We start from the raw sequence: 53,874 nt of genomic DNA, 5'->3' as shown, positions 1-53,874 counted from the left end.
CCGCCAGGCCCTACCGCTGGACCTACGACGGCACCCCGCTCAAAACTTCCTGATGCCCCAACGCCCCTCAACGAACTAACGCGGAGCAGCACTAGTCCCAGCCGAAGTGTCTAGTCCCAGGTGATGCCTGACGTTTTGGTCCCGGCTGATGCTTGACGGTGGGCCTAGACAACATCGGAAATTTCACGGGGTTTGTTGGCCTTCACGTGGCGGACGGGGATGTCGGTGGTGCGCTGGATGACGCGGGCCTGGCCGTCCAGCTCGACCGTCATCGTCGACTCCGCCACGTGCACGGTCACGGTCTGCCCCGCGTACGTGCGCCCGAGCGAGACGACCTGCCGGCACACCATGACCGTGCCCGTCGCGCTGACCCGCCGCTGGACACGGACCGGCTCGACACCCGGCCGTGGCGGTGGGCCCGCGGGCCGCAAACCGCGCAGACGCTGCACCTCGTCCAGGGTGAGCGGGTTGGGCCGAGCCCTCAGTAGCTCACGCGACTGAAGATCGAAGAACGACAGCGTGGTCTGGTCAATGCGGATGCCGACCTGCCGTCCGCCCAGGATCTCCGCCGCCAGCACCTGGTGCCCGCCCAGGCCCACCAGTCCGCTGCTGTTGACCACCCGGTCCACCTCGAACGCGACCGCGTCACCGGCCGGAAGCGGGGCCGGTCCGGCCGCACGCCCGCCCCGAGCCGCCAGCACCGCAAGATCGGAGACGGACAGGTGCGACCGCACGGTCTTGATCCGCGCCCCGGCGACCAGCAGATGGATCACGGACGTGTCGGCCCAGAACGTCACCGTCAGCCCCGACCGCGTGGGACCGAGCCAGAACTGCTTGCCCGCGACCTGCAGATTCCCACTCGCAGGCACCACCCGCTCGAACTCCACCGGCACCACACCGGTCGGCACCGCTGCCGGGACTGCCTCAGACGGAGGGCCAGGAACAGGCTCCAGCGCGGCCGGACTCGGCACGACAGGAGCCGTCCGCTGCTGCGGCACCAGCGCCAGCACGCCAGGAACTCTCACTCCCAGCACGTCCCGCTCCTGCTCGGGGACTGGGGCGAAACGGTCGGCAGGGGATTGCATGTCCAGCGCCTGATGCGGACGGTCGGAGTTGTACTCCTGCACCCACGCATCCAGCGCGCCCTGAGCCGCCTGGATGCTCTCGAACGCACCACAGTCGTCGAGGAGTTCACGCCGCAGTGTCTGATGAAACCGCTCGACCTTGCCCGTCGTGGTCGGTGACGCGGGCTGGGTCAGCCGGTGCGCGATCCCGTTCTCCCGGCAGATCCGGTCGAACAACACCTCACCACCCTGCCCGAACCGGTCGGTGAACTGCTTGCCGTTGTCGGTGAGCACCTCTTCCGGCACCCCGAATGCCTGCAAGGCCCCGGCGAACGCCGAGCACACTGCCCGCCCGGTCGCCCGCTCGACCACCGACGCGATCACGCAGTACCGGGAATGATCATCCACACCGGTCACGACCTTGACCTCGGACAACTCCCCGGTCACCGGGTCGACCAGCATCACCCCGCCGACGATGTCCATCTGCCACAACTGCATCGGCCTATCCCGCTGCCAGCGCTTGTAATCCGACCGCTTCCGACGCCGCACCCCCGGCTCCACCAGGCCATGACGGACCAGGATCCGATACACCGTCATCCGCGACGGCGCCAGCGCCACGGCCCCGGAACGCTCCAGCACATGAGCGATCCGCCGCGGACCCCACCGGGGATGCTCACGCCGCAGCTCGCACACGGCCGCCTCCACCTCGGCAGACGCCTGATGCGGACACGAGGCCGGCTTACGGGAACGGTCAGCCAGGCCGGCCAGACCTGAGACGGCATACCGGGACTTCCACCCGCTGACCGTCTGCCTGGAAACACCCAGCCGGGCGGCGACCTCCGTCACCGTCGCACCCGCCAGCACCGCCAGGACAGCCCGATATCTCTGCTCGACAACCGACAACTCCACCAGAGCCAATCCCGGCCTCCCGCCACACGCCGCAACGACGTGCACAGAAAAGCCGATCACGGCCACCGTCAACCATCAGCTGGGATCGAAGTGTCAAGCATCTCCCGGGACCGGACATAGTCCCAGCCGAAGCCTGAGTAACAACTTTCTCTACTGGTTCAAGCCCCGGCTGCGCTCCGCTCCGCCGGGCGGGGCTCCCGTCTCCGCTCGGGGCGCCGCTCCTGCCTTCGGCCCGCTCCGCCCCGGCTGCGCCGACGCCCTCCCATACAGGGTTAGGGCCCCGTAGGCCATGCGGCGAGCACCCGACCTGCGCGGCCCACCGGCGACGAAGATCCCACCGTAGGCGGCCGGGATGCGGCCGAAGTTGTCATCGCTCTGCCAGGTGGCCACGACCCCAGGGCCGAGAGCGATGACGCCCGCGGCGACCCAGATCCAGCCCTTGTGCTCGCGGATGCCCTGCCACACCAGCCAGGCCCCACGACCAAGCGCTCTGCCTGCACGCGATGCGGCCCGTCAGGCGGACAGGGCGCGGGTCAGGGCCCGCGCCGCGGCGCAGACCCGTGCGCCGACGCGGTCCATGTCCAGGCGGCGGGTGCCGCCGGTGACCGAGAGGGCGGCGATCGGGCGCGGCCCCGCGGGCCCCTGTTCGTAGACGGGGGCCGCGACGGCCGAAACCACGATCTCGGCCTCCTCCAGGTTGACGCCGTAGCCACGGGCCCGGGTCGCGGCGAGGTCCCGGGCGAGCTGACCCAGCAGCACGAGGGTGCGCGGGGTCAGCCGGGGCAGGGACCGGTGCGGTGGCCGGGGGCCGTGGGCGAGGAAGATCTTGCCGGTGGCCGTGCAGTGCGCGGGCAGCCGGCCGCCGGTTCGCGAGACGATCGGGGTGGCGCGGCGGCCGGTGATCTTCTCCTGGAAGAGGGTGTCGGACCCGTCGGGCACGGCGAGGTGCACGTTCTCGTGGGTCTCCTCGTGCAGATCGCCGAGGTAGGGCAGGGCGGCATCACGCAACTCCCGTGCGGTCGGCGCCGATTGCCCGAGCGAGCAGCCGGTGCGCGCTCGGCTTGGGAGCCCGGTGCGCAGCGCCAGTTCGGCGAGGCTCAGCGCCTCCTCGGACTCCCGCAGGCACGCAGCAGCGCCGCACCGCGCGCGAGCACCGACTTCGGGACCGCTCCGTCCGTCATGGACCGATGGTCGGGCACCCGGGGCCGGATGCAAGGTGCGGGCCGCCTCGAGCCGCCGACCGTCACCGAAGCGGTACGCCGATCGGCGGCGAACCTACAACTGACCATGTCCAGCAGGTGAGTCCACGCCGCGATCCGTGATCGGAGCAGTACGTCCCGGTCGGCCACCCCCAGCGACGCGTCCCCGTCTGCCACCCAACGGCGCGTCCCCTTCACTCATCGCGCCGCGAACCCCGGTCGGCCACCCCAGAGGCGCGTCCTCGTCGCTCATCGCGCGGCACGTCCCCCGGCACGCGGTCGCGCAGCTGGTCGGCGAGGCGGTCGAGGGAGGGGGCGAGGGCGCCGACCAGCCCGAGGTCGGCGGTGAAGTTGCGGCCGATCTCGTCCGGGTCGGAGTCGAGCTGGACGACGGTGATGCCGGGCGGCCAGCGCGGGGCCCGGGGTGTAGTGGTGCGGGGTGAACGCGTGCGCCCCGGCGATCAGGACGGTGTCGTACGGCCCGAGCGCCTCGCGGACGGCCTCGTGACGCGGTGGCAGCATCCCCGCGTACAGCGGGTGCGTGGTCGGGAAGTCGAGGCAGTCGGCCATCGGCTGGTGGTGGACGGGGGCGCCGCAGGTCTCGGCGACGCGCACGAGCGCCCGTACGGCGTCGTCGCGGCCCACGCCGTCGCCGGCCACGATGGCGGGACGGGCAGCCCGGCCGAGCAGCACGGCGGCGCGGTCGAGGCCGGCGGCCGGACCGGCACGGGGGGTCGGTGTGCGGGGCGGGACCTCGACCTCGGTGTCCTCGGCGAGCAGGTCCATCGGCACGGACAGGAACACCGGCCCGGCGGGCGGCCGTACCGCGAGAGCGAAGGCCCGGCGCGCGGCGAGCGGCAGGTCACGGGCGTGCTGGACGTCGACGGCCGCCTTGACGGCGGGGCGGGCCAGCCCGACGAGATCGCCCGAGAGCATCGGGTCCTGCTGGAGGTGGCGCCGGTCCTGCTGGCCCGCCATCACCACCAACGGGGTGCGGGAGCGACGGGCGTTGAGCAGACCGATGAGTCCGTTGGCGAGCCCGGCGGCGATGTGCAGGCTGACGAAGGCGGGGCGCCGGGTCGCGCGGGCGTATCCGTCGGCCATGGAGACGACGGCGCCCTCGTGGACGCCGAGCACGTACGCGGGTGCGTCGGGGGTCTCCGCGAGGGCGGCCAGGAAGGGGAGTTCGGTGGTGCCGGGGTTGCCGAAGACGCGGTCCACGCCCTCGCCACGCAGGATGTCCAGCAGAGCGAGGGCGGGACGGCGGCCCATAGGGGGGCTCCTCGACGGGGACGGGGACGGGTACCGGTTCGCCGGTCAGCGTCCGGTGCCCGCCCCCGTGGAGCAAGTCCCCCATACCACTCAGCGACACGTCACCTCATGGCCCGGGCCCGAGAGTGGCGTGTGCCCGGGAGTGGCGTGGGCCGGGGCGTGATGCGCCTCCGTCAGGTCGCGTCGGTGAACCGCTCGCCCTTCTCCGCCTTCTCGACGAGCAGCGCCGGCGGGGTGAAACGCTCCCCGTAGCGCTCGGCGAGTTCCCTGGCGCGGGCCACGAATGCGGCCGGTCCGGTACCGGTCCCGCCCTCGTAGCCGTTGATGTACTGCAGGACGCCGCCGGTCCAGCCGGGGAAGCCGATGCCGAAGATGGAGCCGATGTTGGCGTCGGCGACGGAGGTCAGGACGCCTTCCTCCAGGAGCCGGACGGTGTCCAGCGCCTCGGAGAAGAGCATGCGCTCCTTCATGTCCTCGAACGGGATCTCGTGGCCCGCCGTGGCGAAGTGCTCGCGCAGTCCCGGCCACAGCCTGCCGCGCTTGCCGTCCTCCCCGTACTCGTAGAAGCCGCCGCCGCCGCTGCGGCCGGGGCGGCCGAACTCGTCGACCATGCGGTCGATGACCGCCTCGGCGGGGTGCGTCTCCCAGGTGCCGCCCGCCTCCTCGACGGCCTGCTGCGACTCCTTGCGGATCTTGCGCGGCAGGGTGAGCGTGAGCTCGTCCATGAGGGAGAGGACCTTGGCCGGGTAGCCGGCCTGGGCGGCGGCCTGCTCGACGGAGGCGGGCTCGATGCCCTCACCGACCATCGCGACGCCTTCGTTGATGAAGTGACCGATGACGCGGGAGGTGAAGAAGCCGCGCGAGTCGTTGACGACGATCGGGGTCTTCTTGATCTGCCGTACGAGGTCGAAGGCGCGGGCGAGTGCCTCGTCGCCGGTGCGCTCGCCCTTGATGATCTCGACCAGCGGCATCTTGTCGACGGGCGAGAAGAAGTGCAGCCCGATGAAGTCGTCCTGCCGCTCGACGCCCTCGGCGAGCGCGGTGATCGGCAGCGTCGAGGTGTTGGAGCAGAGCAGGGCGTCGGGCTCGACGATGTTCTGGATCTCCTGGAACACCTTGTGCTTGAGCGAGGTGTCCTCGAAGACGGCCTCGATGACGGCGTCGCAGCCCGCGAGGTCGTTCGGGTCGGCGGTGGGCGTGATGCGGGCGAGCAGCTCGTCGGCCTTCTCCTGGGTCGTACGTCCCCGGGTGACGGCCTTGGCGCAGATCTTCTCGGAGTACGCCTTGCCCTTGGCCGCGGCCTCCGCCGTCACGTCCTTGAGGACGACGTCGATGCCCGCGCGGGCGCATGAGTAGGCGATGCCGGCGCCCATCATCCCGGCGCCGAGCACGGCGACCCTGCGGACCGGGCGCGGCGCGATGCCCTGGGGCCGGTTGGCACCGGAGTTCACGGCCTGGAGGTCGAAGAAGAACGCCTGGATCATGTTCTTCGAGGTCTGGCCCGCGGCCAGCTCGACGAAGTAGCGGGCCTCGATGACCTGGGCCGTCTCGAAGTCGACCTGGGAGCCCTCGACGGCGGCCGCGAGGATGTTGCGCGGGGCCGGGTAGGGCGCGCCGTTGGTCTGCTTGCGCAGGTTGGCCGGGAAGGCGGGCAGGTTGGCCGCGAACTTCGGGTTGGCCGGGGTGCCGCCCGGGATGCGGTAGCCCGGCTTGTCCCAGGGCTGCTGGGACTCGGGGTTGGCGTCGATGAAGGCGCGGGCCTTGGAGAGCATCTCCTCGGGGGTGGCGGCCACCTCGTGGACGAGGCCGTTCTCCTGGGCGCGCGTCGCGTTGTACTGCGTGCCCTGGAGGAGGACCTTCAGCAGAGCGTCGGCGATGCCCAGCAGGCGCACGGTGCGGACGACTCCGCCGCCTCCGGGGAGCAGGCCGAGGGTGACCTCGGGGCAGCCGATCTTGGTGCCGGAGGTGTCGAGGGCGACCCGGTGGTGGCAGGCGAGGGCGAGCTCGAAGCCGCCGCCCAGGGCCGCGCCGTTGATCGCGGCGACGACCGGCTTGCCCAGGGTCTCGATGCGGCGCAGGTTGCGCTTGATGGCGAGGCCGCCGTCGAAGAGGTCCTGGGCGGTCTCGGGGGTGACCCGGATGAGGTCGCGCAGGTCGCCGCCCGCGAAGAAGGTCTTCTTGGCGGAGGTGAAGATGACGCCCCGGATCGAGTCCTTCTCGGCCTCCAGCCGGTCGGTGATCGTGGCGAGGGAGGCGCGGAACGCCTGGTTCATCGTGTTCGCGGACTGGTTGGGGTCGTCGAGGACGAGGGTGACGACGCCGGTCTCGTCCTGTTCCCAGCGGATGGTGGTGGGCTCAGTGCTCATCAGGGGATGCTCCGTAGATCCTTGATCCGTTGGGAAGGTCAGACGCGCTCGACGATCGTGGCGATGCCCATGCCGCCGCCCACGCACAGGGTGGCGAGGCCGTAGCGCTTGTCCTGGCGCTCCAGTTCGTCGACGAGGGTGCCGAGGATCATCGCGCCGGTGGCGCCGAGGGGGTGCCCGAGGGCGATGGCGCCGCCGTTGACGTTGACCTTGTCCAGCGACAGGCCCATGTCCTTCACGAAGCGCAGGACGACGGCGGCGAAGGCCTCGTTGATCTCGACGAGGTCGATGTCGTCGATGGTCAGGCCGGCCTTGGCGAGCGCCTTGCGCGTCGCGGGCGCGGGCCCGGTGAGCATGATGGTGGGCTCGGAGCCGGAGACGGCCGCGGAGACGATCCGCGCGCGCGGGGTGAGGCCGTAGCGCTCGCCGACCTCGCGGGAACCGATGGCGACGAGCGAGGCGCCGTCGACGATGCCGGAGGAGTTGCCCGCGTGGTGGACGTGGTCGATCTGCTCGACCCAGTGGTACTTCTGCAGGGCCACGGCGTCGAAGCCGCCCAGTTCGCCGATGTCGGCGAACGACGGCTTCAGCCTGGCGAGCGAGTCGGCGGTGGTGCCGGGGCGCAGGAACTCGTCGTGGTCGAGGACCGTGAGTCCGGCGCGGTCCTTGACGGGGACGACGGACTTCTCGAAGCGGCCGTCCTTCACGGCGGCGGCGGCCCGCTCCTGGGAGAGGGCCGCGTACTCGTCGACGTCGCGGCGCGAGAAGCCCTCGATGGTGGCGATCAGGTCGGCGCCGATGCCCTGCGGCACGAAGTTGGTGGCCAGGTTGGTCATCGGGTCGGCGAACCAGGCGCCGCCGTCCGAAGCCATCGGCACCCGCGACATCGACTCGACGCCGCCCGCGAGCACCAGGTCCTCCCAGCCCGAACGGATCTTCATCGCGGCCAGGTTGACGGCTTCCAGGCCCGAGGCACAGAAGCGGTTCTCCTGGACGCCGGCCACCGTGTCGGGCAGTCCGGCGGCGATCGCCGAGATACGGGCGATGTCGGAACCCTGGTCGCCGACCGGGCCCACGACACCGAGGACGATGTCGTCGATGGCGGCCGGGTCGAGGCCCGGGAAGCGCCGCTGCACCTCGTGGATGAGCCCGACGACCAGGTCGATGGGCTTGGTGCCGTGCAGGGCGCCGTTCTGCTTGCCGCGACCGCGCGGGGTGCGGATCGCGTCGTACACGTACGCTTCGGTGCTCACTGGTAAGCCTTTCGGGAGGGTTTAGCCGAGCAGGGAACGGCCGATGATCTCCTTCATGATCTCGGTGGTCCCGCCGTAGATGGTCTGGATGCGTCCGTCGGTGAAGGCCCGGGCGACCCGGTACTCCGTCATGTAGCCGTAGCCGCCGTGCAGTTGGAGGCACCGGTCGGCCACCCGCTTCTGCAGCTCGGTGGCCCACCACTTGGCCATGGAGGCGTGCACCGCGTCGAGTTCGCCGTCGGAGTGATCGACGATGCAGCGGTCGAGGAACGTGCGGGTGACCGCGCACTCGGTGGCCATCTCGGCTATCTCGAAGCGGATGTGCTGGAGTTTCGCGAGCGGCCGCCCGAACGCCTCGCGCTCCTTCACGTACTGGGTGGTGATCTCCAGCAGGTGTTCGGCGGCGGCGATCCCGGCGACGGCGATGCCCATGCGCTCCTGCGCGAGGTTCGTCATGAGGTGGACGAACGCGCCGTTCAGTTCGCCGAGCAGGTTCTCCTTGGGCACGCGCACGTCGTTGAAGAACAACTCGGCGGTGTCCTGCGACTTCTGGCCGATCTTGTCGAGGTTGCGGCCGCGCTCGAAGCCTTCGGTGCCGCGTTCGACGACGAGCAGCGACAGCCCGCGCGCACCGCCTTCGGGGGTGGTCTTCGTGACCACGATCACCAGGTCGGCGAGGATGCCGTTGGAGATGAAGGTCTTGGAGCCGTTGAGCAGGAAGTGGTCGCCCTTGTCCTCGGCGTGCGTCGTGATGCCCTGGAGGTCGGATCCGGCGCCGGGTTCGGTCATGGCGATCGCCGTGATGATCGAGCCGTCGCAGAATCCGGGCAGCCAGCGCCGCTTCTGCTCCTCGGTGGCGAGGTCCGTCAGATACGGCCCGATGATGTCGTTGTGCAGCCCGAGGGCGAGACCGGCCGCTCCCGCGCGCGTGAACTCCTCGGCGAGTACGGCGCTGTAGCGGAAGTCCGCGTTCCCGCCGCCTCCGTACTCCTCGGGCACGGCGAGTCCGAGCAGGCCCTGCTTCCCTGCCGCGAGCCAGGCGTCGCGCGAGACGATGCCGTCCTTCTCCCACTGTTCGTAGTGGGGCAGCACCTCCTTGGTGAGGAAGGTGCGCACGGTCTCGCGGAACGCGTCGTGCTCGGCGGTGAAGATCTGCCGCTTCATGCGGGAAACGCCTTCCTGGAGTTCATACGGGGGAACACCGGCTCAGAGCCAGCCCTTGACGGTTTCGACGAGCCTGGCCGGTTCCGGGCCGACGGGCGTCACGTTCAGCATCGTCACCCCGGCCTCCCGGAAGGCGGCGACGCGCTCGCGGACGTAACTCTCGGGACCGCACAGCGACATCAGTTCGCAGAACTCGTCCGGCACGGCCGCCTCGGCCTCGGCCTTGCGGCCGGACAGGTAGAGCTCCTGGATGAGGCGGGCTTCCTTCTCGTAGCCGTACGCCACCGCGAGGTCGTTGTAGAAGTTCTTGCCCGGGGCGCCCATGCCGCCGACGTAGAGGGCGATCCTGGGGCGCGCGAGGTCGCGTACGGCCGCCGCGTCCTCGCCGATCGCGAGCAGTCCGCCGGCGACGGTCTTGAGCGGTCCGAGGGCCGGGTCCCGGCGGGCCGCGCCCTCGGCCAGTGCCGCGCCCCACACCTGGTGGGCCTTCTCGGGAATGAACAGCGTGGGGAGCCAGCCGTCCGCGACCTCGGCGGTCATCCGCACGTTGGCGGGCCCCAACGAGGCCACGTACAGCGGGACTTCGGGACGTACGGGCTTGGTGAGGATCTTCAGGGGCTTGCCGAGGCCACCGGGGCGGGGCATGTCGGTGATGCCGTGATGGTCGATGACTTCGCGGCGCAGGATGCGGCGGGTGAGCTCGATGGTCTCGCGGGTGCGGCCGAGCGGCCTGTCGTACGCCTTCCCGTGCCAGCCCTCGACGACCTGCGGGCCGGAGGCGCCGAGCCCGATGAGGGCGCGGCCGCCGGAGATCGCGTCGAGCCCGGCGGCGGTCTGCGCGATGAGCGCCGGGGTGCGCGAATAGACGTTCAGGATCGCGGCACCGATCTTCATGCGCTCGGTGCGGGCGGCCAGGTAGCCCATGATCGTGGGCGAGTCGAAGCCGTAGGCCTCGGCGACCCAGACGGCGTCCAGGCCTGCGGCCTCCAGGGCCGCGACCTCGTCGGCGGCCTTTCGCGTGTCGCCCGCGTAGTCGAGCGGGAGGGAGAGCTCCATCAGTCGCCGTCCTTCGTCAGCCGGGGTACGTCCCAGTCGCGGGCCACGTCCGCGGTGTCGGCGCCCGGGAGGGCGGGGCCGCCGCGGACCGAGGTGGGGGTGGTCGAGAAGCGCGGCGCGGGGGCCGGCTGGGTGATGCCGCCGTGGTCCACGAAGGTGCCGCGGGCGGCGAGGTGCGGGTGGCCGGGCGCCTCGCGCAGTGACAGGACCGGCGCCACGCACGCGTCGGAGCCCTCGAAGACGGCGGTCCACTCGTCTCTCGTACGGGTCCTGAAGCGGGCGGCGACGCTCTCGCGCAGTTCCTCCCAGCGGGCCAGGTCCTTGCGGGCGGGGCCGAGTTCCGGGATGCCGAGCAGGTCGACGAACTCGTCGTAGAACTGCTGCTCCAGCGGGCCCACCGCCATGTGCCGGCCGTCGGCCGTCTCGTAGGTCCCGTAGTAGGGGCAGCCGCCGTCGAGGAGGTTGACGTGGCGCCGGTCCTGCCAGCCTCCCGCGGCCATCATCCCGTGGATCATCGTGGAGAGGTGCGCGGTGCCGTCGACGATGGCCGCGTCCACGACCTGCCCGGCGCCGGTCGCGCGCGCGTGGTGGAGCGCGGCGAGGACACCGACGACGAGATAGAGCGAGCCGCCCGCGTAGTCGCCGAGGAGGTTCGCGGGGACCGCGGGCGGCTCGTCCGGCTTGCCGATCATGCCGAGGGTGCCGGTGAGCGCGATGTAGGCGATGTCGTGCCCCGCGCGGTGGGCGAGCGGGCCTTCCTGGCCCCACCCGGTCATCCGGCCGTAGACGAGCTTCGGGTTGCGGGCGTGACACGCGCCGGGGCCCACACCGAGGCGCTCCGCGACGCCGGGGCGGTAGCCCTCGATCAGGATGTCGGCCCGTTCAGTCAGGTCGAGGACGCGGGAAGCGCCGTCCTCGGCCTTGAGGTCGATGATCACGGACCGCTTGTTGCGGTTGGTGATGTCGTAGGCCGGATCGACCGCGAGCCCGGCGCCGCCGGGCCGGTCCACCCGGACGACATCCGCTCCGAGGTCGGCGAGCAGCATGGCGGCGAACGGGCCGGGGCCGATGCCCGCCAGCTCGACCACGCGCACCCCGGTGAGGGGGCCGTGCCCCGGCGTTCCTGCCTCTGCCATCAAGCCCCCAGGACTGTGACACTACTGATGTGACATCAGCGATGTTAAGAACGTGTTCCACTTCGGGCAAGCCCCTGACGAGCAAGCGCTTAGTTAAATTCCCGGTGCCGGACCATGACCAAAGCGGTCGTACCAGGCCAGGGGGCCGGAACCGGACCCGTACGGCCGGAAGACGTGCCTGCCGGCCCACTCCGGGCGGACCGGCAGCCGACCCGGGCTGACCAGCAGCCGACCCGGGCACGCGCCGAGCGGATCTGCGGGGTCAGCGCTGGTCCAGCTCCGCGATCAGCTTCTTGGGGGCTATGACCCGGTAGCTCTCCTCGACCCAGTCGCACAGCAGCTCCGCCGCGGGAGCCCCTTGCTCCTCCAGGGGCACGCGCACCCAGCCGGCCCTGCCCAGGCCGTATCCGGCCGGCTCGGCGCCGGGTGCGGTCAGCGCGTGGGCGTGCGCCGCCTCGTCCTTGAGCTTCACCGTGATGCCCATGGGGTAACTGCCGTCGTCGAGGCCGAGGAAGACGAAGACCTTCTTGTTGACCTTCGCTACGGTCTCGCCCCAGGGGAAATCCTCCGCGGCGCCGGGCAGGCCGAGCGCGAACTCGCGCACCTTCTGCCACTTTTTCAGCGCGTTTTTCGACACGGTCACGGCTACCTCCGGCCTGTTCCTGCGACCTCGTCGTCCGACTGTGCGTACCTCACGCTAGCCTCAGCCACCGACAACGGCGCTTCGCGCACGACGTGGCGGGCACCGCACGATCGAGCGCAGCCCACAGTGCGGAGGGTGTCATGAGCAGGCTGAACGGGACGGACCGCGCGTACGACATCGTGCTCTTCGGAGCCACGGGGTTCGTCGGGGAGCTCACCGCGGAGTACCTCGCCGCGCACGCGCCCGAAGGGCTGCGGTGGGCGATCGCCGGGCGCAGCGCGGAGAAACTGGAGCGGCTGCGGGAGCGGCTCGGCGGCGCCCCCGGTGTGCTGCGGGCCGACGTGACGGACCCGGACTCGGTACGCGAGCTCGCCGGGCACGCGCGCGTGGTGGCCACCACGGTGGGGCCGTACATCACCTACGGCGAGGATCTGGTGGCCGCCTGCGCGGATGCCGGGACCGACTACGTGGACCTCACCGGCGAGCCGGAGTTCGTGGACCTGATGTACGTCCGGCACGACGCCCGGGCGCGGGAGACGGGCGCGCGGCTCGTGCACGCCTGCGGCTTCGACTCGGTTCCGCACGACCTGGGCGCCTACTTCACCGTGCGGCAGCTCCCGGAGGGCGTGCCGCTGAGGGTGGACGGGTTCGTGCGCTCCCAGGCGATGTTCTCGGGCGGCACCTTCGCCTCCGCGCTGAACCAGTTCGCGCGCGGCCGGCACATGCTCGCCGCGGCGCGGGAGCGCAGGCACCACGAGCCGCGCGTGATGGGGCGGCGTGTCGAGGCCCCGCTGGGCGCGCCGCGGTTCGCCAAGGAGGTCGGGGCGTGGGCCCTGCCGCTGCCCACGATCGACGCCCAGGTGGTGCAGCGCTCGGCGCGCGTCCTGGAGCGGTACGGGCCGGACTTCCGCTACCGCCACTACGCGGCCGTCGAGCGGCTGCCCATCGCCCTCGGCGGAGTCGCCGGGGTGAGCGCGATCTTCGCGGCCGCCCAGTTGCCGCCCGCGCGCCGCTGGTTGTCCGACCGGATCAAGCCGGGCGAGGGGCCGAGCGCCGAACTGCGGGCGAAGAGCTGGTTCTCGGTCCGCTTCGTGGGCGAGGGCGGCGGCCGGCGCGTGTACACCGAGGTCGCGGGTGGCGACCCCGGCTACGGCGAGACCGCCAAGATGCTCGCGGAGTCCGCGCTGTCCCTCGCTCTCGACGAGCTGCCGAAGACGTCGGGACAGGTCACGCCGACGGTGGCGATGGGCGACGCGCTGATGGAACGGCTCACCGCGGCGGGGATCACCTTCCGGGTGGCGGCGGTCCGGTAGGGCCGGGACCACCACCGGAGCCCGGCAAGGGGGCTCCGGTGGGTACCGCGCGGTGTCTACGGCGCCGTCGTGAGGGTCCCGCGACCCTCACGACGCCCAACCGATCATCGTGTAGACCATCCCGCCGATCCAGGCGAGACCGGCCGACATGGCGAGGACGAGTGCGCCTGCCACGGCGCGCTCGACGGGCCGGGCGGGGTCGGCGGCGGGCTTCGGGGCACGATGCGTCGTCATGCGGACCAGCCTGCCGATCACGACGGAGCCGTACATCCGTACGGCTACTCAGAACACGTACTCAGTGCGCCCCGGCCGAGGGGTGCGGGACGCCCGACGCAGCCTCCGGCGGGCGGGCGGCGTCGGGCGGGCCGGTGGACGGGCGGGAGACGTCAGGCCGTTGCCTCTTGGAGGGCCCGCCTGCACAGGGAGTCCGCGTGCCGGGTGGATTCCGGCAGGCGGTACTTCGGGGCGAGGGCGAGCGTGTGCGCGCAGGCGTTGTCGAGGTCCACGCGATGGCCGACGGACACGAACACGGGTTTGATCCCGTCCTGGGTGCGCAGCGCGCGCCCCACCTCGTCGGTGCCGGCGAGCAGCGGTGAGACGCTGCCGCGCCGGACGCCCGGCTCCTCGTAGGAGAAGGTGAACGGGTTCTTGGCGACCCCGATCGTGGGGTGCCCGGTGAGGACGCCGAGGTGACTGGCGAGGCCGAAGCGGCGCGGGTGGGCGAGGCCGTACCCGTCGCACACGACCAGGCCGGGCGGGCAGGGCAGGGCGTCCAGCGCGGCCAGGACGGTCGGGATCTCGCGGAAGGCGAGCAGTCCGGGAACGTACGGGAAGGAGACCTGGCCGACGGCGGTGGCCTCCGCCACGACGTCGAGGGTCGCCGCGTCGAGGACGACGGCCGCCGCGACGACCACGTCCCGTTCGTCGTCGTAGGCGACGTCGACGCCGGTCACCCGGCCGGTTCCGGGCGGCGGGCCCGGCTCGTCGAGCACCACCCGCCCGCGCAACTCGTCCTGCACGGCGCGGGCTTGTTCCTCGGTGGCGGGCCAGCCCGCGGGAATCCTCACGGTGGTCATGATGGGAACGAGCCTAAAGGGCACAAGACCGGGGCTGCGGGCCAGGGTTCCGTGTGCTCGAACGGTGTCGGGCGTTCCGGTCCCCGTGTCCGCGCCGCGTCCGGGGCTCGGATCGTGTCCGTGGTCCGGGAGGACTCCGCCCCTCCGAGTCCTCAGGATCGGTAGGCTCGCGATCATGTTCGTACTGGAGCTGACCTACACCGCGCCGATCGAAGCCGTCGACGCCGTCCTGGAGGCCCATGTCGCCTGGCTCGACAAGCAGTACGCGGCCGGGTTCTTTCTCGCCTCGGGGCGCAAGAACCCCCGCGACGGCGGCGTGATCCTGGCCGTCGCGGACGACCGGTCGCGGATCGAGGAGATCGCCGCGGGCGACCCGTTCGTCACCGCGGGCGTGTGCGCGTATCGCGTCACCGAGTTCGTCGCGACGAAGACGGCGCCCGGCCTCGAGCGGTACCGCGAGCCGCTCGGCTGAACGCCGCCGCTCACTCGCGGTCGAACACCCGCGGGAGCTGCCCTTGTTCATGCCCGAGCGCCCTGCGCCAGCACGTCCCCGTGGCCGGGCCGAGGAGCGAACCACCGTGCCGGCGAAGGCGGTTGGCGTGGTCGAGCCATTCCTATACTGACCGAATGATCACCGTTCCGCTCAGCGCGCTCGAAGTGGCCATGGTCCAAAAGGGCGCCGAAGCCGCAGACACGTTACGCGACACCACCGCGTTCGCCCGGCGCCTCGAGGACCTCGGATATCTGCGTCTCTGGTACGCCGAGCACCACCATTCCCCGGCCATCGGGGCGTTCCCGCCCGTCGTCCTGACCGCCCACGCGGCCGCGTCGACGTCGTCCATCCGGCTCGGCTCCGGGGGTGTTCTCGCTCCGAACCACGCCCCGATCATGCTGGCCGAGCAGTTCGGCACGCTGTCCGCGCTGCACGGGGGCCGGATCGACCTGGGCATCGGCCGGGGGCCGGGAACCTTCGACGAGTCCACGGCGCGGGCCCTGCGCCGCGGCGCCGGTCCGGCCACGGACGACGAGTACCGCGACGATGTCTCGTCGACGCTGCGCCACTTGGTGGACGAGGTCGCGCTCGGCCCGCTCCCGGAACCGTGGCTGCTGGCTTCGAGCACGGCCGGTGCCGCGCTCGCCGGGGAACTCGGACTGCCGATCGCCGTCGCCCATCACATTCGTCCGGACAACACCCTGGCCACGCTGGACCGTTACCGCGCGTGCTTCTCCCCCTCTCGGTGGTGCGCGCGCCCGCGCGTGCTGATCTGCGTGGAGACGGTGTGCGCCGAGACCGAGAAGGAGGCGTCCTGGCTCGCCGGCCCGATGGATGTCGTCAAGGCCGGACTCCTCCAGGGGCGAGGCGACATCCCCTTCCCCACACCCGCGGAAGCCGCGGCCCACTCGTTCGCCGCGGAAGAGATGAAGGCTCTCAAGAGCTTCCGTGCCCAGCAGGCGCACGGTGCGCCCGAGACGGTCGCGCGGCACCTGACGGACTTGGTGGACCTGACCGGCGCGGACGAACTCATGCTGGTGACACCCGTGTACGCGCTGGCCGACCGACTGAGGTCGTACGAACTGGTCAAGCGGCACTCCGTGATGCCGACGCCGTCCTAGTGGTGGTTTGTTGACGGCGGGTCATAGCTGCAGTAGGCAACGTTCGCCTCGTCGCGACGTCCGGCACGCCCTCTCGCCGCACCGGACACCACTCCTTGACGGGCAAACGTGGCCTGCCACTAGATCCGATGAGACGGGACAGCGGTGAACGCGTTGGTGATCGGCGCGATGAGCGAGGCGAAGCGGCGGGCACCTGCGTTGCCGATCGGTGCCCACAGCGCGGCGCAGTGCTCGTCTGTCTCCACTTCGATGCGCTCGCGTGCCGCACTGCCGGCGTCGGTGATCACGGCGTGGGAGTCGAGCCAGCCGCGCGCGGCGAGACGTGCCGTCGCCGCGCTCCACTCCTCGTCGTCCCACTGACGGGTCGCTCGCGCGAGAGCTGTCGGGAAGCGGCCGGTTGCGGTGTGCAGAACGAGGCAGTCGCACGGCCCGAGGCCGTTGTCGGCGAGTACGACGAGATGGGCGTCGCCGCGCCACTCGCGCGCCACCGTGATCTGCTGCCAGAGTGCGACGAGAGGATCAGGGGGAAGCGGGACCGAGACGTTCGCGGCGGCCAGCACCTTGCCGGCGTAGTCGGCACCGGCGAGGATTGGGTCGATCAGCGAGCGCGCCTCGGCGAGGTGGTCGTCCGTGAGGTGTACGTTGACGCGCCGCATCGCCCGTCCGGCGGCCAGGAAGCGGGCGGCCTGCCACCGCTCAGGCGGCGCGGCGTCCCACACGCCCGCCATGGCCCGCACTGCCCGCGGGCTGAAGTTGTAGAAGGCCGCGAGCGTGACCTGCCACGGAACCGCGCCCATCGCGGCCGACCGGAAGGCCAGATACGCCGGCCCGCGGTCGGTCACGCCGAGCTCGGCCGCCTCCTCGGCACTCTCGGGGGCAAGGTAGATGAACAGGTGGGCGGCGCTGATGGCGCGGCTGACGTCACCGACGGCGTTCAGGCCCATCGGGCCGTCGTCAGGGCGGGCGGAGCCGGGAAGGCCGTCGAGGTGCATGGCGGTGGTGCCTCCGGGAAGTCGGGCGGCGCTGTCATGCGGGCGTTTCGGCAGTGGCGATCAATACCGCGCGTCCGAGGGTGTGACCGGCCATGGTGAAGCCGAGGACGGCCGGTGTGGCGTCGGCCGGGACGCCTGTCGAGGGGATGTCGAGGGCGTGCACCACGATGAAATAGCGGTGCGGGCCGTGTCCGGCCGGCGGGGCGGCGCCGATGTAGCGGGCCACGCGGGCGTCGTTGGGCAACTGGTAGGCGCCCTCGGGCAGTTGTGAGCCGGTGTCGTCGCCGGCGCCCTCGGGAAGCTCGGTGACCGTGACGGGAATGTCGGCGACCGCCCAGTGCCAGAACCCGGACCCGGTGGGGGCGTCGGGGTCGTAGACGGTGACGGCGTAGCTCTTGGTGCCGTCCGGGGCGCCGCTCCAGGACAGCTGCGGGGATGCGTCCTTCCCACCGGGCAGGCCGGAGGAGTGCTGCTCGGGCGGCCACGCGGCACCGTCGGTGACGGTGGCGCTGGTGACGGTGAATGAGGCCGCCTGGGGGAGGCGGGCGAAGGGGTCGTTGGCAGGCACAGCGGTCGTTCCCTTCCGGACGAGGACGTCCTCATCGACTACTGAATCGACCATAACACAGATAATCGATTATCTACGGGATCGTCTATCCAGTCGTCTAGGATGGGCCCATGACTCAGACGGCGCGCCCCTCGACCCCGCCGGGGAAGCAGATGCTCTCCGAGCAGGTCTACGCACACCTGCGGGACGCGATCATGCGCGGGGACCACTCCCCCGGCGCCCCCCTCAAGCCGCAGGATCTTGCCAAGGAGCAGGGCGTGAGCCTGGCCGTGGTGCGCGAGGCGCTCGTGCGGGTGGTCGGCGAGGGGCTCGCCGACCGGCTGCCCAACCGCGGTTTCGCCGTCCCGTCCTTCTCCGACCAGCGCTGGCAGGAGATCGCGGAAGCCCGCCGGACCATCGAACCGGTCGTACTGCGCATGTCCATCGAGCGCGGCGATGTCGACTGGGAGGCCCGGGTGCGGGCCGCGCACCATCGTCTGGTTCGCACTCCGGCGTACGTGCCGGAGGAAGGCGAGTACTACACCGACGCCTGGGCCGAGGCGCACAGGGCCTTCCACCGCACGTTGCTGGAGGGGTGTGGCAACCGCGCGCTGCTGGAGACCTTCGACCGGTTGTGGACCGCTAGTGAGCTGGCCCGCCGTTGGTCGGCGCACCGCAACCCCGACCGGGACGGCGCGAAGGAACACCGCATGCTGGAGGAGGCAGCGCTGGCCCGCGATGCCGACACCGCAGCCGCAGTCCTGGTCCAGCACCTCACCTTGACTGCGGCCGCTCTGACCGACGATTCAGGTCGGGCCACCTAGCGGTGGTTTGCTGGACCGGGGCGTAGAGGTCGATGGGTCTTCCAGTGCTGACGGCGTTGATCAGGTTCTGGAGTTCGGTGGGCGGGGGCTTGGCTGTCCAGGCTCGCCAGTAGCGTTGCAGCGTGGCCCAGGGCATCAGCCAGCCACGGACGGCGCGGATTGCCTTGGGCCAGCTGGCCGGGTGGGGCTGATGGGACGGCGGACAGCCCCGTCTCTGCCCGACCGGCGGCCAGGTGGACTGTGCGGGCAGAGTGGCCGGGTCGGCGGTGGCCACGACCAGGCGGACGTTTCCGTCGGGGCCCCACCAGCCCAGGTGCGCCTCTGCGGCCCACCAGGTAGTGGTGTGCCCGTCGCGGAAGGTGCGGGTGACCGCGCTCCAGTCGCCTGGCTTGTCCGGGTCGTGCCAGGCCAGGGCGCGGGCGGCGTCGACGGGGGTGTACGCCTGGTCGCCGTAGGCCCAGGTGCCGTGGCGGGGCTTGATCGCCATGACGAACGGCGGTCCGGCATCGGTCAGTTCACGGCGGAAGCCGTCCTGGTCGCCGTAGGCGCAGTCGGCGGCCACCGCCCGCAGGACCACTCCCGCTTCCTTCGCCTGCCGGGCCAGAGCGGCTCCGATCTGCAGCTTCGTGCGGAAGGCGGGGTCGTTCTTCCCGTTCGGGAAGTGGTGGGCGAGGGTGTAGGGCACGGCGTGCAGCGGGTAGTAGACGCGCTCGTCCGCCCAGCATGTGGTCACCGTGACCCCGCCACGGTCGATCTTCCCGACCGAGCCCAGGTACTGCTTGCCCACGTGCGCGGTCGCACTCCCGTCCTTGCGGTCGCCGGAGTCGTCGATCACCAGCACGCCGCCCGGATGCGGGGCGGTCGCCGGATCAGCCAACAGCATCTCGACCCGCCGGGCGTTGACCTTCTCGTGGTCCCACGTCGACTCGGACAAGAAGAACTGCAGCCGCTGCACCGACCGGTACTGGGCGCCGACCACCGGCTCCGTGCCGACCAAGCAGGTCAGCGTCTTGTTCCGGTCCCGCGGCAGGAGCAGACCGGTCAAGTACTCGCGGAACCCACGCCGCTGTGCCAACGTGGAGAACAGGTCATCGAAGCGTGCGGCGTGGGCTTCCAGCGGGCCAGGCGCGGGCGGACACGGCACACGACGGGTCATCACGAGCCCCCTGGCGGCAAGGCGCCGTTCCTCTGCTACCGGCCTACTGCAGCTATGACCCGCCGTCAACAAACCACCACTAGGCCGCGGTCGCCACGTGGGTGGACGCAGACGCACGGTGGCGCATCCGCGGGACCACGCCGGGGCGGTTGGCGCCGGGCCGGGCTCCGAACGCCGATGTGTGGAAACAGCCGTGAACACGGCTCGCCGCGGCTGATCGGTGCCTCTCGCTCGCGCTACGAGCGCTCGAAAGCACGGCATGTCCCACTCGGCTCGGCCCGACCCAGCCCCGGCCCGACCCTGCCCTGCCCTGCCCTGCCCTGCCCTGCCCTGCCCTGCCCGGTCCGGTCCGGTCCGGTCCGGTCCGGTCCGGTCCGGTCCGGTCCGGTCTGGTCCTGCCCGGTCCGGCTCAGCGTTCCAGCCGGGCGACCCTTCCCTTCTCGCCGGAGGCCCAGCAGCCCAGGTCCGGGGCGCAGTCCACGGTGTCGTACGAGCCGGTGTCGAGGGTGCGCCAGGTGCGGCCGCCGTCGGTCGTCAGGTCGGTGCCGGTGGGGCCGACCGCGAGCGCGGCGGTGCGGCTGTGCGGCAGCCAGGTGACGCCTGAGCGGTAGGCGGGCGGGGGCCGGTCCGCGGTGGTCCAGGTGCGGCCGCCGTCCGGGGTGACCGCAGCGGCCTTCGGTGAGGCCTGGTCGGCGCGGTAGTCACCGCCGACCGCGAGACCGTGGACCCGGTCGCGGAAGGCGAGGGCGAAGACACCCCGCGCCGGATCGCCGGCGGGGACCGGGGTGTCGGTGGCGGTCCAGGTCAGCCCGCGGTCCGAGGAGTGCATCACACGCGCGCGTGCGCCCCCTCCCGTGGCCAGCCAGACATCGCGGGGCCCCGAACCCACCAGGCACTGCCCACTCGCGGCGAAGCCCGCCTCGCCGTCCTGCGCCGCGGGCATCCCGGCGCTGGGCAGCACCTTCCAGGAGCGGCCGCCGTCGCTGGTCGACAGGATGCGGAACCTGCCGTCCACCGGGTCGCTCATCGCCAGGCCGTGGCGCCGGTCCAGGAAGGTGAGGCAGTCGTAGAAGGCCTTGGCGTCGGTGTTGCGGAAGGACTCCGTCCAGGTGGCGCCGCCGTCCTCGGTCCTGAAGACGCGGGACGCCTCGCCCTCGCCGATGGCCAGGACCACGGCACGCCGCGCGTCGAACGCCTCGATGTCGCGGAACTCCAGGTCCGCGGCCCCGGGTGGCGACACGTTCCGCCAGACCCCGCCGCCGTCCGTGGTGCGCAGCACGGTGCCCTTCGAGCCGGCCACCCACGCGGTGTCCCTGCTGACGGCGGACAGGCCACGGAACCGTACATCGGTACCGCTGTCCTTGAGCACCCAGTGCGGGGTCCTCGCCGCCTCGGGCACGTGCGCCGGCACCGCCGCCGCGGGCACCGCCGCCGCGGGCACCGCCACCGCGAGCGCCGCGGCAAGCGCGGTCGCGCTCAGTCCCACGGTGACCGTCCGGCTCGTACGTCTCGTCTTCCCCAAGCCCCTCATGGCGGGCGAAGCTAGTCCACTCCCCCGAAGTCGTCCAGATGGCATCCCGCGGGAACCTCCGGGGCCCACCCGAGTGTCCTCTCGGGTGTCCGGCGAGCGCGGGACGGAAAGGGATCATCACGGTCGGGGAAAGTTGATCTCCCCAGTGCATGACCTCGGTGACAGAGGTCACTCGCCTTACAGGTGCACGCGCCGGGTCATTTCTCCGTCTCTTCAATTGACCGGCCTCATCCGCCCGGAGTTCGTTCAGCCGTCACCAAGGGAGCCAGGCGTTGTCCACCGTCATCGAGCAGCCCGTAGAGGCACGCCTCGTCGCCGCCGCGCCGCGGATGCCGAGCATTCCCGCAACGCTCCACTACGACCGGACCGACCCGTTCGCCGTCCGCATGACCTTCCCGGCCCCCGCCACGCTCGAGGGCGTGGAGGTCTGCTGGACCTTCGCCCGCGAGTTGCTGGTGTCCGGCCTCGAGGACTCGGTCGGGTACGGCGACGTGCGGGTGCGGCCGTACGGCTACGACCGCACCGTGCTGGAGTTCCACGCTCCCGAGGGCACCGCCGTGGTGCATGTCCGCTCGGGCGAGGTACGGAACTTCCTGCGGCTCACCACCGACCTGGTGCCGGTCGGCCTGGAGCACCTCCAGGTGGACCTGGACCACGATCTGGCGGAGCTCATGCGGGGCACCTGCTGAGCGGCGCGGCCGCCCTCAGCGGGCGCGGCTCATCAGGGCGTTGAGCCCCGCGTAGTCGAGCCCGTCGGCCAGCGTCCCGTAGGTCCCCGTGTCCAGCAGCTCCCGCGCGGCACGCCGGACCAGGGCGTGCGCGGCCTGCGCGATGCTCGAACCCACGCTGATCCGGGCCACCCCGAGGGCCGCCAGCTCCCCGACGGACGGCGCTCCGGGGCCCACCAGGATGTTCAGCGGACCTTCGACGCCCTCGACGAGCGCCTTCACGGTCACCGGATCGACGGCTCCGGGGACGAAGACGCCGTCGGCTCCGGCCGCGAGGAAGGCCGCAGCCCTCTCCAGGGTCTCCTCCACCCCGCCCGCGCCGCGCAGATAGGTGTCGACGCGGGCGTTGACGAACAGCGGCACGTCCGCCGCGTCGGCGGCCGCGCGAGCCGCCGCGATGCGCTCCGCCTGCTCGCCGACCGGGCGCAGCGGCCCGGCTCCCTCCGTGTGGAGCGCGTCCTCGATGTTCACGCCCACGGCGCCCGCCGCAAGCACGGCGCGGACCGTGTCCCCGACGCCCCGGGCGTCCGGGGCGTATCCGCTCTCGATGTCCGCGCTGACCGGCACCCCGACCGCGGCGGCGATCCGTGCGACGGCCGCGAGCGCGCCCGCCCTGTCCAGCCGGTCCCCGTCCGCCGTGCCCAGATCCCAGGCCACCCCCGCGCTGGTCGTCGCCACCGCGGCCGCGCCGGCCTCTTCGACGATCCGGGCGCCGGCCGTGTCCCAGGCGTTCGGCAGCACGAGGGGGCGGCCGGGCACATGCAGGGCGCGGAAGGCGAGGGCGGTCTCGCGGAGCTTTTCGGTGTTCGTCATGGAGAGGAGCCAAGCACGGGCGGCGCGGCGGGGGCTGGCAGGAATCCGACGTGAACGTGGCAGCGCGCCACCGTGCGGGAACCCCGGCCCCCGCAGCGCGGGCGTAGGCCCGCGCCCGTTCGGTGAGAGTGGTGGAAGCCGTGGCCGGCACCCCGCGTGCATGGGGCGAGGGGTGCGCCCCGCCCGTTCGGTGACGGTGCTGGAAGCCGTGGCCGGCACCCGCGTGCATGGGGCGAGAGGCGCGCCCCCGCCCCTTCGGTGACGGTGCTGGAAGCCGTCGCCGGCACCCGCGTGCATGGGACGGTGAGTCCGCCCGCGCCCGTCGAGTCGGTCGTGCCGGTGGCCGACGCCCCGCGTTCCGGGGAGCGGGGGCAGCCCCCTCCCGTTCAGCTCCCGGTGGTCGAGGCCGTGGCCGATGCCGTCGTCGCCGCCACGATCACCGCCGTACGGACCTCCTGGATGACCTTCTTCAGGGCCGGAGCCGCCGCGCCGCTGCGCTCGGTGAGTTCGTCGATGCGGGCCTTGTGGAGCTTGCGGTCCTTGGGCGAAGCGAGGGTGCGGAGCTCGGCCGCGGTGGCGAGGGCCACGAGGGCGGCGTCGCGGTCGGAGACCTCGGCGACGGGCAGCGGTCCTTCCAGCACCTGTCGTGCCTCCGCGCGCAGCGCCTCCACGGCCGGCACCCGGTCCAGCGCGTAGTCCACGGAGGGGAACAGCCCGAGGACCCGCTTCCGCTCCGCCCGCAGGTATCCCCCGGCGGCGAGCTGGGCGCGTACGGCGTCCAAGGTGACCCGGGCCCGCAGCGTGACCCAGGGCTTCCACTTGCGGGGCCGGGACTCCGCGACGAGTTCCAGGAGCCCGTCGAGGACGAGGTCCCCCGTCCGGGAGTCGGGGTCCACGGGGGTGACGATGCCGTCGTCGTCGAGGAGCAGCCCGCGCTGGGCCAGCTCGGTGAGGGCGCCCGCGCGCACCAGGTGATGGAGATGGGTGGAGCCGGTGATCCTGGGCTTCGTGGTGTCCCAGGCCAGGAGGTAGAGCCGGGCGGGCAGCGAGAGCGAGCCGTTCGGCACAGGATCTCCTTGGTTCGTCGGGGGCGCGTTAATCCTTTGACAGCCCACCGGGCCGTCCCTACGGTGTACAGCGGTTCTGTTGCCGTCGAATGGAGAAGGACGTTGCTCGTCTGAGGTCTGAGACACCGCGTCACACAGCCGGTTCTGTCCGGCCCGCGTGTGCGCAGCGTGCGACCTCGGCGTTCGAGCCGTCCTTCGGTGCGGGCCTTCTCCTTGCTCTCCTCCGAACTGGATCGTCGTCGCCTCGCGGTGTCCCGTACGCGTACCCCCGACCCTTTCCAGCAACCGCGAGGCCCTCATGTCAACGTTCCCCACCTCCGTCTCCTGCACCTCCCTGTCCTTCTCCTGGCCGGACGGCACCGAGGTCTTCGACGACCTCCAGATCGCCTTCGGACCCGGCACCACCGGGCTCGTCGGCGCCAACGGATCAGGAAAGTCGACCCTGTTGAAGTTGATCGCCGGAGACCTCACCCCCGCCGACGGCACCGTCCGGGTCGCGGGCGAGGTCGGCCATCTGCCGCAGAACGTCACGCTCGACACCGCCCTGCGGGTCGACGAGGCGCTCGGCATCGCCGCCACCCGCGCCGCCCTGCACGCGATCGAGGCGGGCGACGCGGCGGAGGAGCATTTCGACATCGTCGGCGACGACTGGGACGTCGAGGAGCGGGCCCGCGCGATCCTCGGCGAACTCGGCCTCGGACACATCGAGTTGGACCGCACGATCGGCGAGGTGTCCGGCGGCGAGTCGGTGCTCCTGCGGCTGGCCGCGCTCCTGCTGCGCCGGCCCGACGTCCTGCTCCTCGACGAACCCACCAACAACCTCGACCTGTACGCCCGACGAAGGCTGTACGCGGCCGTGGAGGCCTGGTCCGGGGTCATGATCGTGGTCAGTCACGACCGCGAACTGCTGGACCTGGTCGACCAGATCGCCGATCTGCGTTCCGGTGAGGTCACCTGGTACGGCGGGAACTTCTCCGCGTACGAGGAGGCGCTCGCCGGCGAACAGGAGGCGGCGGAGCGCATGGTGCGCGTCGCCGAGTCCGACCTGAAGAAGCAGAAGCGCGAGCTGGTCGACGCGCAGGTCAAGCTGGCCCGGCGCAAGCGCTACGGCCAGAAGATGTTCGAGCAGAAGCGCGAGCCGAAGATCGTCATGGGTGCGCGCAAGCGGGCGGCCCAGGAGTCCGCGGGCAAGCACCGCATCATGCACGAGGAGAGGCTCAGCGAGGCGAAGGAGCGTCTCGACGAGGCGGTGGAGGCCGTACGGGACGACGACGAGATCCGGGTCGACCTGCCGTACACGGCCGTACCGCCGGGGCGAACGGTACTCACCCTCGACCGGCTGGAGCTGAGGTACGGCGCACGGGTGGACGGCGTGTTCGATCTGCGCGGGCCCGAACGGATCGCGCTGACCGGGCGCAACGGAGCGGGCAAGACGACCCTCCTGCGCACGATCGCCGGGGAACTGGACGCCGTGTCCGGTGAGGCCCGTGCCCATGTGCCCCTGCGCTTCCTGCCCCAGCGGCTCGACGTGCTCGACGACGAGCTCACCGTCGCCGAGAACGTGGCCCGGTACGCGCCGGCCGCCACCAACAACCGGATCCGGGCGCGGCTCGCCCGCTTCCTGTTCAAGGGTGCGAAGGCCGACCAGCGGGCGGCGACGCTGTCCGGCGGCGAACGCTTCCGTGCCGCGCTCGCGGCCCTGATGCTGGCCGACCCCGCGCCGCAGCTCCTGATGCTCGACGAGCCGACGAACAACCTGGACATGGCGAGCGTCCGTCAGCTCACCACGGCCCTGGAGTCCTACGAGGGGGCGCTGATCGTCGCGAGTCACGACATGCCGTTCCTGGAGTCGCTCGGCATCACGCGACGGCTGTTGCTGGAAGGAGGAGAACTGAAAGAAATCGCTCCGGAAACTGTCGGGTATCCCTCCTAGTGCGGGAGGCGGGGGCGGCCTAGCGTCGGGGGTGGGTGGCGCCCGACGTCAGGCCGGGGGGCTTTTGCGCGCGCGGACCGCGCTGCATGATGTTGCGCCGACACCCCCTGCCGATTCGGAGACCCGCCCGTGCCCAGCCAGAAAGCACTCGTACGCAGGCCCAGCCCCCGCCTCGCCGAGGGGCTGGTGACGCACGTGGAGCGGGCGACGGTGGACGTCGACCTGGCGGTCGAGCAGTGGGAGGCGTACACCGAGGCGCTGCGCACGCACGGCTGGGAGACCGTGGAGGTGGACCCGGCGGAGGACTGCCCGGACTCGGTGTTCGTCGAGGACGCCGTCGTCGTCTTCCGCAACGTCGCCCTGATCGCCCGCCCGGGCGCCGAGTCCCGGCGGGCCGAGACCGCGGGGGTCGAGGAGGCCGTGGCACGTCTCGGCTGTTCGGTGAACTGGATCTGGGAGCCGGGCACCCTCGACGGCGGCGACATCCTGAAGGTGGGCGACACGATCTACGTGGGCCGCGGCGGCCGCACGAACGCGGCCGGGGTCCAGCAGCTGCGGGCGGTCTTCGAACCGCTCGGGGCGCGGGTCGTCGCGGTCCCCGTCAGCAAGGTGCTGCATCTGAAGTCGGCGGTCACCGCACTGCCCGACGGGACGGTGATCGGGCACGAGCCGCTGGTGGACACCCCCTCGCTCTTCCCGCGCTTCCTGTCGGTACCGGAGGAGTCCGGGGCGCACGTGGTTCTCCTGGGCGGGGGCAAGCTGCTGATCGCGGCCAGCGCCCCCAAGACCGCGGAGCTGCTCGCGGACCTCGGCCACCAACCGGTTCCGGTGGACATCAGCGAGTTCGAGAAGCTCGAAGGCTGTGTGACCTGCCTCTCGGTCCGACTGCGGGAGCTGTACGCCTGAACGAATGATCGAGACATCCGTCCGGCCCCGCGACCTCGCCGTCCGGTCGCCTCCGGCGTGAGCCGAGGACGCCCGTGACCACCCTGGAAACACCGCTGATCAGCGGTGTTTACCGGGACCTTAACCTACGGAGACGTAACCTACGGAGACGTAGCCTACGATGCCGTAGGTTAGTTTTCCGCTCGTTGTCCCCGTCCCTCCCTGGAGCACCCGTGACGATCACTTCTCCTCACCTCGGCAGCCCGTCAGCCGCCTGGACCGACGCTCGCCTGCTGTACGCGTTGGAGGAAGTGGTCGAGACGGAGCTGAACCGCCACCTGAAGGTGGCCAAGGACTGGATGCCGCACGAGTACGTGCCTTTCAGCGACGCCCGCAACTTCCCGGGGATCTTCGAGGACGGCGAGGCCTGGGACAAGGAGCAGTCCAAGGTCACCGAGATCGGCCGGATCGCGCTGGTCGTCAACCTCCTCACCGAGGACAACCTCCCGAGCTACCACCACGAGATCGCCTCCCTGTTCGGCCGTGACGGCGCCTGGGGCACCTGGGTGCACCGCTGGACGGCGGAGGAGGGCCGGCACGGCATCGTGATGCGCGACTATCTGCTCGCCTCGCGCGCGGTGGACCCGGACCAGCTCGAAGCCTTCCGGATGGTCCACATGTCCGAGGGCTTCGAGTCGGACAACCGCCACTCGATGCTGCACTCGGTCGCCTACGTCGCGTTCCAGGAGCTGGCGACCCGCATCTCGCACCGCAACACCGGTCACCAGTCGGGCGACCCGGTCTGCGACCGGATGCTGTCGCGCATCGCGACCGACGAGAACCTCCACATGGTCTTCTACCGCAACCTCCTGAAGGCCGCGTTCGAGCTCGCCCCCGACCTGACCATGCAGGCCGTCCGTGACGTCGTCGTCAATTTCCGGATGCCCGGTCACGGCATGCCCGGCTTCGAGCGCATGGCCGCGCAGATGGCCATCGGCGAGGTCTACAACATGCGTATCCACCACGACGACGTGCTGCAGCCCGTGCTGCGCCACCTCAAGGTCCTGGAGATGGACGGCCTCGGCCCCGAGGGCCTCCAGGCCCAGGAGGAGCTCGGCTTCTTCATGGGCGGCCTCGACTCGGAGGCCTCGAAGTTCGACGCGAAGCTCGCCGCCCGCAAGGCCCGTATGGCGGCCCGCGCGAACGCGTAGCTTCTCCCGCGAGCGCGCGGCTCCGGCCGGGACTCACCGCACGCGAACCCCCGCCGACCCGCGCCGACCCGCGGCTCCGCACTCGGCCCCCGGATCACGCCATCCCGCCTCGCGCGAGGACGTGGCCGGGGGCTCGCGCGTGTCCGGACGGGCGCCGAGGTACGGCGCGGCCGTTCACTCCTGGGCCGTCGGACGGTTCAGCGCGGCGTCCCTGACGTCGGGCACCGGGTGGCGGCGCAGGGCTCTCAGACGGTCCCTCCAGGGGGCGGCCCAGCCCGTGCGGGTGCCGATCGCGGCCGTCACTGCCACGGCGAGAAGCCCCTCGGCGTGGCCGCCGTGGGCCGCGAGGCGCCGCACGGCGGCGAGGAGCGCGTCGGGGTCGCCCGTCTGTGCCCGCAGCCGGGCCTCCAGTTCCCCGGCCGTCCGGACGGCAAGCGCCGGGCGGCCGGTGGTCAGGGCGGCCAGCCGCTCCAGTCGCCGCGGGTCCGCCTCCAGGTCCAGGTGGGTCACGGCGAGCGCGGCGGCCTGCGGCACGAAGGCGTCGTAGCCGGCGAGCAGCTCCACGGCGGCCAGGGCGGCGGGGCGGACCGCCTCCGGGTCCGTGGCAGCGCGCCGGGCGAGACAGGCGACGAGGTGGGCGAGCCGCTGCCGGGCGGGGCGGTCCCGCCGCTCCTCCGCGTCGGCGCGGGCCGAGGCCCCGGCCTCCGTCACGGCCAAGGCCTTTGCTCCTCCCGCTGCCCCGGATCCGGATCCAGCCGCTCCGGCCGCTGCCCCTGCCTCCGTGTCCGCCTGCGCGAGCGCCCTCAGTGCCTGCTCGAACCCGTCGACGCCACCCGGCGAGCCCACCGCCACGGCGACCAGCCCCTGGGCCGCCGCGCGCCAGCTCGTGCGGTCCGTGAGGTCCGTGGTGGCCGCGGCGAGGACCGTGGGGGCCTCCGGGGACCATGGAGCCCAGCGGGCCAGCGCGGCGAACGCGAGGGTCGCGGTCTCGGGGTCGTCGGTGGTGGTCACCTCCCGGACCAGTCGGGCATAGCGCTCGCGATGCGGCGCGGGCAGGTCGAGCGCGGTGACCCGGAGGACCGCGGCTCGCAGCACCGGCTCGGCGGCCGCGGCATCGCGCAGCACGCCCCAGACCGGCTCCTCGTCGAGGAGACCGCCCGTGAAGGCCACGACGGCGGCACGTACGTCCACGTGGGCGCCCGGGGCGGCGTACGCCTCGGTCAGCAGCTCGGCCGCTCTCGCTGCCGGGAGCCGGGCGGCGGCGAGCCGGGCGGCCTCCTTGCGGCTGGTCACCTTGGCGTCCGGCGCGAACAGCACCGCGCGCAGGTGCCCGGCGAGGTGCGACGGCGCGGCGTACCGTGATGCCCGCGTGGCCGCGTACACGGCGACCCGGGCCCGGTCGTCGCCCGCGCGGGCCAGCAGCTCGGGCAGCGCGTCGGCGGGCCGGTCGGTGCGGGCGAGCGCGGCCAGGGCCGCTTCGGCGAGCACCACGTCCGGGGCCTCCGTCCAGCGCCGTACGAGCTCCGTGCCGTGGCCCGGGACCAGCGCGGCGAGCGCGAGGGCTGCGGCCCGCCGGTACAGGGGCAGACCGGCGTCCTCGACCTCCTCGGTCAACTTCCCGACAACTGCCAGCTGTTGGCGCGGCACCCAGCGGCGTACGTCGCGGTCCACCGGTACGGTCCAGGGGGCGTCCCTGGTCAGGAAGCGCCCGTACGGCGGGGCTTCGGCGAGCAGCGGATCGAGCAGGTCGGTGCGGCGCCGGCTGACGACCTGGAGGACGGGCCACAGCGCGATCGCCGAGGGGTCCAGGGCGAGGACCCGGGACACCCGCTCGTCCCGTGTCGCGGGCGGCTCCAGCCAGAGATCGACCGCGGTCCGCACCGTGGTGTCATTGCCGTACCGGATCGCCTGCCACAGGAGTTCCTGGAGTTCCGGCATGCCGGCGGCGCGGCGCCCCACCGCGCGGGCCACGGCGAAGGCGAGGCTGTAGTCGGCCTTCTCGGCGCCCGCCTCGATCCACGGCCGCAGGGCCTCGTACACCTGGTGCTCCTGGCCACGGCGCAGCTTGGCGTCCAGGCGGCCGAGGTCCGCGCCGCCGGTGCTGCCGGATATCCGGACCAGGGTGCGCAGCGCCCAGTTCACCAACTCCCTTGATCCGCCGGCCGCGTGCTCGCTCAGGACGGACAGGGCGAGCACGCTGAGGTGCCGGCGGGTGGCGGGCGAGGAGTCGCGGGCCTCGACCGCGTCCGCGGTGATCCGGTCGAGACAGGGCTCGGCGTCCTCGGTGAACAGTGCGGGCCGCACCCCGGCCAGCGCTCCGAGCGCGGCCGAGCGCACCGGGTCCTGTTCGTTGCGCAGCCGTCCCATGTCGTGCAGTACCGAGGTGACGGCGGCGCTGTCCCCGGACCGCGCGGCATTGCGGATGAGCAACGGCCAGGCCTGCGCGCGGTCTTCCGCGGCGGGTCGCCGGGTGGCCTCGGCGAGGCGGCCCTGCACTTCGGCGACAGGCAGGAAGGACTCCGCGAGCAGCAGGGGGTACCAGGCGGCGCCGCGTGCGCGCGCGTCGGCCGCCATCCGGCGGGCTTCCTCGGCGACGCAACTCCTGGGCAGTGCCTCGAGAACGAGTGCGTCGATGGCGCCCTGACCGCCGCCGCGGCCCTCCTGGACGGCCCGGTGGAAGGCGTGACGCCGCGCGGGCGGCAGGGCTCTCAGGAGCGGCGCGAGGTTGCCGGACTCGGCCAAGGACCTTCCGTACGAGATGAGTTCGGGTGCGCCCGAGCGGGCGAGTCCGCGCAGGACGTCCGGCTCCGGCGCCCTGCCGCGGCGGACGGCGCTCTCGGCCGGGGCGAGCAGCATCCGGAGCAGGCGGCTCGCGTCGGCGGTCGCGAACCTCGGTAGGTGGACCCGCAGTTGATGGGGAAGAGTGGCGGGGCCGAGGCGTTCGAGCAGGTCGAGTACGCGGACCGGGTCCGCTGCGACGGCGGCGGACACCCCGGCCGCGTACCGGCTCCACCAGGTCGCGCGCAGCGCGTCGGGCAGCGCGGCCGCCTCCGCTTCGGCGACGTCCAGAAGGAGGCCGGGATGCCGCTTGGCGAGCGTCTTCCAGCCGGTGACGGCGTGGAAGAGTCCGGGCAGCAGTCGGCCGACCGTCCACGCCGTGCAGCCGGGCAGCAGTCGCGCCGCCTCCGCGTCGCCCCATCGGCTCCGCAGCCCGTCCACCAGCCGGTCGGCGAGCGCGGTGCGCCGACCTGTCACGATCGCGCGCAGCAGCTCCCGGCGAACCGCTTCCGGTGCGTCGTCGAGCGCCGACTCATAGGCGGAGTCGGGCACTTGGAGGGCCTCGGCGTCCCGCAGGGCGTGTCCGCGCACGAAGGCGTCGGGGTCGGCGATGCGGTCCGCGATCCACTCGGCGTCGCGTCCGACGGACGCCGCGACGATGCCGATCCCCCGCTCGTGGGGGCCGCGCGCGTCGAGTTCCTCGAGCACCGGGCGCAGCTCGTCCATCGCCCGCACACGCAGGGCGAGTTCACGCATGCGCTGCGGGTGGGGCAGCGGATCGAGAGCGTTGAGCAGGCTGTCGACGATCTGCTGCGGGGTCCGGTTCATGCGGGGATTGTGCCTGTCGGCTGTGGCACGGCGAACGGGTTTTCCGGTTGCGGGCGACGGGCGCCCGCGCCGTGACCCGCCCGGCAGCGACGGGACCGGCGTCACTCCATGGCGCGTCGGAGGCCCAGGCGCTCCTTCTCGGAGAGGCCGCCCCACACTCCGAAGCGCTCGTCGTTGCTCAGCGCGTAGTCGAGACACGCGGAACGCATCTCGCACATCCCGCAGATGCGCTTCGCCTCGCGCACCGAGCTGCCCGGCTCGGGAAAGAAGAAGTCCGCCCCCGTCTGCGCGCACAACGCCTGCTGCTGCCAGGCGATGTCGGACGGAGGGATCGTTTCCAAGTGCATGGTCAGGATCGTGCCTCTCGGCGAAAAACGTTCGATCAACGCGGGATCAACGCCGTGTTCCGAGGCCACCGGCCGCCCCGATGATGGACCGCGGAAGGGTCCGGGACACGGCGGCGCGCGGGGCGACGTGAGAACATTACGAATCTCTCCGGATACCGAGAGTGATGGAGTCCGCCGCCCCGTACGGGCTGCGCGTCCCGGCGGCGATTGTCAGTGGGCGGTGGAAGACTCGGCATCAAAGACAACGGGACCACCCAAAGGAGGGCAATGATGCTCACCACCCGTTTCGTCAACGGCGCCCCGAACTGGCTGGATGTAGGCACGGCCGACATCGAAGGCGCCATCTCCTTCTACGGAGGGCTCTTCGGCTGGGAGTTCCAGTCGGCGGGGCCCGACGCCGGTGGCTACGGCTTCTTCCAGGTCGACGGAGAGACCGTGGCCGGCGGCATGCAGATCACCGCCGAACAGGGCCCGCCGTCCTGGAACGTCTACTTCCAGACCGCGGACGCCGAAGCCACGGCCAAAGCGGTCGAGCAGGCCAAGGGCGCCGTGCTGATGCCGCCCATGGACGTGATGGGCGAAGGCCACATGGCGATGCTCGCCGACAGGGCGGGTGTCATGTTCGGCATCTGGCAGCCGGGCCGGACGAAGGGCCTGGGCAGGGCCGGGGACCCGGGCTCGCTGTGCTGGGTCGAGCTCTACACCCCGGACATCGCGGCGGCCGCCGCCTTCTACTACTCGGTCTTCGGCTGGAACACCTCGGCGGTCTCGTTCACCGGCGGCACCTACACCTGCATCAACCCCGCGGAGACCGAGGAGGAGGACATGTTCGGCGGAATCGTGCCGCTCACCGACGACCCGGTCGAGGCGAAGTCCGGTGCGTACTGGCTGCCGTACATCGAGGTCCCCGACACGGACGACGTGGTCTCCAAGGCCCAGGAGCTCGGCGGCACGGTCCGCATGCCCGCCACGGACATGGAGGGCGTCGGCCGCATGGCCAAGCTCGCCGACCCGTACGGGGCACGCTTCGCGGTGATCAAGAGCGCACCGCGGCAGAGCTGACGTCCCCGATCGGCGGGGTCCGGCACACGGTGTCCCGCCGATCGCCGTCGCTCCAGGGCGACGCATGGATCCGCTGGGCACCTCGGCCCCACACGGGAGTCGGTGAGCGCCCGGGAGCGGGCCCGACGCCCGCGCGCCGTGCCCGGTCGGGGACCTACGCGGAGGCCCGTTTCACGACCGTCGTCGGCAGGACCACACCGGAGGGATCGGACACCGGGCCTTCCGCCCCCGCCCCGCCCTCCAGGCCGCGGATCAGCAGCCGGGCCATCAACCGGCCCATTTCCTCTATGTCCTGACGGACCGTCGTCAGCGGCGGATCGGTCTGCTCGGCGATCGGCAGCATGTCGTCGAAACCGATCACGGCGACGTCCTCGGGCACCCGCCGCCCCTGCTCACGCAGCACGCGCAGCACACCGAGGGCCGACAGGTCGTTCGCCACGAACACCGCGTCCACGTCGGGGCGGCGCTCCAGCAGTTCCCGCATCGCGCGTTCGCCGCCGGCGGGCGTGAAGTCGCCCTGCGCGACGAGCGCCGGATCGACGTCGGCCATGACATCCCGGAAGCCGTCCAGCCGGTCGACCGCGGACGTCTGGTCGAGGGCACCGGTGATGTGGGCGATACGGGTACGCCCGAGACCGAGGAGGTACCGGACGGCCTGGCGGGCACCGCCCCGGTTGTCGCAGTCGACGTACACCGCCTCTCGGACGCCCTCGCCCCAGCCGGGCCGCCCGCCGAAGACGGTCGGCACGCCCGCGCCATGGATCAGGCCGGGCAGCGGGTCGTCGAGGTGCAGCGAGAAGACGAGCGCGCCGTCGACGTGGCCGCCGGCGAGATAGCGGGCGACGCGCGCGTGGTCGTCGCGGCCTTCCGTGAGCAGCAGCACGAGTTGTGAGTCGTGCGCCGTCAGTTCCTTGCTGATGCCCCGGAGTTGGAGTGCGAAGAAGGGGTCGGCGAAGACTCTGGTCTCCGGCTCGGCGATCACGACGGCGACCGCGTCGTGGCGCCGGGTGACAAGGCTGCGGGCTGCCTGGTTCGGCACATAGCCGAGTTCCTCGACGGCCCGGCGTACCCGCTCGACCAGCGGCTCGCGGACCCCGTCCCCACCATTCACGACCCGCGACGCGGTGGCCCGGGAGACCCCGGCCCGCGCGGCCACGGCCTCCAACGTCGGGCGCGACGCTGTCTCGGTCACCTCAGGGCACCTCCTCGGCGGATGCGGATCAGGATAGCCGCGCGGCCGCTCGCTCCGTGAGATCGCTCCCCGATCAACGAAAACGGCTCGAACCGGGCCCAGGATCTCGAACCGAGTCCAGAAAGGGCTCCTGGGCGGAGGCCTGCCCGGGTCCGCCGGGCGGCGCGCATTGCAGCCGCCCGGCCCGCGCACACGCGACGGCCACCTGCCGAGCACCGGTGTCACCTCTGGCCGACGCCCGACGCCCGACGCCCAACACCCCACGGCTCTACGGCTCTACGGCTCCACGGCTCCACGGGCGATCAGGCGCTCGGCCGGCGATCAGGCGCTCGGCGGCTCGGCGTCCTCGTGCTTTGCGCGGCTCGGCTGTACCCGCTTGGGCTCGCCCGGCATCTTCGGGTACTCGGGCGGATAGGGGAGGTCGCCGAGGCCGTGGTCGTGCTCGTCACGGCTGGCTAGTTCCAGCAGGGCCTCGAGGGAGAAGGCGTGGTCGTCCATGTCGGCGTGCACATCGCCGAGTTCGGCGAAGCGTGCCGGCATGGTCGCCAGGTCGAAGTCCCGGGGCCTGGCGTCCTCCACCTCGTCCCAGCGCAGCGGCGCGGAGACGGGGGCGTGCGGGCGGGGACGTACGGAGTAGGCGGAGGCGATGGTGCGGTCGCGCGCGGTCTGGTTGTAGTCCACGAAGATCTTTTCGCCTCTCTCCTCCTTCCACCACGCGGTGGTGACCTGATCGGGCATACGGCGTTCGAGCTCGCGCCCGACGGCGATGGCCGCGCGGCGTACCTGCGTGAAGGTCCAGCGCGGCTGGATCGGCACGAAGACGTGCAGCCCGCGGCCCCCGGAGGTCTTGGGCCATCCCCGCAGATCGCCGTACTCGTGGAGGACCTCGCGCAGTTCGTGGGCCGCGCGCACCGCGTCGGCGTAGTCCGTGCCGGGCTGCGGGTCGAGGTCGATGCGGAGTTCGTCGGGACGGTCGACGTCGTCGCGCCGGACCGGCCACGGGTGGAACGTGAGGGTGCCGAACTGCGCGGCCCACAGCACGGCGGCGGGCTCGGTGGGGCACATCTCGTCGGCGCTGCGGCCACTGGGGAAGGTGATGTGGGCGGTCGGAATCCAGTCGGGCATGTTCTTGGGCGCCCGCTTCTGGAAGAAGGACTCGCCGGTCACCCCGTCCGGGTAGCGCTCAAGGGTGGTCGGGCGGTTGCGCAGGGCGCGCAGGATGCCGTCTCCGACGGCGATGTAGTACTGGGCGAGGTCCAGCTTCGTGAAGCCGCGCTCCGGGAAGAAGATCTTGCCCGGGCTGGACAGACGCACACTCCTGCCGGCCGCTTCGAGTTCCACCGCATCGCCCATGCGAGCCACGGTAGGCGCAGCGCGCATGCCGCGCACACCGGGCGGATGCCCGCGCCGCCGCGCAGAATCGAAGCATGGACCTGCCGGTGATGCCACCCGTGAAGCCGATGCTCGCCAAGTCCGTGGCGAAGATCCCGCCGGACATGCACTACGAGGCGAAGTGGGACGGCTTCCGGGCGATCGTGTTCCGGGACGGTGACGAGCTGGAGATCGGCAGCCGTACCGGCAAGCCGCTGACCAGGTATTTTCCCGAGCTGGTCGAGGCGTTGCTGGAGCGTCTGCCGGAGCGCTGCGTGATGGACGGGGAGATCGTGATCGCCAGGGAGGGGCGGCTCGACTTCGACGCGCTCACGGAGCGGATCCACCCGGCGGACTCACGGGTGCGGATGCTGGCCGAGAGGACACCCGCCTCCTTCGTGGCCTTCGACCTGCTGGCGCTGGCCGACGAATCGCTGCTCGACGTTCCGCTGGGCGACCGGCGGGCGCTTCTGGTGACGGCTCTGTCCGGGGTGACCGCGCCGGTGCACGTGGCGCCGGCGACCACGGACCGCGAGGTGGCGCAGCGGTGGTTCGAGCAGTACGAGGGGGCGGGGCTCGACGGGGTGATCGCGAAGCCGCTCACGCTGTCGTATCTGCGCGACGAGCGGGCCATGTACAAGATCAAGCACGAGCGGACGGCGGATGTGGTGGTCGCCGGCTACCGCTTCCACAAGAGCGGGCCGGTCGTCGGGTCGCTGCTGCTCGGTCTGTACGACGACAAGGGCACGCTCCAGCACGTGGGTGTGAGCGCCGCGTTCACGATGAAGCGGCGGGCCGAGCTGGTGGAGGAGCTCGAGCCCCTGCGGCTGGAGGATGCCGCGGAGCATCCGTGGGCGGCCTGGGCGCAGGAGTCGGCGCACGAGACGGCTCGGTTGCCGGGAGCGCCCAGCCGGTGGTCGGCGAAGAAGGACCTGTCCTGGGTGCCGATCAGACCCGAGCGGGTGGCCGAGGTGGCGTACGACCACATGGAGAACGGCGTACGGTTCCGCCACACCGCCCGTTTTCGCCGATGGCGCCCCGACCGCACCGCCGAGAGCTGCACATACGGGCAGCTCGACGAGCCGGTCGGCTACGACCTCGCGGAGATCCTCGGGCCGCAGGGCTGACGCGCGGGACGCGGAACGCACCTCCACGGTTCCGTTTCCCTCTGGTCCGGCCCCTCCCCCTGAGCCGATCAGCTCAGTCGACGCGCGCAATCAGAAACGATCGGGTATGGCCACCGATGAACTGATGAACGCACAATCGATGGCACGGGACAGGTGGCTCGGTGGGCATGCGAGAGATGGTGCGGATACGGCGCGGCGCTTGGGCTGCGGCGCTGCTGGCCGTCACGGTGACGGGCTCCCTGATGACGGGCTGCACCGCGGGGGACGGACCGGTCGACGACGGCCGGGCCCAGTCCCCGAGCCGGAGCGACAGTGCGAACCCGAACGAAAGCGGAGGGCCGGAAACCGGCCCGGTGCTCGCGGTGAAGATCGACAATGCGCCCGCCGCCCGCCCCCAGACGGGGCTCGACGCGGCGGACGTGGTCTACGCCGAACAGGTCGAGGGCGGTCTGAGCCGGCTGATGGCGGTCTTCGCGAGCACGTACCCGAAGGCCGTCGGGCCCGTGCGCAGTGCCCGCGAGTCGGATCTGGAGCTGCTGAGACAGTTCGACGAGCCCACGCTCGCCTTCTCCGGGGCCCAGCGCAAACTGCTGCCGCTGATCGACGACGCTCCGCTCGATCCCCAGCTGCCGGGGAACGTGTCCGGCGCCTGGTACCGGGGCGCGGGCAAGGCCGCGCCGCACAACCTGTATCTGCGCCCGCAGCGGCTGGTGGGCTCCGCGCCGGGCGACGCCGCGCTGACCACGGGCTTCCGCTTCGGTGCGGCGCCCCCGGGAGGCACCCCCGAGACCTCGCGCACCGTGCGCTTCCCGTCGGCCCGCTTCACCTTCACCTGGTCCGCCGAGCGCAAGCGCTGGCTGGTGGCCATGGACGGCACGCCGACCGTGACGACCGAGGGCACCTCGGTGGCTCCGGCGACGGTGGTCGTCCAGTACGTGAAGGTGCGCAAGTCCAAGTACCACGACGTCCTCGGCAACAACTCGCCGTACACGGAGTCGGTGGGCTCGGGCACCGCGCAGGTGCTGCGCGACGGCCGCTCCTTCGACGCGAACTGGTCGCGGTCCGGAGCGGCCGACGGCACGCGGTTCACGACGCCGGACGGCGCGCCCCTGAACTTCGCCCGGGGCCAGGTGTGGGTGGTCTTCGCCAAGACCTGAGAACCGCCTGCCCCCGGCAGTCCCTAGCGCCGGGCGCCGAGGGGGTCCGCAGGGTTGCGGAGCTCCTCGGCGGCGTCCGAGACCCGCTGGATGAGGTCGAAGAAGAGGGTCTGCTCCTCGGCGGAGAGCGGGGCCAGGAAGACCTGGTTCATGCGCGCGGTGCGGACGGCCAGTTTGCGGTGGGTGCGCAGCCCCTCGTCCGTGAGGCGGAGCAGGTAGCGCCGGCCGTCCTGCGGATCGCGCACCTTGTCCAGCAGAGCGCGGCGCCCGAGCCGGCTGATGACCTCGGCGATGGTGGACCGGTCGAGCCCGACCCGCTCCCCCACCGTGCGCTGGTCGAGGCCGGGCTCGGCGACGAGCGCGTTCAGGACCGCGAACTGGGGCGAGGTGATCTCCTCGGAAACCATCGTGTTCCACAGCAGGTAGTGCGCCTGCTGCAGTCGCCGGGCCAGGTGCCCGGGGTGGGTGGAGAGGTCCACCGCGGCCATGTGCGCTCCTCGGGTCCGGTACGCGCCTGCGACCGCGCCGCACCAGGTCGTATTCGTTGGTGCACTGAACGATACCTGCCCATCCTCGCGGTTGTCCCGGCGCACAGCACTCTGCAATCTGGTCTTCACCATGGGTATTGACGGAGAGGAGTCCGGGTGGCAGCGTGTTGAGAACCTCGAAGAATTAATCAGTGCCCTGATTAATTCAGGCGCTGGACGGCACGGGAGAGATGAGGCTTCGCGGATGGACAAGGTGGTCGCCACGGCACTGGAGGCGGTGGCCGATGTACCGGACGGCGCGACACTCGCGGTCGGCGGATTCGGCCTCAGCGGTGTACCGAACGTGCTGATCGAGGCTCTCCACGAACGCGGCGTCCAGGGGCTCGGGGTGGTCTCCAACAACTGCGGGGCCATGGACTCGGGGCTCGCGATCCTGCTCGCCGCCGGGCGGATCGCCCGCGTCACCGGTTCGTACATCGGCGCGAACAAGGAGTTCGCCCGGCAGTACCTGGCCGGCGAGCTGGAGGTCGAGATGATCCCGCAGGGCACGCTGGCCGAGCGGCTGCGCGCGGGCGGCGCAGGGATCCCCGCCTTCTACACACCCGCCGGAGTCGGCACCCAGGTCGCCGACGGCGGACTCCCGTGGCGGTACGACGGACAGGGCGGCGTCACGCTGGCCTCCCCGCCGAAGGAGGTGCGCGAGTTCGACGGCACCCCGTACGTGCTGGAGCGCGGCATCCGCACCGACTTCGCCCTGGTGCGGGCCGCGAAGGGCGACCGGCACGGCAACCTCGTGTTCAACAAGTCCTCCCGGAACTTCAACCCGCTCGCCGCGATGGCCGGCCGGGTGACGATCGCCGAGGTGGAGCAGCTCGTGGAGCCGGGCGGGATCGATCCGGACGCGGTGCATCTGCCGGGCATCTTCGTGCAGCGCGTCGTGGCCCTGACCCCCGGGCAGGCGAACGCCAAGATGATCGAGAAGCGGACGGTGTCGGCGTCCGCGGCGGACGGAACGGTGGGCGAGTGATGGCCTGGAGCAGGGAAGAGATGGCCGCCCGCGCCGCGCGTGAGCTCGCGGACGGCCAGTACGTGAACCTCGGCATCGGCCTGCCGACGCTGATCCCCAACCGCCTCCCCGCCGGCGTCGAGGTGATCCTGGAGTCGGAGAACGGCATTCTGGGCACCGGCCCCTACCCGGCCGAGGACGAGGTGGACCCCGACCTCATCAACGCCGGCAAGGAGACCGTCACGGTCCTGCCGGGCGCCTCGTACTTCGACTCCTCGCTGTCCTTCGGGATGATCCGCGGCGGGCACATCGACGTCGCCGTGCTCGGCGCGATGCAGGTCTCGGCGGGCGGCGACCTCGCCAACTGGGCCGTCCCCGGCAAGATGATCACCGGCATCGGCGGCGCGATGGACCTCGTCCACGGGGCCCGCACGGTCATCGTCGTGATGACCCACACCGCCAAGGACGGCTCGCCCAAGATCCTCCGGGAGTGCGAGCTGCCGCTCACCGGGAAGGCGTGTGTGAACCGGATCATCACCGACCTGGGCGTCCTCGACGTCACCGCCGAGGGGCTCCTGCTGGTGGAGACGGCGCCGGGTGTCACAGCCGAGGAGATCAGGGCGAAAACCGCCGCCGAGGTCCATGTCGTGGAGGAGATCCAGTCATGAAGGACGTCTACGACGGTGGTGGACAGTCCTGCGAGGAGGGCGGCCATCCTGCCCACGTTGCGGTTCTCCTCGCCCGCGCCGTTGGCGTCGAGGCCTTCGCCGCCCAGGTCCTCGGCTGTGTCGCCGAATGGCCCGAGTTCGACCCCGCGATCCTCAACCCGCAGGGCGGCGCCATCGCCCTCGGCCACCCCCTCGGCGCCTCCGGCGCCCGGCTCGCCGGCACCGTCGCCCACCAACTCGCCCGCAAGGGCGGCGGAGTTGGTGTTGCCACCCTCTGTATCGGCGTGGGCCAGGGCCTAGCCCTCGTCCTCGAACGCTAGGAAGTCGACCATGGCTCTGACTCAGTCGGACATCGACGTCGAGATCAAGGATCTCCAGGACGCGTACGACAAGGCGGTGGCCGGCGGCGCGCCCGTGCGGCACCATCCCGCTCGCGACTACGCCCCGTACCGCAGCTCCGGGCTGCGCCACCCGAAGCAGCCCCTGGTCGCCGTGAGCGGCGGCGACCCGGAGACGGTCGAGCTGTCGGGCCCGGTCTTCGGGGTCACCGACATCACCGAGATCGACAACGACCTCACCCTGCAGCACCGCGGTGAGCCGATCGGCGAGCGGATGACCGTCTCGGGCCGGCTGCTCGACCGCGACGGCCGTCCGGTGCGCGGTCAGCTCGTCGAGATCTGGCAGGCCAACGCGGCGGGACGGTACGCCCATCTGCGCGAGCAGCACCCCGCGCCGCTCGACCCCAACTTCACCGGCGTGGGCCGCACCCTGACGGATGATCAGGGCCGGTACGCGTTCACCACGATCAAGCCGGGACCGTACCCGTGGGGCAATCACACCAACGCGTGGCGGCCCGCCCACATCCACTTCTCGGTCTTCGGCTCGGCGTTCACCCAGCGGCTGGTGACGCAGATGTACTTCCCGAGCGACCCGCTGTTCCCCTACGACCCGATCCTGCGGTCCGTGACGGACGAGGCGGCACGCGACCGCCTGATCGCCACCTACCACCACGATCTCTCGCGGCCAGGGTTCTCCATGGGCTACGAGTGGGACATCGTCCTCGACGGTCCCTCCGCCACCTGGATCGAGGAAGGCCGCCCAGCATGACCGAGCGACTGCTCCCCACCCCCTCCCACACCATCGGCCCCTTCTACGGCCACGCGCTGCCCTTCCCGGGCGGCGGCGACATCGCGCCCCCGGGCCACCCCGACACGATCACCCTGCACGGCCATGTCTACGACGGCGCGGGCACACCGATCCCCGACGCCCTGCTGGACTTCTGGCAGGCCGCGCCCGACGGCTCCCTGACGGGCACGCCCGGCTCCCTTCGCCGCGACCCGTCGACGGGCGGCTTCCTCGGCCGCAACGGCGTCGACTTCACGGGCTTCGGCCGCGTCCCCACCGACGCGGACGGCCACTACGCGCTGCGCACCCTGCCGCCCGGCAACGCGGGACCGCCGTACATCAGCGTGTGCGTGTTCGCGCGCGGTCTGACGCACCACCTGTTCACCCGCGCCTATCTGGCCGACGGCACGGACCCGCTGCTCGACGCACTGCCGGCCGAGCGGCGCGCCACGCTGATCGCGGCCGAGGGCGCCTTGCGGACGTACCGTTTCGACATCCGCCTTCAGGGCGAAGGCGAAACGGTCTTCCTGGAGTTCCAGTGACAGCTGCCGACCCCGTCGCGTCCGACACCGGCCTGCTCGCCCCCGGCCGGGCGGGTTCCCCGGCGTCGGCCGCGACGAGCGACTCCGCGTATCTGCGGGCCCTGCTCGACGCGGAGGCCGCGCTGACCCGGGCCCAGGCGTCCCTGGGGCTGGCACCGGCCGACGCCGCGACGGCGGTGTCCTCGGCGGCCGCCGCCGGGGACTTCGACGTCGCGTCGATCGCGCTGCGCGCCCGGAGCGGCGGCAACCCGGTGATCCCCCTGGTCGCGGACCTGACGGCCGCCGTCGCCGCGGAGTTCGGCCCGTACGTCCACCGGGGCGCGACGAGCCAGGACATCATGGACTCGGCCACCATGCTCGTCGCGGCCCGCACCCTGGACCTGGTCCTGAGCGACCTGGAGCGCACCGAGCGGGCACTGGCCCGGCTCGCGGAGGAGCACCGGGACACGGTGCTTCCGGGCCGCACCCTCACCCAGCACGCGGTGCCGACGACCTTTGGACTCAAGGCGGCGGGGTGGCGGTCACTGGTGCTCGACGCCAGGGACCGGGTGCGTGCCGTACGGTCCTCGCTGCCCGCCCAACTCGGCGGCGCGGCGGGCACCTTGGCCGCCTTCGGCGTCTTCGGCGCGGACGACACCCGGGCCCTGACCGCGGCGTACGCCCGTGAACTGGGCCTCGCCGAGCCCTTGCTGCCCTGGCACACGCTGCGCACGCCGATCGCGGACCTGGCCGGAGCGCTGGCGTTCACGGCCGGCGCGCTGGGCAAGACGGCCGCCGACGTGCTCACCCTCTCGCGCACGGAGATCGCCGAGCTGGCCGAGGGGTCGGGCGGCGGTTCGTCGGCGATGCCGCACAAGGCGAACCCGGTGCGGGCCACCCTCGTGGCCGCCGCGGCCCGGCGCGCGCCGCTGCTCGCGGCCACGCTGTACGGCGCGATGACGGCCGAGGACGAGCGGCCGGCCGGGGCCTGGCATGCCGAGTGGGAGCCCCTGCGCGATCTGCTCCGGCTGGTCGGCGGGGCGGCACGCGACGCGGCCGAACTGACCGAGGGACTACGGGTGAACGCCGAGACCATGCGTGAACACCTGGACCTCACCCATGGGTTGATCGTCTCGGAGCGGCTGGCCGCCGAACTGTCCCCGGTGCTCGGCCGGGCACCCGCCAAGGAGCTGCTGACGCGAGCCGCCGCACGGGCGGTCACCGAGCGGCGGCCCCTCGCGGACGTGCTCGGCGAGGAACCCGGCCTCAAGGACGTCGATCTCGCGGAGCTCACCGACCCCACTCGCTACACGGGCTCCGCCGGAGTCCTCACCGACCGTGCTCTGGAGCGACGTTGACCGTGAAACTGCTCAACCACCGCACCGAGGGATCGGCCACCGCTCCCCCGCTGCTCCTCGGACCCTCGCTCGGGACGTCGTACGCCCTGTGGGACAGGGTCGCGCCCGAACTGTCCGTCACCCACCGGGTGGTGCGCTGGGACCTTCCCGGACACGGCGGCTCTCCGGCCGACCTGATCGGACCGGGGGCGACGGTCGCCGACCTGGCCGCGCTCGTGCTGGAGCTGGCCGACTCCCTGGGGATCGAGCGTTTCTCGTACGCAGGTGTGTCGCTCGGCGGCGCGGTGGGTCTGCACCTGGCGGTCCACCACCCCGAGCGGCTCTCGTCCCTCGCCGTCATCTGTTCCTCGGCCCACTTCAACGGGTCCAAGCCCTGGGAGGAGCGGGCCGAGCTGGTGCGCCGCGAAGGCCTCGCGCCCGTCGCCGCGACCGCCGACACCCGCTGGTTCACCGCCGGTTTCACCGTGCCGGAGCTGGTCGAGGACCACCGTGGCGCCGATCCGGAGGCGTACGCCGCCTGCTGCGACGCCCTGGCCGCGTTCGACATCCGGGACCGGCTGTCGTCGCTCACCGTGCCGACCCTGCTGATCGCCGGGCGCGAGGACCCCGCGACGCCGCCCGCGCATCTGCGGGAGATCGCCGACGCGGTGCAGGGCGCGGCGCTCGTCGAGATCCCGGGCGCCTCCCACCTTGCGCCCGCGCAGTGCCCGGAGGCCGTGCTGACGGCCCTGCGGGCGCACTTCTCGGCGGGAGGCGCGCGGCGCGGCATGGAGGTCCGCCGTCAGGTCCTCGGTGACGAGCACGTGGACCGCGCACAGGCGCGCCAGAGCCCGTTCACGGCCCGCTTCCAGGACTTCATCTCGCGCTACGCCTGGGGCGAGATCTGGACCGATACGACGCTGACGCGCCGGGAGCGCAGCATGATCACGCTGACCGCGCTGGTGGCGCACGGCCACCACGACGAGTTGGCGATGCATGTCCGCGCGGCGCGGCGCAACGGGCTCACGCCCGAGGAGATCGGCGCGGTGCTGCTGCAGACAGCGGTCTACTGCGGTGTCCCGGCGGCCAATTCGGCGTTCGCGGTGGCCCAGCGGGTGCTGGCGGAGGAGGAAGCGGAGGGCGGCCCGCAAGCGGGGTGACCTCCTGAGCGCGGACCGGGCCGATGCGGCTCGCCCCGCCCGATGAACGGGAGCCTGCCCGTGCCCTGTCCGATGGCCGGCGTGACTCGCCCCCGTCCGATGAATCTGGGGCCGGGCCGGGTTGGCTCGCCCCGTCCGATGGGACCAGGGCCGGGTCGCCCTGGATGACTCGCCCCATCCGATGAGCTGGGGCCGGGCCGGTGTGGCTCGCTCCGTCTGATGGACAAGGGCCGGGCCGCCCTGGATGACTCGCCCCGTCCGATGAGCCGGGGCCGGGCCAGCATGACTCGCCCCGTCCGGCGAACCGGGGCCGGGCCGGTGTGGCTCGCTCCGTCTGATGGACGGGGTCCGCGCAGGGGCTGCCCAGCGGGCGCGGGGTTGACTCCCGGTCCGCTCTCAGGGCCGTCGCGAGCCGCTCCAGGAGCTCGGTCACCGCGGCCCGCGACGCCGGTTCCTTGGCCAGGCAATCGGCCGCCAACGCCCGTAGGAGAGGCGGGATGCGGGCCAGGTCGGGCCCGGACCACCCGCGTTCATCAAGCACCGGAGGAGCGTGCTTCAGCGCATCGCGGGCCCGGCGGAAGCGGGTGCTCGGTGTCCGGCCGGGCACCCGCAGCGGGTTACAGGCCCGCCAGCGCCGCCTCCGCCTTCGCAGCCAGCCCGTCCGCGCCGCTGGTACGCGCCAGCGTCAGGCCCTTGTTGAGTTCCGTCACCGAGCGGGAGGCGATGCCGTACTCGATGCGGGCCGCCGCGTGTTCGTACTGGCAGGGGGAGGCTTCCAGATAGGTGACCGCCTGGGCGGCCAGCCGGACGGCGCGCTGGCCGGTCTCGAGAGCCGCGGCGCAGCGGAGCGCCTCGCCGATCGCCGTGTCGGTGCCGAACCGCTCGGCCTGGCGGCGGGCGTCACCCGCCAGAGCGGCGGCGCGCGACGGATCCTCCGTGGCGAGTGCCCTGGCCAGGTCCACGGCCCAGGGTGCGAGCACCGTGTTGTGGTGACCTCGGGCGCCGGCGGCCTTCTCGGCCGCCTCCAGTTCGTTGATGCCCTCCTTCGTGCGGCCGACGGCGAGCAGCAGACGGCCACGCACGGAGCGGGTGTCGGGAAGGACGATCGTGGCGGGGTACGGAGGTGTGAAGCCGTAGCGGTCGGCGATCTCCGCGGCCTGCTGGACGTGACCGCGGGCCAGCAGCGTGTCGATGAGCCCGCAGGTCGCCGACCAGTACAGAGGCAGGCCGCGGCCGACGCGCTCCGCGAGGCGCAGCGATTCGCGCTGGTAGTGCTCCGCGTCGGCCAGGCGGCCTCGTCGGCGGAGGGCGAGTCCCAGGTACGCGTTGGCCAGGGACAGATGACCGCCGCTCCAGCCCGCCTTCACATAGGCGTGCAGGGCCTCGCTGAACAAGCTCTCGGCCCGGTCGAGCCGGTCGGCGTAGGCGTACGCGCTGCCCAGCATGAGGAGGAGTTCGACGCCCCACTCGGTGTCGGTCCAGGCGAGTCCCGGTGCGAGGCGGCCGTTGACGAGGGCCCGGTCGCAGAGTTCCACGACCTCCTCCGCGTTCTCGCCCCGGGTCATCGCGTCGAAGCCGCGCAGTATGAGGAGCGCGCGCTCGGAGTTGTCGCGCCCCGTACAGGTCGCGACGAGTTCCGCGAGACCGCTGGAGTGTCCGGAGCGTTCCTCGCCCGCGTGGATGCCCTCCCACATGTAGTGCACGGCCTGGAGGCGCATCCGGGCGGGTCCCGGCTCGAGCCGCTCGACCTCCTCGTCGACCGTGCGGACCGCTTCGTCCAGCTGGTTGTTGTGGAGCAGCGCCTGGGAGAGACGGAAAACCGCGTCCACCCGCGTGGTGTCCTCGAGGCCGGGCCGTTCGAGGGCGGCCCGCAGATGACCGATGGTCGTGGAGGGCGCGGTCAGGAGCGTGGCACAGCCCAGCTCGTAGAGCACGCGCGCGTGCACCTCGGGAAGCGGTGGCTCCTTCAGCGCGCGCTCCAGGCAGCGCCGGGCCGCGTCCGGGGCGCCGACGGCGAGGTGTTCGCGGGCGGCCTCGCGCATCTGATCGACGAGCTCGGGATCGTCGTCCGGATGAACTTCGAGCAGGTGGCGGGAGGCCGCGGCGGCGCCTCGTCCCGACTCGGTGACCGCCCAGGCCGCCTGCCCGTGCATCGCCGTGCGCAGGGCGTCCGGGATCGAGCGGTAGACCGCGGTCGCGATCAGCGGGTGCACGAACTCCAGGTCGCCGCCCGGCCCGTGGCCGTTCGCGGACCCGGCCGCGGTCAGAATGCGGGCCGCGCCCAGCAGTTCGGCACAGCGGTTGGCCTCGTCGTCCGGCATTCCGGCGAGTTGGGCGGCGAGGTCGAGGGAGATCCCGGTGCCCAGGATGGCGGCCGCCCAGGCGAACCGGGTGGCGTCGATGCCCAGTCCTTCGAGGCGGGCGACGAGTCCGCGGCCGCGGGCCGAGCGGTTCAGGTCGCGCAGGTCGGCGGCCGAGCCCTCGCTCGGCTCCAGTTCGCTGTCCTGGACCTTGGCGAGCAGTTCGACGGTCTCGTACGGGTTGCCGCCGGTGACCGCCCACACCTCGCGGCAGAAGGGCGCGTCCGCGTGCTCGCCGAGCGTGGCGCGGGTGAGTCCCTCGGCGGCGGCCGGGGTCAGCGCGCTCAGGGTGGAGATGGGGCGGCCCTCGGCGGCCACCGCGTCGAGCAGCCGGGCGCTCTCGCCCGTGACTCCGCCGGGCCTGCGGGCGACCACGACGAGGACGGACAGGTCGTCGAGGCGCTCGGCGAACGCGGCGAGCCAGCGCAGGGTCTCCTGGTCGGCCCAGTGTGCGTCGTCGATGAGCAGCACGAGCGGCCATTCCCGCTTGGCGAGCCGGCGCACCGCGGCGACCAGACCGTCGCAGACACCCTGCGGGTCGGGCTGCCGGTCACCCGGTTCGGCTATGCCGAGGGCGGGGCCGGCGATGTCGTACCAGTCGCCCAGGTACTCGCGCGCCTCTTCCGGTAAGAGCGAGACGAGGGCGGGCTGGAGCAACTGCCGTACGACATTGAAGGGAACGGACGTGACGGTCTCGCCGCCGCGTGCCGACCACACCGTGCACCCGTTGCTCTCGGCGATCCGGCGTGCCTCCGCGAGGAGAGCGGTCTTGCCGAGCCCCGCGTCGCCGCTGACCATCAACAGGCTGCCCGAGATCGCGGAGTCCGCGCGCAGCGCGGCGATCGCCTCTTCGAGGGTGGCGACCTCCTCATCGCGCTCCCACAGGGAAGCCGAGGCGACCGCTCCGGGTCGTGCCTCCGTCATCCCGCTACCTCCCCAGGTCGCCCAAACGACGTAACTCCCATGAGCCTAGCCCCCTGGAAGCCACGGTGGAGGCGGGACCCGGCAGCAGTTGCCGAGACGAGTGACAGCGACGTCCCGGAGTCGACGCCGCCGGGCGTCCACCAGCCGCCGTGAAAGTTATCGACAGTCAGCGACCCTGGAAATGAAGGTAACTTTCCTCCATCGGTCTCACCGCGGGGCCGGGACCGCCCGGCCCCCGCACGCCCCCGGGAGGAACCGGCATGAGCGCCCCCGCGCACGACTCCGACCTGGGCGCCCTCCGGTCCGGGCACTCCCGCGGAGCCCTGCTCGCGGGCTCCGTGGGCAACTTCATCGAGTGGTACGAGTTCGGTGTCTACGGCTATTTCGCGACGATCATCGCGGCCCGCTTCTTCACCCCGGAGGGCGGCGGCGAGGCCGAGGCACTGGTGAAGACCTACACGTCCTTCGGACTGGCGTTCTTCTTCCGGCCGGTGGGGGCCGCGCTGTTCGGGCGGATCGGCGACCGCGTCGGACGACGGCCGGTACTGATCACGGTCATCGTCCTGATGTCGGCCGCGACCACCCTGATCGGCGTCCTGCCCACGTACGCCACCGCGGGCGCCCTGGCCCCGTGGCTGCTCACCTTCCTCCGGGCGGTCCAAGGGCGGTCCGCGGGCGGGGAGTTCGGCGGCGCGGTCTCCGTGATGACGGAGTCCGCGCCACCCGGCCGACGCGGCGGAGATGTTCCCGACGAGCGTGCGCTACACGGGTCTTGGACTCGGCTACGCGCTGTCCAATGCCGTGTTCTCGGGCTGCGCCGGGCTCATCATCACGGAAACCGCCGCACGGACCGGGAGCGTCCACATCCCCGGGTACTACGCGGCGGCGACCTGCGCGGTGAGCGCGCTCGCGCTCGCCACGCTCCGTACGGAGAAAGGGAGGTGAGGGCGTGCGGGTGATCGGCCTGATGTCCGGTACGTCGTACGACGCGATCGACGCGGCGGCCGTGGACCTGGAGCTCGACGCGGACGTCGTCGTCCTGCGGCCGCTCGGCCTCGTCAGCGAGGCGTACGACGCGGCACTGCGCGACGCGCTCGCGGACGCGCTGCCACCGGCCCCGACCGACCTGGCCCAGGTCTGCCGTCTGGACACCTCGATCGGCCGGGCGTTCGCGGCGGCGGCCGTCCGCGCCGACCTTGAACTGTGCGACGGGCGCGCGGAGTTGGTCGCCTCGCACGGTCAGACCGTCTACCACTGGGCGGAACGGGGACAGGTGCACGGCACTCTCCAGCTGGGCCAGCCCGCCTGGATCGCCGAGGCGACCGGGCTGCCGGTGGTCGCCGACTTCCAGCCGCGCGACATCGCCGCGGGCGGACAGGGGGCACCGCTGGTGAGCCTGGTCGACCTGCTGTGGCTGCGCGGCCGCCCGGGTACACCGGTGGCACTCAACCTGGGCGGCATCGCGAACCTCACCGCACCGGACGGGACCGCCTTCGACACCGGCCCCGCCTGCGCACTGCTCGACGCGGCGGCGCGGGGGCTGAGCGGCGGGCGCCTCGACCACGACGTGGACGGCGCCCTCGCCGCCCGCGGCACCGTCCACGATCCCCTGCTCCGACGCCTGCTCGCGGAGCCGTACTACGCGCTGCCCGCGCCCAAGACGACCGGCAAGGAGCTGTTCCATCTCGGCTATCTGTGGGACGCGCTGGCCGGGTTCGGGAGACTGACCGCCGAGGACGTCATCGCCACCCTCACCCGGCTCACCGCCCGGACGGTCGCGGACGCGGTGCGGTCCGTGCGGGCCACCGAGGTGATCGCCTCCGGGGGCGGCACCCGCAACCCGGTCCTCATGGCGATGCTGGGCGCGGAGCTTCCCGGAGTGGCGCTGCGCACCTCCGACGAGCTCGGGCTGCCGGCGGCCGCCAAGGAGGCGTACGCCTTCGCGGTCCTCGGCTTCCTGACCGTGCACGGACTCGCGGGCACCGAACCGGCCAGCACCGGGGCCCGGCATCCCAGCGTGCTCGGGTCGATCACGCCGGGCCGGGACGGCCTGCGGCTGCCACCGCGGGCGGAACAGGCACCGACGCGGCTCGTCGTGGAGTGAGCCGGGGCCTCGCGGGTTCCCTCGGCGGGCCCCCGGAGCGAGCTGGGCAGGGCAGGCGCCCGTCGCACGGGCTCGGGGGAGCTCCGCCGCCCCTTTCCCGGAACCTCGCGAAAGGGGCCGGAGCGGGCTTCGGGGGAACCCTCTCATCCGCCTTTCACCCTGGGCTCATACGGTGGGCCCATGACGCAGGTGACTCCCCCCGGCTGGTATCCCGACCCCGGGCAGACAAGTGACGCTCCTCCCACCGAGCGCTGGTGGGACGGCAAGGCATGGACGGACCAGGTCCGCCCCGTCGGGTCGGCCGCCGCATGGGGTCCCCCGGCACACGCGCCGGCCGCCGGACCGTACGGACCGTATCCGGCCATCGCCCCGGGTTCCCCGCGGCGCGGGCTGCGCATGGGCATAGCGGTCGCCGCGGCGATCGCCGTCCTCGCGGGCATCGGCGGCGGCGTGTACGCGCTGACCAAGGACGACGGCGGAAGCGGCGGCAGCGCGGCCTCCCAAGGGCCGGGCGGACCGAACGGACAGGGCGGGCAGGAAGGACCCGGCGGCGGACAAGGTGGCCCGGGCGGTCCGAGCGGCGCTCCGGGGGACTCAGGCGGCTCCGGCGGACAGACTCCTGCACCCGGCGAGTCGGGGCAGCCGGGGACCGAGGACGGCTTCGCCACGGACGTCTACAACGGCATCAGCATCCCGGTGCCGGACGGCTGGACCGGCGAGAGCGCGGCGGGCAGCGCCTCGGTCGCCACCAAGGACACCTACAAGTGCCCCGGCGACACCTCGCAGAACTGCCAGCGCGGTGGCGCCTACTCGGCCCCGGCGAAGGCACTGAAACTGAAGTCCACGACGGCGGAGGCGGCGGCCAAGGAGGACATCTCCGCGAACGCCGACGAATCGTACGGCAAGGGCTACGGCTCGATCACCTCGCACACCCAGCTCGCCTCGAAGGCGGTCACGGTGGCCGGCGAGAAGGGCTATCTGGTCCGCTGGAAGGTCGTGACGAGCAAGGGCGACGACGGTTACGTCGAATCGCTCGTGTTCCCCTCCCCCGCCGACTCGACCTCGCTCGTCGTCGTGCGCTTCGGCGTCGACGTCAGCTCCAAGGCCCCCGAGCAGTCGGTGATCGACACCATCACGAAGGGCATCAAGGTGGCGTCCGGGGCCGGCGGCAACGGGCAGAACGTCTAGCCTGCGCACCGCCGGGCGCCCTGTCCCGGCCCGGCGCGCGGAGCGGGCGTCCCTGTCCCGCTCCGCGCGCCGGGCCGGGCATCCCCGCCCCTCCACACGCCGAGCGGGCGACGTTCCCGTGCACTCGCGCGGAGCCCATGGACATGAGTCGGCCGGATGGGGCACCCCTCCGCTCAAGGGGAACCCCACCCGGCCGGTGGGTGCGCGCCGCCCCCGTCCCCACGGTGCGGCGCGTTACAGGCCGACGTCCTGTCATCCCGAGGACGGCGGCCTGAGTCTCAGGTGAGGCCGAGCGTCGGCAGCACGACCGCCTCCACGAACTGTGTGAGATACGCCGCGTCCGCGTACTGGCCCTCCAGAAGGGGGCGCACCCGCAGAACCCCGAGCATCTGGGCCGGGATGAACGCGAGCGCCGGGTGATCGGCGGCGACCTCGCCGCGCTCGACGGCACGGTTGATCATCTGCCGCAGCTCGGCGACCTCGGGTTCGACGAGGGCGTCGCGGAGCGCCTGCTGGAGCTCCTTGTCCTGCATCACGGCGTTGCCGAGGCCCTGCAACAGCTGTGTGCTGTCCCGGGCCGACCATTCGCCCGCGGCCCTGGCCGCCTCGCGCAGATCCCCGGCGAGCGAGCCGGTGTCGATGCCCGTGAACCGCGGACAGCGGTTGTTGCGCAGCGCGGCGGCCACGAACTGGGGCTTCGTCTTCCACTGACGGTAGAGCGTGGACTTGCTGCACCGCGTGCTGGCGGCGACGCCCTCCATGGTGAGCGCCTCGTAGCCGCATTCCCGGATCTGCTCGAGCACGGCGTCGTAGAACTCCTGCTCACGCTCGCGCGTGATCTTGGAGCGGCGCGAGGCGACGACCGACTCCGGTCCGTCCGCGGCCTGCGACGTCATGGCGCTTCTCCTCGCTGGAATCCGGTTGATGCCGGTGCGGTCTTGCACCCACTCTAATCGATACGTCAGTGTACCGGTACGCATCCGTATCGGTACACTCGCGTATCGGTACACTGCCGTATCGGTACACTGCCGTATCGATGAGCCTCGGACAGCATCCACTCCTCCCGCACGCGGAGATTCGGGCGGAAGCCGAGTGGATCCTGTCCCGGGCTCACCGCGCACCACCCCACACCAGACCGTCAGCAAGGGGGCCGGGGGATGGATTCCCGAACCGAGCCTGCAGATTCCGCATCCGAGTCCGCATCAGAACCGGAGCCGCCCGACGCGGCCATACCGGCGGCCGCGTCGCGCGACGCGGCCACCCCGTCGCACCCGCACCCGCACCCGCACCCGCACGACACGGTGGCGCGCCCGCCGCTGCTGCGGGAGCTGCTGCTCGTCGTCGGGCTCTTCGTCGTCTACAAGGTCGGCCGCATGCTGGCCACCGGCCACACGGACGAGGCCTTCGCGGACGCGCACCGCGTCTGGGACTGGGAACGGTTCCTGCACCTGCCCGACGAGGGCGCCGTCCAGGGCACGCTGCTGCACAGCGACCCGCTCGTACACATCGCGAACACCTACTACGCGACGGTCCACTTCCCGGCCACCGCCGCCTTCCTGGTCTGGCTGTATCTGCGGCGCCCCGTGCACTACGTGTGGGCCCGCCGGGTCCTCGCCCTGGTCACCGCCGCCGCCCTGGTCGGGCACCTCACCTTCCCGCTCGCACCGCCGCGGCTGCTCGCCGGGACGGGTCTCGTCGACACCGGCCAGGTGTACGGGCCCACGGTGTACGGAGCGCACCCGGCGACCGACGCGATGGCGAACCAGTTCGCGGCGATGCCGTCGCTGCACTTCGGCTGGGCACTGATGGTCGCGATCGGCCTGATCGCGGCGACCCGGTCGCGCCTGCGCCCGCTGTGGCTGCTGCATCCGCTGCTGACCCTGCTGGTGATCGTCGGCACCGCGAACCACTACTGGCTCGACGCGATCGTCGCCACCGCGCTGCTCTGCGTCGCCCTCGCCGTGGTCCACCCGCCGCACCGGACGGTGACGACGGCCGGACGGCACCAGGAGCACGAGCGCACCGAGGTCCCCGTACGGGATCTGCCCGAACTCGTGGGAGCCCGGCGATGACCCCGACGCTCGCCGCCATCGTCCTGTCCCTCTTCTCCGCGGCTGCCTACGCCGCCGCGGCCGTCGCCCAGGAGCGGCTCGCCGCCCGGTCGGCCGGCTCGGGCACGCTGCGCCTGCTGGCCCGGGGCGCCTGGTGGTGGTCGGTGACGCTGAACGCCTTGGCCGCACTGCTGCACGTCGCGGCCCTCAGGTACGGGACGCTCACGCTGGTCCAGCCGCTGGGGGCGCTGACGCTCGTGGCGGCGGTGCCGCTGGGCGCGCGGGTCGCCGGACGGCGGGTCAGCGCGGTCGAGTGGCGCGGTACGGCGCTCACGCTGCTCGGCCTCGCCGCACTGCTCGTCACGGCGTCCGGACCCGCGCCCGACGATGTACTGAGCCTGCCGCAGGCGTTGGCCGTCGCCGGTACGACCGCCGTCCTCATCGGCGGGCTGGCGCGCGGCGCGCGGCCGGGCCTGCGGCACGCGACCGCCTCCGGGTTCGCCTCGGGCGTGGCATCGGCGCTCACCCAGACCGTGACGGTGGCCGCCACGGACCGCTCGGACTCTCTGATGAGCGCCCAAGTGGTCGTGGTGGCGCTGCTCGTGGCGGTCTTCGCGGCGGGCGGACTGCTGTTGTCGCAGACCGCGTATCAGGGCGGACTCGGTGCTCCGCTGGCCGTCGTGACGCTCGCCAACCCGCTGGCCGCGGCGGTGATCGGGCTGTCGCTGCTCGGTGAACGCCTCCAGGGCGGCGCGGCGGGCGTCCTGCTCGCGCTCGTGGGAGCGTCGATCGCCGGGTGGGGCGTGGTGACGCTGTCCCGCTCGGCCCCCGAGCGGGCCGCGGACCCGGTGGACGCCCTGGTGGACGACGAGCATCCCGTCGCCGCGGTGCTGGCGCTGGAGCCCGGATCGGCGGCGTACGAGCCCTCGTTGCTGCCTCAGCAACCCAACTCGGGCCATCTCACGTCACTGTAGGAACGGGCCCGGGCCCGTCGGAATCGGGCTCGGAATCGGGCCCGGGAACGGGCCCGGGAACGGGCCCGGGAACGGGCCCGGGAACGGGCCCGGGAACGGGCCCGGGAACGGGCCCGGGAACGGGCCCGGGTCACCGCCGGAAGCCGGCTCACGCCCTCGCGGGGAACCGGACGCCGAAGGAGGCCGGCAGCCGCGACGAGTGGCCGGCAGACGTGCAGGGCGGCCGACAGACATGAAGGGGGGGGGGGGGGGGGTAGCCCCCCCCCCCCCCCCCCAAACCGGGGTCGGGGGAGCGGTGCGGCGGGTGACGGTTTTTGCCCAGCCGCGGTGGGGGGTGGGGCGTAGAACACCGCC

The 53,874-nt window shown here is 72.2% G+C and carries 44 protein-coding genes and 4 pseudogenes; 23 read left to right on the top strand and 25 right to left on the bottom strand.

The annotated features are described in order from the left end of the window. Positions 1 to 164 precede the first annotated feature (164 nt). From ACWD68_RS33855 to ACWD68_RS33810, 10 genes and pseudogenes are all read right to left on the bottom strand, one after another. Positions 165 to 1,967 (bottom strand): IS481 family transposase, encoded by a 1,803-nt coding sequence (locus ACWD68_RS33855; protein ID WP_451810283.1) that lies wholly within the window; start codon positions 1,965 to 1,967, stop codon positions 165 to 167. 324 nt (positions 1,968 to 2,291) lie between these two features. Continuing rightward, positions 2,292 to 2,450 (bottom strand): annotated as a pseudogene (locus ACWD68_RS33850) (YnfA family protein); the annotation flags it as partial. Between the two features lie 36 nt (positions 2,451 to 2,486). After that, entirely contained in the window at positions 2,487 to 2,981 is a 495-nt protein-coding gene (locus tag ACWD68_RS33845; protein ID WP_451810281.1) for an IclR family transcriptional regulator, read from the bottom strand. A gap of 440 nt (positions 2,982 to 3,421) precedes the next feature. Continuing rightward, a complete protein-coding gene (locus ACWD68_RS33840) occupies positions 3,422 to 4,444 on the bottom strand; it encodes a thiamine pyrophosphate-binding protein (RefSeq protein ID WP_451810280.1) in 1,023 nt (340 codons plus the stop codon). A 173-nt stretch (positions 4,445 to 4,617) separates the two neighbouring features. Beyond that, positions 4,618 to 6,810: a 3-hydroxyacyl-CoA dehydrogenase NAD-binding domain-containing protein gene (locus ACWD68_RS33835; RefSeq protein WP_451810279.1), complete on the bottom strand. Its 2,193-nt coding sequence runs from the start codon at positions 6,808 to 6,810 to the stop codon at positions 4,618 to 4,620. A gap of 38 nt (positions 6,811 to 6,848) precedes the next feature. Next, a complete protein-coding gene (locus tag ACWD68_RS33830; protein ID WP_451810278.1) occupies positions 6,849 to 8,063 on the bottom strand; it encodes an acetyl-CoA C-acetyltransferase in 1,215 nt (404 codons plus the stop codon). Positions 8,064 to 8,084: 21 nt separating this feature from the next. After that, positions 8,085 to 9,227: an acyl-CoA dehydrogenase family protein gene (locus ACWD68_RS33825; RefSeq protein ID WP_451810277.1), complete on the bottom strand. Its 1,143-nt coding sequence runs from the start codon at positions 9,225 to 9,227 to the stop codon at positions 8,085 to 8,087. Positions 9,228 to 9,269: 42 nt separating this feature from the next. Further along, positions 9,270 to 10,283, bottom strand: a complete 1,014-nt coding sequence (locus ACWD68_RS33820) for an LLM class F420-dependent oxidoreductase (RefSeq protein ID WP_451810276.1) — start codon at positions 10,281 to 10,283, stop codon at positions 9,270 to 9,272. Then, positions 10,283 to 11,419, bottom strand: coding sequence for a CaiB/BaiF CoA transferase family protein (locus ACWD68_RS33815; protein ID WP_451810275.1), 1,137 nt, complete (start codon positions 11,417 to 11,419; stop codon positions 10,283 to 10,285). Before ACWD68_RS33815 ends, ACWD68_RS33820 begins: the two co-directional genes overlap by 1 nt. A gap of 262 nt (positions 11,420 to 11,681) precedes the next feature. Next, on the bottom strand, positions 11,682 to 12,062 hold the full coding sequence (locus tag ACWD68_RS33810) for an MmcQ/YjbR family DNA-binding protein (RefSeq protein ID WP_451810274.1): 381 nt from the start codon (positions 12,060 to 12,062) through the stop codon (positions 11,682 to 11,684). Between the two features lie 140 nt (positions 12,063 to 12,202). On the opposite strand from ACWD68_RS33810, the gene ACWD68_RS33805 reads away from it, so the two are divergent. Further along, positions 12,203 to 13,375, top strand: a complete 1,173-nt coding sequence (locus ACWD68_RS33805) for a saccharopine dehydrogenase family protein (protein WP_451810273.1) — start codon at positions 12,203 to 12,205, stop codon at positions 13,373 to 13,375. Between the two features lie 87 nt (positions 13,376 to 13,462). Here ACWD68_RS33805 and mmpA read toward each other — a convergent pair whose 3' ends face one another. Together mmpA and ACWD68_RS33795 are read right to left on the bottom strand one after the other, a co-directional pair. Beyond that, complete coding sequence (gene mmpA, locus ACWD68_RS33800; RefSeq protein ID WP_451810272.1) at positions 13,463 to 13,609, bottom strand: morphogenic membrane protein MmpA; 147 nt, start codon at positions 13,607 to 13,609, stop codon at positions 13,463 to 13,465. A 152-nt stretch (positions 13,610 to 13,761) separates the two neighbouring features. After that, a complete protein-coding gene (locus ACWD68_RS33795) occupies positions 13,762 to 14,451 on the bottom strand; it encodes an endonuclease V (RefSeq protein WP_451810271.1) in 690 nt (229 codons plus the stop codon). A gap of 175 nt (positions 14,452 to 14,626) precedes the next feature. On the opposite strand from ACWD68_RS33795, the gene ACWD68_RS33790 reads away from it, so the two are divergent. Together ACWD68_RS33790 and ACWD68_RS33785 are read left to right on the top strand one after the other, a co-directional pair. Beyond that, positions 14,627 to 14,923 (top strand): YciI family protein, encoded by a 297-nt coding sequence (locus tag ACWD68_RS33790; RefSeq protein ID WP_451810270.1) that lies wholly within the window; start codon positions 14,627 to 14,629, stop codon positions 14,921 to 14,923. A gap of 155 nt (positions 14,924 to 15,078) precedes the next feature. Continuing rightward, positions 15,079 to 16,065, top strand: coding sequence for an LLM class flavin-dependent oxidoreductase (locus tag ACWD68_RS33785; protein ID WP_451810269.1), 987 nt, complete (start codon positions 15,079 to 15,081; stop codon positions 16,063 to 16,065). Between the two features lie 119 nt (positions 16,066 to 16,184). Here ACWD68_RS33785 and ACWD68_RS33780 read toward each other — a convergent pair whose 3' ends face one another. Continuing rightward, positions 16,185 to 17,057 carry an SCO6745 family protein gene (locus ACWD68_RS33780; protein ID WP_451810268.1) on the bottom strand — a complete coding sequence of 291 codons (873 nt, stop codon included), beginning with the start codon at positions 17,055 to 17,057 and terminating at the stop codon, positions 16,185 to 16,187. Between the two features lie 34 nt (positions 17,058 to 17,091). Beyond that, complete coding sequence (locus ACWD68_RS33775) at positions 17,092 to 17,625, bottom strand: YbhB/YbcL family Raf kinase inhibitor-like protein (RefSeq protein ID WP_451810267.1); 534 nt, start codon at positions 17,623 to 17,625, stop codon at positions 17,092 to 17,094. Between the two features lie 110 nt (positions 17,626 to 17,735). Between ACWD68_RS33775 and ACWD68_RS33770 the strand changes: the two genes are divergently transcribed. Continuing rightward, positions 17,736 to 18,428 (top strand): GntR family transcriptional regulator, encoded by a 693-nt coding sequence (locus tag ACWD68_RS33770; RefSeq protein ID WP_451810266.1) that lies wholly within the window; start codon positions 17,736 to 17,738, stop codon positions 18,426 to 18,428. Here the strand turns inward: ACWD68_RS33770 and ACWD68_RS33765 are convergent. Both ACWD68_RS33765 and ACWD68_RS33760 read right to left on the bottom strand, forming a co-directional pair. Next, positions 18,425 to 19,584, bottom strand: a pseudogene (locus ACWD68_RS33765) (IS701 family transposase). The gene ACWD68_RS33770 and the pseudogene ACWD68_RS33765 overlap by 4 nt on opposite strands. 409 nt (positions 19,585 to 19,993) lie before the next feature. Beyond that, positions 19,994 to 21,115 (bottom strand): WD40/YVTN/BNR-like repeat-containing protein, encoded by a 1,122-nt coding sequence (locus ACWD68_RS33760; protein WP_451810265.1) that lies wholly within the window; start codon positions 21,113 to 21,115, stop codon positions 19,994 to 19,996. Positions 21,116 to 21,387: 272 nt separating this feature from the next. Here ACWD68_RS33760 and ACWD68_RS33755 point away from each other — a divergent pair, with 272 nt between their 5' ends. Continuing rightward, positions 21,388 to 21,804 carry a spore wall synthesis regulator SsgD gene (locus ACWD68_RS33755; protein ID WP_356460631.1) on the top strand — a complete coding sequence of 139 codons (417 nt, stop codon included), beginning with the start codon at positions 21,388 to 21,390 and terminating at the stop codon, positions 21,802 to 21,804. A gap of 15 nt (positions 21,805 to 21,819) precedes the next feature. Here the strand turns inward: ACWD68_RS33755 and ACWD68_RS33750 are convergent, their stop codons facing one another. Together ACWD68_RS33750 and ACWD68_RS33745 are read right to left on the bottom strand one after the other, a co-directional pair. Beyond that, the gene (locus ACWD68_RS33750; RefSeq protein WP_451810264.1) at positions 21,820 to 22,656 is read right to left on the bottom strand and encodes an isocitrate lyase/PEP mutase family protein; all 837 of its coding nucleotides are present in this window, start codon (positions 22,654 to 22,656) and stop codon (positions 21,820 to 21,822) included. A 386-nt stretch (positions 22,657 to 23,042) separates the two neighbouring features. Beyond that, the gene (locus tag ACWD68_RS33745; RefSeq protein ID WP_451810263.1) at positions 23,043 to 23,723 is read right to left on the bottom strand and encodes a GOLPH3/VPS74 family protein; all 681 of its coding nucleotides are present in this window, start codon (positions 23,721 to 23,723) and stop codon (positions 23,043 to 23,045) included. A 298-nt stretch (positions 23,724 to 24,021) separates the two neighbouring features. Between ACWD68_RS33745 and ACWD68_RS33740 the strand changes: the two genes are divergently transcribed. The 3 genes from ACWD68_RS33740 to ACWD68_RS33730 all read left to right on the top strand — a co-directional run bounded on the left by ACWD68_RS33740 (position 24,022) and on the right by ACWD68_RS33730 (position 27,752). Further along, on the top strand, positions 24,022 to 25,656 hold the full coding sequence (locus ACWD68_RS33740) for an ABC-F family ATP-binding cassette domain-containing protein (protein ID WP_451810262.1): 1,635 nt from the start codon (positions 24,022 to 24,024) through the stop codon (positions 25,654 to 25,656). Positions 25,657 to 25,785: 129 nt separating this feature from the next. Further along, positions 25,786 to 26,562, top strand: coding sequence for a dimethylargininase (gene ddaH / locus ACWD68_RS33735; RefSeq protein ID WP_451810261.1), 777 nt, complete (start codon positions 25,786 to 25,788; stop codon positions 26,560 to 26,562). A gap of 212 nt (positions 26,563 to 26,774) precedes the next feature. Then, a complete protein-coding gene (locus ACWD68_RS33730) occupies positions 26,775 to 27,752 on the top strand; it encodes an acyl-ACP desaturase (RefSeq protein WP_451810260.1) in 978 nt (325 codons plus the stop codon). Between the two features lie 174 nt (positions 27,753 to 27,926). On the opposite strand, the gene ACWD68_RS33725 is transcribed toward ACWD68_RS33730, so the two are convergent. Together ACWD68_RS33725 and ACWD68_RS33720 are read right to left on the bottom strand one after the other, a co-directional pair. Then, positions 27,927 to 31,358: a hypothetical protein gene (locus ACWD68_RS33725; protein ID WP_451810259.1), complete on the bottom strand. Its 3,432-nt coding sequence runs from the start codon at positions 31,356 to 31,358 to the stop codon at positions 27,927 to 27,929. Positions 31,359 to 31,459: 101 nt separating this feature from the next. Beyond that, on the bottom strand, positions 31,460 to 31,705 hold the full coding sequence (locus ACWD68_RS33720) for a WhiB family transcriptional regulator (RefSeq protein ID WP_451810258.1): 246 nt from the start codon (positions 31,703 to 31,705) through the stop codon (positions 31,460 to 31,462). 270 nt (positions 31,706 to 31,975) lie between these two features. On the opposite strand from ACWD68_RS33720, the gene ACWD68_RS33715 reads away from it, so the two are divergent. Continuing rightward, a complete protein-coding gene (locus tag ACWD68_RS33715) occupies positions 31,976 to 32,767 on the top strand; it encodes a VOC family protein (RefSeq protein WP_451810282.1) in 792 nt (263 codons plus the stop codon). 154 nt (positions 32,768 to 32,921) lie between these two features. Here the strand turns inward: ACWD68_RS33715 and ACWD68_RS33710 are convergent, their stop codons facing one another. Both ACWD68_RS33710 and ligD read right to left on the bottom strand, forming a co-directional pair. Beyond that, positions 32,922 to 33,959 (bottom strand): LacI family DNA-binding transcriptional regulator, encoded by a 1,038-nt coding sequence (locus ACWD68_RS33710; RefSeq protein ID WP_451810257.1) that lies wholly within the window; start codon positions 33,957 to 33,959, stop codon positions 32,922 to 32,924. 321 nt (positions 33,960 to 34,280) lie between these two features. Next, positions 34,281 to 35,312: a non-homologous end-joining DNA ligase gene (ligD, locus tag ACWD68_RS33705; RefSeq protein ID WP_451810256.1), complete on the bottom strand. Its 1,032-nt coding sequence runs from the start codon at positions 35,310 to 35,312 to the stop codon at positions 34,281 to 34,283. A 74-nt stretch (positions 35,313 to 35,386) separates the two neighbouring features. Between ligD and ACWD68_RS33700 the strand changes: the two genes are divergently transcribed. Next, positions 35,387 to 36,457, top strand: coding sequence for an ATP-dependent DNA ligase (locus tag ACWD68_RS33700; protein ID WP_451810255.1), 1,071 nt, complete (start codon positions 35,387 to 35,389; stop codon positions 36,455 to 36,457). A 167-nt stretch (positions 36,458 to 36,624) separates the two neighbouring features. Further along, positions 36,625 to 37,614 (top strand): DUF3048 domain-containing protein, encoded by a 990-nt coding sequence (locus tag ACWD68_RS33695; RefSeq protein ID WP_451810254.1) that lies wholly within the window; start codon positions 36,625 to 36,627, stop codon positions 37,612 to 37,614. Between the two features lie 23 nt (positions 37,615 to 37,637). Here ACWD68_RS33695 and ACWD68_RS33690 read toward each other — a convergent pair whose 3' ends face one another. Further along, complete coding sequence (locus ACWD68_RS33690; protein ID WP_451810253.1) at positions 37,638 to 38,102, bottom strand: MarR family winged helix-turn-helix transcriptional regulator; 465 nt, start codon at positions 38,100 to 38,102, stop codon at positions 37,638 to 37,640. Between the two features lie 244 nt (positions 38,103 to 38,346). Here ACWD68_RS33690 and ACWD68_RS33685 point away from each other — a divergent pair, with 244 nt between their 5' ends. The 7 genes and pseudogenes from ACWD68_RS33685 (at position 38,347) to pcaDC (ending at position 43,919) form a co-directional block, all read left to right on the top strand. Next, entirely contained in the window at positions 38,347 to 39,129 is a 783-nt protein-coding gene (locus ACWD68_RS33685) for a CoA transferase subunit A (RefSeq protein ID WP_451810252.1), read from the top strand. Continuing rightward, on the top strand, positions 39,129 to 39,776 hold the full coding sequence (locus ACWD68_RS33680; protein ID WP_451810251.1) for a CoA transferase subunit B: 648 nt from the start codon (positions 39,129 to 39,131) through the stop codon (positions 39,774 to 39,776). Before ACWD68_RS33685 ends, ACWD68_RS33680 begins: the two co-directional genes overlap by 1 nt. Before the next feature lie 89 nt (positions 39,777 to 39,865). Next, positions 39,866 to 40,096 (top strand): annotated as a pseudogene (locus tag ACWD68_RS33675) (3-oxoadipyl-CoA thiolase); the annotation flags it as partial. Positions 40,097 to 40,106: 10 nt separating this feature from the next. Beyond that, the gene (pcaH, locus tag ACWD68_RS33670; protein ID WP_451810250.1) at positions 40,107 to 40,883 is read left to right on the top strand and encodes a protocatechuate 3,4-dioxygenase subunit beta; all 777 of its coding nucleotides are present in this window, start codon (positions 40,107 to 40,109) and stop codon (positions 40,881 to 40,883) included. Next, complete coding sequence (gene pcaG / locus ACWD68_RS33665) at positions 40,880 to 41,443, top strand: protocatechuate 3,4-dioxygenase subunit alpha (protein ID WP_451810249.1); 564 nt, start codon at positions 40,880 to 40,882, stop codon at positions 41,441 to 41,443. Before pcaH ends, pcaG begins: the two co-directional genes overlap by 4 nt. Next, positions 41,440 to 42,780, top strand: a complete 1,341-nt coding sequence (gene pcaB / locus ACWD68_RS33660) for a 3-carboxy-cis,cis-muconate cycloisomerase (RefSeq protein ID WP_451810248.1) — start codon at positions 41,440 to 41,442, stop codon at positions 42,778 to 42,780. The genes pcaG and pcaB overlap by 4 nt, the downstream gene beginning before the upstream one ends. After that, positions 42,777 to 43,919, top strand: a complete 1,143-nt coding sequence (gene pcaDC, locus ACWD68_RS33655; protein WP_451810247.1) for a bifunctional 3-oxoadipate enol-lactonase/4-carboxymuconolactone decarboxylase PcaDC — start codon at positions 42,777 to 42,779, stop codon at positions 43,917 to 43,919. Before pcaB ends, pcaDC begins: the two co-directional genes overlap by 4 nt. A 617-nt stretch (positions 43,920 to 44,536) precedes the next feature. On the opposite strand, the gene ACWD68_RS33650 is transcribed toward pcaDC, so the two are convergent. Further along, positions 44,537 to 47,203, bottom strand: coding sequence for an ATP-binding protein (locus ACWD68_RS33650; protein WP_451810246.1), 2,667 nt, complete (start codon positions 47,201 to 47,203; stop codon positions 44,537 to 44,539). 260 nt (positions 47,204 to 47,463) lie between these two features. Between ACWD68_RS33650 and ACWD68_RS33645 the strand changes: the two are divergent. From ACWD68_RS33645 to ACWD68_RS33635, 3 genes and pseudogenes are all read left to right on the top strand, one after another. Then, a pseudogene (locus ACWD68_RS33645) lies at positions 47,464 to 48,148 on the top strand (MFS transporter). A 4-nt stretch (positions 48,149 to 48,152) separates the two neighbouring features. Continuing rightward, positions 48,153 to 49,307, top strand: coding sequence for an anhydro-N-acetylmuramic acid kinase (locus ACWD68_RS33640; RefSeq protein ID WP_451810245.1), 1,155 nt, complete (start codon positions 48,153 to 48,155; stop codon positions 49,305 to 49,307). Positions 49,308 to 49,487: 180 nt separating this feature from the next. After that, positions 49,488 to 50,495 (top strand): DUF2510 domain-containing protein, encoded by a 1,008-nt coding sequence (locus ACWD68_RS33635; protein ID WP_451810244.1) that lies wholly within the window; start codon positions 49,488 to 49,490, stop codon positions 50,493 to 50,495. A gap of 278 nt (positions 50,496 to 50,773) precedes the next feature. On the opposite strand, the gene ACWD68_RS33630 is transcribed toward ACWD68_RS33635, so the two are convergent. Continuing rightward, positions 50,774 to 51,391 carry a TetR/AcrR family transcriptional regulator gene (locus ACWD68_RS33630; protein ID WP_451810243.1) on the bottom strand — a complete coding sequence of 206 codons (618 nt, stop codon included), beginning with the start codon at positions 51,389 to 51,391 and terminating at the stop codon, positions 50,774 to 50,776. A 261-nt stretch (positions 51,392 to 51,652) separates the two neighbouring features. On the opposite strand from ACWD68_RS33630, the gene ACWD68_RS33625 reads away from it, so the two are divergent. Together ACWD68_RS33625 and ACWD68_RS33620 are read left to right on the top strand one after the other, a co-directional pair. Continuing rightward, positions 51,653 to 52,567, top strand: a complete 915-nt coding sequence (locus ACWD68_RS33625; RefSeq protein WP_451810242.1) for a phosphatase PAP2 family protein — start codon at positions 51,653 to 51,655, stop codon at positions 52,565 to 52,567. Next, the gene (locus ACWD68_RS33620; RefSeq protein WP_451810241.1) at positions 52,564 to 53,520 is read left to right on the top strand and encodes a hypothetical protein; all 957 of its coding nucleotides are present in this window, start codon (positions 52,564 to 52,566) and stop codon (positions 53,518 to 53,520) included. Before ACWD68_RS33625 ends, ACWD68_RS33620 begins: the two co-directional genes overlap by 4 nt. The last annotated feature ends 354 nt before the right edge of the window (positions 53,521 to 53,874 follow it).

The sequence above is a fragment of the Streptomyces sp. NPDC005141 genome, from assembly GCF_053599975.1.
The sequence above is the reverse complement of the archived record's forward strand: the minus strand, read 5'-3'. Positions and strand labels throughout refer to the sequence as shown.

Coding starts and splice junctions, on each gene's coding strand:
- ligD (WP_451810256.1), bottom strand. CDS start 35,312: ATGGGCGATGCGGTGGAACTCGAAGCGGCCGGCAGGAGTGTGCGTCTG.
- ACWD68_RS33695 (WP_451810254.1), top strand. CDS start 36,625: ATGCGAGAGATGGTGCGGATACGGCGCGGCGCTTGGGCTGCGGCGCTG.
- ACWD68_RS33625 (WP_451810242.1), top strand. CDS start 51,653: ATGGATTCCCGAACCGAGCCTGCAGATTCCGCATCCGAGTCCGCATCA.
- ACWD68_RS33825 (WP_451810277.1), bottom strand. CDS start 9,227: ATGAAGCGGCAGATCTTCACCGCCGAGCACGACGCGTTCCGCGAGACC.
- ACWD68_RS33780 (WP_451810268.1), bottom strand. CDS start 17,057: ATGCACCTCGACGGCCTTCCCGGCTCCGCCCGCCCTGACGACGGCCCG.
- ACWD68_RS33750 (WP_451810264.1), bottom strand. CDS start 22,656: ATGACGAACACCGAAAAGCTCCGCGAGACCGCCCTCGCCTTCCGCGCC.
- mmpA (WP_451810272.1), bottom strand. CDS start 13,609: ATGACGACGCATCGTGCCCCGAAGCCCGCCGCCGACCCCGCCCGGCCC.
- ACWD68_RS33790 (WP_451810270.1), top strand. CDS start 14,627: ATGTTCGTACTGGAGCTGACCTACACCGCGCCGATCGAAGCCGTCGAC.
- ACWD68_RS33805 (WP_451810273.1), top strand. CDS start 12,203: ATGAGCAGGCTGAACGGGACGGACCGCGCGTACGACATCGTGCTCTTC.
- ACWD68_RS33620 (WP_451810241.1), top strand. CDS start 52,564: ATGACCCCGACGCTCGCCGCCATCGTCCTGTCCCTCTTCTCCGCGGCT.
- ACWD68_RS33650 (WP_451810246.1), bottom strand. CDS start 47,203: ATGACGGAGGCACGACCCGGAGCGGTCGCCTCGGCTTCCCTGTGGGAG.
- ACWD68_RS33770 (WP_451810266.1), top strand. CDS start 17,736: ATGACTCAGACGGCGCGCCCCTCGACCCCGCCGGGGAAGCAGATGCTC.
- ACWD68_RS33680 (WP_451810251.1), top strand. CDS start 39,129: ATGGCCTGGAGCAGGGAAGAGATGGCCGCCCGCGCCGCGCGTGAGCTC.
- ACWD68_RS33835 (WP_451810279.1), bottom strand. CDS start 6,810: ATGAGCACTGAGCCCACCACCATCCGCTGGGAACAGGACGAGACCGGC.
- ACWD68_RS33740 (WP_451810262.1), top strand. CDS start 24,022: ATGTCAACGTTCCCCACCTCCGTCTCCTGCACCTCCCTGTCCTTCTCC.
- ACWD68_RS33715 (WP_451810282.1), top strand. CDS start 31,976: ATGCTCACCACCCGTTTCGTCAACGGCGCCCCGAACTGGCTGGATGTA.
- ACWD68_RS33795 (WP_451810271.1), bottom strand. CDS start 14,451: ATGACCACCGTGAGGATTCCCGCGGGCTGGCCCGCCACCGAGGAACAA.
- ACWD68_RS33690 (WP_451810253.1), bottom strand. CDS start 38,102: ATGGCCGCGGTGGACCTCTCCACCCACCCCGGGCACCTGGCCCGGCGA.
- pcaG (WP_451810249.1), top strand. CDS start 40,880: ATGACCGAGCGACTGCTCCCCACCCCCTCCCACACCATCGGCCCCTTC.
- ACWD68_RS33760 (WP_451810265.1), bottom strand. CDS start 21,115: ATGAGGGGCTTGGGGAAGACGAGACGTACGAGCCGGACGGTCACCGTG.
- ACWD68_RS33840 (WP_451810280.1), bottom strand. CDS start 4,444: ATGGGCCGCCGTCCCGCCCTCGCTCTGCTGGACATCCTGCGTGGCGAG.
- ACWD68_RS33820 (WP_451810276.1), bottom strand. CDS start 10,283: ATGGAGCTCTCCCTCCCGCTCGACTACGCGGGCGACACGCGAAAGGCC.
- pcaH (WP_451810250.1), top strand. CDS start 40,107: ATGGCTCTGACTCAGTCGGACATCGACGTCGAGATCAAGGATCTCCAG.
- ACWD68_RS33685 (WP_451810252.1), top strand. CDS start 38,347: ATGGACAAGGTGGTCGCCACGGCACTGGAGGCGGTGGCCGATGTACCG.
- ACWD68_RS33700 (WP_451810255.1), top strand. CDS start 35,387: ATGGACCTGCCGGTGATGCCACCCGTGAAGCCGATGCTCGCCAAGTCC.
- ACWD68_RS33720 (WP_451810258.1), bottom strand. CDS start 31,705: ATGCACTTGGAAACGATCCCTCCGTCCGACATCGCCTGGCAGCAGCAG.
- ACWD68_RS33630 (WP_451810243.1), bottom strand. CDS start 51,391: ATGACGTCGCAGGCCGCGGACGGACCGGAGTCGGTCGTCGCCTCGCGC.
- ACWD68_RS33725 (WP_451810259.1), bottom strand. CDS start 31,358: ATGAACCGGACCCCGCAGCAGATCGTCGACAGCCTGCTCAACGCTCTC.
- ACWD68_RS33785 (WP_451810269.1), top strand. CDS start 15,079: ATGATCACCGTTCCGCTCAGCGCGCTCGAAGTGGCCATGGTCCAAAAG.
- ACWD68_RS33815 (WP_451810275.1), bottom strand. CDS start 11,419: ATGGCAGAGGCAGGAACGCCGGGGCACGGCCCCCTCACCGGGGTGCGC.
- ACWD68_RS33635 (WP_451810244.1), top strand. CDS start 49,488: ATGACGCAGGTGACTCCCCCCGGCTGGTATCCCGACCCCGGGCAGACA.